The 57,671-nt window shown below is 60.3% G+C and carries 33 protein-coding genes and 8 pseudogenes (1 of these 41 running past the window's edge); 17 read left to right on the plus strand and 24 right to left on the minus strand.

Annotation, left to right across the window (positions count from 1 at the left end):
- The 10 genes and pseudogenes from JVX98_RS04035 to JVX98_RS04080 form a co-directional block, all read right to left on the minus strand.
- Positions 1–82 (minus strand): annotated as a pseudogene (locus JVX98_RS04035) (IS1595 family transposase); its annotated part reaches 56 nt to the left of the window's first position; the annotation flags it as partial.
- 545 nt (positions 83–627) lie between these two features.
- Positions 628–2,475 (minus strand): amidohydrolase, encoded by a 1,848-nt coding sequence (locus JVX98_RS04040; RefSeq protein ID WP_192451288.1) that lies wholly within the window; start codon positions 2,473–2,475, stop codon positions 628–630.
- 176 nt (positions 2,476–2,651) lie between these two features.
- Complete coding sequence (locus JVX98_RS04045) at positions 2,652–4,124, minus strand: DUF1254 domain-containing protein (RefSeq protein ID WP_205235887.1); 1,473 nt, start codon at positions 4,122–4,124, stop codon at positions 2,652–2,654.
- Between the two features lie 4 nt (positions 4,125–4,128).
- Complete coding sequence (locus tag JVX98_RS04050) at positions 4,129–5,028, minus strand: alpha/beta fold hydrolase (RefSeq protein WP_205235888.1); 900 nt, start codon at positions 5,026–5,028, stop codon at positions 4,129–4,131.
- A 62-nt stretch (positions 5,029–5,090) separates the two neighbouring features.
- Entirely contained in the window at positions 5,091–6,770 is a 1,680-nt protein-coding gene (locus JVX98_RS04055) for an amidohydrolase (protein ID WP_205235889.1), read from the minus strand.
- Between the two features lie 476 nt (positions 6,771–7,246).
- Positions 7,247–8,575: an NRAMP family divalent metal transporter gene (locus JVX98_RS04060; RefSeq protein ID WP_205235890.1), complete on the minus strand. Its 1,329-nt coding sequence runs from the start codon at positions 8,573–8,575 to the stop codon at positions 7,247–7,249.
- Positions 8,576–9,527: 952 nt separating this feature from the next.
- Complete coding sequence (locus JVX98_RS04065; RefSeq protein ID WP_192451283.1) at positions 9,528–10,301, minus strand: hypothetical protein; 774 nt, start codon at positions 10,299–10,301, stop codon at positions 9,528–9,530.
- A 448-nt stretch (positions 10,302–10,749) separates the two neighbouring features.
- Positions 10,750–10,971 (minus strand): hypothetical protein, encoded by a 222-nt coding sequence (locus JVX98_RS04070; protein WP_192451282.1) that lies wholly within the window; start codon positions 10,969–10,971, stop codon positions 10,750–10,752.
- A gap of 37 nt (positions 10,972–11,008) precedes the next feature.
- A complete protein-coding gene (gene rpsU, locus JVX98_RS04075) occupies positions 11,009–11,245 on the minus strand; it encodes a 30S ribosomal protein S21 (RefSeq protein ID WP_192451281.1) in 237 nt (78 codons plus the stop codon).
- 428 nt (positions 11,246–11,673) lie between these two features.
- Positions 11,674–11,880 (minus strand): annotated as a pseudogene (locus tag JVX98_RS04080) (cold-shock protein).
- Positions 11,881–14,028: 2,148 nt separating this feature from the next.
- On the opposite strand from JVX98_RS04080, the gene JVX98_RS04085 reads away from it, so the two are divergent.
- On the plus strand, positions 14,029–14,988 hold the full coding sequence (locus tag JVX98_RS04085; protein ID WP_205235891.1) for a helix-turn-helix domain-containing protein: 960 nt from the start codon (positions 14,029–14,031) through the stop codon (positions 14,986–14,988).
- Positions 14,989–15,675: 687 nt separating this feature from the next.
- Positions 15,676–21,210, plus strand: coding sequence for a putative Ig domain-containing protein (locus tag JVX98_RS04090; RefSeq protein ID WP_205235892.1), 5,535 nt, complete (start codon positions 15,676–15,678; stop codon positions 21,208–21,210).
- A gap of 227 nt (positions 21,211–21,437) precedes the next feature.
- Here the strand turns inward: JVX98_RS04090 and JVX98_RS32645 are convergent.
- The 10 genes and pseudogenes from JVX98_RS32645 to JVX98_RS04140 form a co-directional block, all read right to left on the minus strand.
- Positions 21,438–21,651 (minus strand): annotated as a pseudogene (locus JVX98_RS32645) (transposase); the annotation flags it as partial.
- 125 nt (positions 21,652–21,776) lie between these two features.
- The gene (locus tag JVX98_RS04100; protein WP_205235893.1) at positions 21,777–23,441 is read right to left on the minus strand and encodes an arylsulfatase; all 1,665 of its coding nucleotides are present in this window, start codon (positions 23,439–23,441) and stop codon (positions 21,777–21,779) included.
- A 66-nt stretch (positions 23,442–23,507) separates the two neighbouring features.
- On the minus strand, positions 23,508–24,296 hold the full coding sequence (locus JVX98_RS04105; RefSeq protein WP_205235894.1) for a hypothetical protein: 789 nt from the start codon (positions 24,294–24,296) through the stop codon (positions 23,508–23,510).
- Positions 24,297–24,664: 368 nt separating this feature from the next.
- Positions 24,665–25,105, minus strand: a complete 441-nt coding sequence (locus tag JVX98_RS04110; protein ID WP_246764792.1) for a hypothetical protein — start codon at positions 25,103–25,105, stop codon at positions 24,665–24,667.
- Between the two features lie 36 nt (positions 25,106–25,141).
- Entirely contained in the window at positions 25,142–26,653 is a 1,512-nt protein-coding gene (locus tag JVX98_RS04115; RefSeq protein ID WP_246764793.1) for a phosphatase PAP2 family protein, read from the minus strand.
- A gap of 218 nt (positions 26,654–26,871) precedes the next feature.
- Positions 26,872–27,255, minus strand: coding sequence for a hypothetical protein (locus JVX98_RS04120; RefSeq protein ID WP_192451275.1), 384 nt, complete (start codon positions 27,253–27,255; stop codon positions 26,872–26,874).
- Between the two features lie 571 nt (positions 27,256–27,826).
- A complete protein-coding gene (locus tag JVX98_RS04125; RefSeq protein ID WP_205235895.1) occupies positions 27,827–29,434 on the minus strand; it encodes an arylsulfatase in 1,608 nt (535 codons plus the stop codon).
- Positions 29,435–29,779: 345 nt separating this feature from the next.
- Entirely contained in the window at positions 29,780–30,094 is a 315-nt protein-coding gene (locus tag JVX98_RS04130) for a c-type cytochrome (protein WP_192451273.1), read from the minus strand.
- Between the two features lie 713 nt (positions 30,095–30,807).
- A pseudogene (locus tag JVX98_RS04135) lies at positions 30,808–31,129 on the minus strand (integrase core domain-containing protein); the annotation flags it as partial.
- A 944-nt stretch (positions 31,130–32,073) separates the two neighbouring features.
- Positions 32,074–32,451: pseudogene (locus JVX98_RS04140) on the minus strand (winged helix-turn-helix domain-containing protein); the annotation flags it as partial.
- A gap of 101 nt (positions 32,452–32,552) precedes the next feature.
- Here JVX98_RS04140 and JVX98_RS04145 point away from each other — a divergent pair.
- The 4 genes and pseudogenes from JVX98_RS04145 to JVX98_RS04160 form a co-directional block, all read left to right on the plus strand.
- Positions 32,553–33,296, plus strand: a complete 744-nt coding sequence (locus JVX98_RS04145) for a Crp/Fnr family transcriptional regulator (protein WP_192451270.1) — start codon at positions 32,553–32,555, stop codon at positions 33,294–33,296.
- A 14-nt stretch (positions 33,297–33,310) separates the two neighbouring features.
- Positions 33,311–35,200, plus strand: coding sequence for a PAS domain-containing sensor histidine kinase (locus JVX98_RS04150; RefSeq protein WP_192451269.1), 1,890 nt, complete (start codon positions 33,311–33,313; stop codon positions 35,198–35,200).
- Between the two features lie 1,034 nt (positions 35,201–36,234).
- On the plus strand, positions 36,235–36,492 hold the full coding sequence (locus JVX98_RS04155; RefSeq protein WP_192451268.1) for a hypothetical protein: 258 nt from the start codon (positions 36,235–36,237) through the stop codon (positions 36,490–36,492).
- A 131-nt stretch (positions 36,493–36,623) separates the two neighbouring features.
- Positions 36,624–37,094 (plus strand): annotated as a pseudogene (locus tag JVX98_RS04160) (tyrosine-type recombinase/integrase); the annotation flags it as partial.
- Positions 37,095–37,273: 179 nt separating this feature from the next.
- Here JVX98_RS04160 and JVX98_RS04165 read toward each other — a convergent pair.
- The gene (locus JVX98_RS04165) at positions 37,274–37,435 is read right to left on the minus strand and encodes a hypothetical protein (RefSeq protein WP_205235896.1); all 162 of its coding nucleotides are present in this window, start codon (positions 37,433–37,435) and stop codon (positions 37,274–37,276) included.
- Positions 37,436–37,689: 254 nt separating this feature from the next.
- On the opposite strand from JVX98_RS04165, the gene JVX98_RS04170 reads away from it, so the two are divergent.
- The 5 genes and pseudogenes from JVX98_RS04170 to JVX98_RS04195 all read left to right on the plus strand — a co-directional run.
- Positions 37,690–37,923 carry a hypothetical protein gene (locus tag JVX98_RS04170; protein ID WP_192451267.1) on the plus strand — a complete coding sequence of 78 codons (234 nt, stop codon included), beginning with the start codon at positions 37,690–37,692 and terminating at the stop codon, positions 37,921–37,923.
- A gap of 853 nt (positions 37,924–38,776) precedes the next feature.
- A complete protein-coding gene (locus tag JVX98_RS04175) occupies positions 38,777–40,132 on the plus strand; it encodes a DUF2252 domain-containing protein (RefSeq protein ID WP_246764794.1) in 1,356 nt (451 codons plus the stop codon).
- A gap of 64 nt (positions 40,133–40,196) precedes the next feature.
- A pseudogene (locus JVX98_RS32650) lies at positions 40,197–41,983 on the plus strand (SulP family inorganic anion transporter).
- Positions 41,984–42,011: 28 nt separating this feature from the next.
- The gene (locus tag JVX98_RS04190) at positions 42,012–42,404 is read left to right on the plus strand and encodes a DUF3302 domain-containing protein (RefSeq protein ID WP_205235900.1); all 393 of its coding nucleotides are present in this window, start codon (positions 42,012–42,014) and stop codon (positions 42,402–42,404) included.
- A gap of 7 nt (positions 42,405–42,411) precedes the next feature.
- Positions 42,412–42,669, plus strand: a pseudogene (locus JVX98_RS04195) (DDE-type integrase/transposase/recombinase); the annotation flags it as partial.
- 109 nt (positions 42,670–42,778) lie between these two features.
- Here JVX98_RS04195 and JVX98_RS04200 read toward each other — a convergent pair.
- Positions 42,779–43,579, minus strand: coding sequence for a hypothetical protein (locus tag JVX98_RS04200; RefSeq protein WP_192451263.1), 801 nt, complete (start codon positions 43,577–43,579; stop codon positions 42,779–42,781).
- A gap of 212 nt (positions 43,580–43,791) precedes the next feature.
- On the opposite strand from JVX98_RS04200, the gene JVX98_RS04205 reads away from it, so the two are divergent.
- From JVX98_RS04205 to JVX98_RS04215, 3 genes are all read left to right on the plus strand, one after another.
- Positions 43,792–52,173 (plus strand): autotransporter-associated beta strand repeat-containing protein, encoded by an 8,382-nt coding sequence (locus JVX98_RS04205; protein WP_205235901.1) that lies wholly within the window; start codon positions 43,792–43,794, stop codon positions 52,171–52,173.
- 1 nt (position 52,174) lies between these two features.
- On the plus strand, positions 52,175–52,729 hold the full coding sequence (locus tag JVX98_RS04210; protein ID WP_205235902.1) for an invasion associated locus B family protein: 555 nt from the start codon (positions 52,175–52,177) through the stop codon (positions 52,727–52,729).
- Between the two features lie 242 nt (positions 52,730–52,971).
- Positions 52,972–53,166: a hypothetical protein gene (locus JVX98_RS04215; protein WP_205235903.1), complete on the plus strand. Its 195-nt coding sequence runs from the start codon at positions 52,972–52,974 to the stop codon at positions 53,164–53,166.
- Between the two features lie 299 nt (positions 53,167–53,465).
- On the opposite strand, the gene JVX98_RS04220 is transcribed toward JVX98_RS04215, so the two are convergent.
- Both JVX98_RS04220 and JVX98_RS04225 read right to left on the minus strand, forming a co-directional pair.
- The gene (locus tag JVX98_RS04220; protein WP_205235904.1) at positions 53,466–54,818 is read right to left on the minus strand and encodes a GAF domain-containing protein; all 1,353 of its coding nucleotides are present in this window, start codon (positions 54,816–54,818) and stop codon (positions 53,466–53,468) included.
- Positions 54,815–55,255, minus strand: a complete 441-nt coding sequence (locus JVX98_RS04225) for a pyridoxamine 5'-phosphate oxidase family protein (protein WP_246764795.1) — start codon at positions 55,253–55,255, stop codon at positions 54,815–54,817. The genes JVX98_RS04220 and JVX98_RS04225 overlap by 4 nt, the downstream gene beginning before the upstream one ends.
- A 330-nt stretch (positions 55,256–55,585) precedes the next feature.
- Here JVX98_RS04225 and JVX98_RS04230 point away from each other — a divergent pair, with 330 nt between their 5' ends.
- From JVX98_RS04230 to JVX98_RS04240, 3 genes are read left to right on the plus strand one after another with little or no spacing between them, the layout of a single operon-like run.
- Positions 55,586–56,047, plus strand: a complete 462-nt coding sequence (locus JVX98_RS04230; RefSeq protein WP_205235905.1) for a cupin domain-containing protein — start codon at positions 55,586–55,588, stop codon at positions 56,045–56,047.
- 58 nt (positions 56,048–56,105) lie between these two features.
- Entirely contained in the window at positions 56,106–56,951 is an 846-nt protein-coding gene (locus tag JVX98_RS04235; RefSeq protein WP_205235906.1) for an arylamine N-acetyltransferase, read from the plus strand.
- 38 nt (positions 56,952–56,989) lie between these two features.
- Positions 56,990–57,607, plus strand: coding sequence for a YceI family protein (locus JVX98_RS04240; RefSeq protein ID WP_205235907.1), 618 nt, complete (start codon positions 56,990–56,992; stop codon positions 57,605–57,607).
- The last annotated feature ends 64 nt before the right edge of the window (positions 57,608–57,671 follow it).

The raw sequence follows: 57,671 nt of genomic DNA on the forward strand, positions 1-57,671 counted from the left end.
GCAATTGACGTCCGGTCGCGGCGCGAAAGATTTGCAGCAATTGCAGCGCCAGCGGCATTCGCGACCACATGGTTTGCATCCTTGCTGTCTTTGGTTGATAAAAGCAGGATACATTATGCGGTCCCAGACGCACATAACGGAAACAATCACGGCACATTCGTCGGGTCACCCTGTAGCGTTTCTGGTGGAGCCTGTAGCTCAATGGACAGAGCCGTCGGCTCAATCGATTGGTTGCGGGTTCGTGTCCTGTCGGGCCACCTATTTCGCCATTTCACCTTGAAATGCTCGCTGACATTTTGAAAGGAAATTGGCACTGGCGGTTCGATAACCCGATCCCTGCGAATAACGCAGGGGCTCTGCAAATACCTTTCTGCAGACTATTTTTTCTGAACTTTCACGTTGCCGTTCAAGAGACACGTCCGGTGCGCCAACTTCAGCTACCCCCCGTGTTGCGCGGTTCCTGGACATGAATTGGTTCACCGCGTGACACTGAGGTGCGCACCTGACCGGCAGTGGCCGAATACAACATCATCACGCTCGCGCTTGTGCCCCCCAAGCGGTCGTTGACGACGCGCTCTTTTGGCTGAACGCGTGCGCGACCCGCTCGCAGACGGGATTGCTCCTCGTTCAAGTTCGCGCGACTGGCAAGACCCTACCCTCGAACACCGTCCCCCAGACAGCGATGTCCTTGATCTTTGCGGCATCGACAGTCAGCGGGTTGTCGTCGAGGATGCTGAAATTGGCGAGCTTGCCCGGGACGATGCTGCCGATGTCGTTTTCCATGCGCAGGGAGTGGGCGGCACCGAGCGTGACGCCCTTGAGCGCGCCGAGCCGGGTCGCGCGCTGGTCCGGTGCCGCGACCCGCCCGGACGCGGTGGTGCGGTTCACCGCGCAATGCATCAGGAACAGCGGCTGGCCGGGTGCCATCGGCATGTCCGAGTGAAGCGAGAAGGGCACCTCTGCCCGTTCCATGTCTCCCAGACGCACCATGTTGTCGGCCCGCTCCGGACCGAGACCATCCTTCGTATAGGCGTCCGCCAGCGCCCGCACGTAATAGGGGTTGGCGCTGACGACCACGCCGAGCCGCTTCATGCGCTCGACCTGATCCTTCTGCGAGACTGCCAGGTGAATGGCGACCGTGCGGTGATCGTAGCGCGGATGGCGGCGCATATTGGTCTCGACGGTGTCGAGGACCATGTCGAGTCCGGCGTCTCCGTTGACGTGGACGTGGATCTGGTAGCCGGCGTCCCAGTAGATCTTGAAGGCCCGTGCGAAGAAGTCCGGATCCATGATCCATTCGCCATGCCCCCCGCCGAGATAGGGGTCACGCACCCGCATGGCGAGGGAGTAGATCGCTCCGTCGGCGAACAGCTTGATGGCGCCGGGCATCATGGCCGTCATGCCCTCGCCCCAGCCGAGCACCTTTTCCGTCTCGCTGATCGTGGTGTCGGGAAAGGCGGCGTTGATCGATTTGCCGTCCGGGATGAAATAGAAACGAAACGGGTTGCCGGCACGGGACAACACTGCGTTCTGCGCGACCTGAAGCTGTTTCGAGAACAGCCCGCCGGGCTCGCAGCCGAGAGTCACGCCATTCGCGTGATAGTAGCGGACGACGAATTCGAGCCCGCGCCGAAGCCGATCGGGCGTGGCAATTGCAGGAAGCAGCTTCGGGATGACGCCGAACATGCCGCCTTCCCAGAAATGGCCATCAGCGAGACTGGACTGTTTTCGCGCCCCATCCGGTAGGCCGGAGACAAAGTCCGCGTCGATCCCGTAGGCCTCGAGCGCCTTGCTGTTGACGATGAATTCGTGGGCCGACCGGTGCCAGACGATGATGGGCCTCGTGCTGCTGATGCGGTCCAGATCCGATCGGGTCAGGGGGCCGTGGAAGACGGGGTGATAACCCCAGGTCACGAACAACTCGGTTGCAGTCTTGAGCTTTGCGTTGGCCTCGGTGAGCCTCGCACGGTATTGGCTAGGATTGTTGGCTGCGGGCACGACCCCGGACGGCAGGACCCAATCCTCGATGGCGATGATCTCCGACACCATGGTGAGGCCCGTCAGGAGCGGGTGATCGTGCTGGGCGATCAGGCCCGGCGTGATCACCTTGCCGGCGAAGGTCTCGTCGATCACGTAGGACTGGCCGTCGGCCAGGGATTTCAGCTCGTCCAAAGAGCCGACTGCCAGGATGCGGTCGCCGAGGACAGCGACAGCCGTTACGGACGGCTTGTCGGGATCGAGGGTAATGATTTCCTTGGCGGGATAGATCGTGACGCGGGGCAAGTCCTTGCGGTCGAATTGAGTGGCAAGATCCTGGAGGGAAGCTTCCTGAGCCTGCGCTGGAACGAAGGTGGCCGCTTCGCAGACGAATGCGGAGGCTGTTGTCACGGCCGCGAGTTTCAGGATCTGTCGGCGCGAGGGAAAGTTGTAGTTCCTGAACGCTTCGGCAAATGCCGGGTTGCACATCACGCACATCGCGGGTCCTCCCAAGTGAAGCTGTCTGCTCGGCCCACCATCGCAGGCTTGAACTGGATGAACGCGTCTGGTCCTGACGACGAACGTTAAGCCTAATTTGGACTGTTAGTGTCTGCTGCAATCGTTTTTGGCTGAAGGGCAGATTATCGGAGGCCATATGTACTCACATCAAGGCGCTACTCGCCGACGGCAGTTATTTTCGGTGGGCGCCATGTCTGGTTCACGATGTCGTCTGCCGGCAGGTACGCACGAAGAAAGAGAAGGAACGGTCCTTCCGGCGCAGGCAGCCAGTTGCTTTCCTTGTCTGCGCCGGGCGAGTTTTGTTGTAGGTAGATGGTCAATCCGCCATCTGCGTCGCGCTTCATCCCGCTGCGGTCACCAACGGAGTAGCGGTTGATGGGATTATCAACGAGATTGTACGCCTTATTGTACATGGTCAGGGACCAGAAGGCCTTGACCTTCGGCTCGCCGCTCTTGTCGAAGTGGATCACGTAGCGGGTCTCGCCGGTAAGGGGCCGCCCCTCGCCATCGACGGAGGCGTTGAGGTAGGTTGCCTCGACCGGGTCGTTCGCGTTGAAGCCGACGGCCGGCTGGATCGCGCGCAGCAGCCAGTCGCGGGCTTGCGTCATCCGGCCCGTCGACGGCGGCGGGTAGTTCCATCCGTTGATATTTGTCTGTCCGTAGCCGGCCGCGAACGCGTCATAGATGATCCTGCGGCCGTCCACGGCTGCGCGCGCCAGCCCGCGCTTTGTTGCGGGGTCCAGGGCGTCGATGTCGGGCCCGGCTCCGACCCCGATGCGTGCATAGGATTGCAGGATGTCCGCGTCGCGCGGGTCGGGGGGGACCTCGCGCATTGAACGATTGATCGTCCGCCATTCGTTAAGAGGATCGGCGTCCCGGTCCAGCGGTTGCCAGATCTCGGCCGTCCGGGGGGCGGGGGCATCGGGCTTTCCCCATTGCGAGAGGGGCGTCAGTTTGTACTGGTCTTGGATCGCGTGGGCCGCATCGAGGTCCGACGCATCCTTCACGCCGGTGCGCACCTGGAGGAAGCCCCAGGGCGTGGACGAGGGGGGCAGCGCCGTCACCCCCGCGGGCAGTGGGCCTGTCCAGTTCCTGTCGAAGATCGCGTAGCTCCCACCCCCGTCGCCCGTCGCTCGCGTGCCGACATAAGCGAAATTGTCGTCCATGAAATCAGTGAGCTCGACCGAGTGATAGCGGTCGGAGATGGCCGGCACGGTGAGGATCACCGGCTCGTCTTTCAGATAGAGCCAGGAGCGGGAGTAGATCGTGTCATTGTTGGGTGAACCGCCGTCGACGTGGCTCGCGTCCTTGAGTTCCCGAAAATGGAACAACTGGTTCGCCTGGTGCCCGACATCGGCGCTTCGAAACCATCGTTGTTCCGTCATATACGACCAAGGAAACGTGTAAATGTACGCCTGGACGCCTAGAGTGTAGGCGTTGAGTTCGCGCCAGTCGGGCTGGCGATCCTGTGCGCTGGCTCCTAGCATTGGGCCAGCAACGATTGCGGCGATCATCGCCGTCGTAAGTGTTAGACTTCGGATACTCATACCGACCCCTTTCCATCGGAACGGTTTTTCCGCGTGCAGGACGCGCTTTGGGACGAGTTGCAAGTATTCGCGCTGGACCAAGCCGCTATTTCTTAGCGCTGGATCGAGCCTGAATAAAACCGACGATCAGGCGGCGCAGTTCTTCGGGCTGTTCGTTTATCATGTTATGGCCACAGCCGGGCAGCCCCGCGAGCCAGGTGTTCGGGCGCATCTCCGCGATTTTGTAGGCGTTCGGCGGCACGGCGACACGGTCGAGAAGGCAGGTGATCGCCAGCATCGGAGCCGTTCCACCCATGCTCCAGGCTTCCTTGGGCGTCGCCTCGCTGGCCTTGACCTCAGCCGTTGCAATTGCCGGGAACGCGCCTTCATCGGCGTCCTTCTCGGCAAGGTGCTCGTTTCCTGGCGCGTACATCAATTGCGCCTGCAACGACAACCACTCGGACTTGGGTGTCGCAGGGTCCGTATACCGCTTATAGAGCGCGATCGTTTCCGGCGAAGGTTGAACCTCGCCGCCGGCCCCGACCAGAATGATCGTCACGACGCGGCCCGGCTTTGTCTGGGACGCGGCGCGCATGACCCTGTTACCATAGGTCTTGCCGGCCAGATGCACCTTCTGCACGCCGAGCGCGTCAGCGATCGCCCAGACATCGTTGCCGTAGTCGACAAGCGTCAGGCCGTCGAGCGGACCGTCGCTCGCGCCAATCCCGCGGTAGTTGTAGACGACCGTGCGAATGCCTGCGGAAGCGACGGCCTTCGCGAGATCCGTCAATTGCGAGGCAGGCCGTCCGTTGCCGGCCGCCATGATCAGCGTTTCCGGTCCCTGACCGAAGACGAAGGCTTCAATGGTGTGACCATGCGCGGAGATCAACCGACGCGCTTCGTCGGCCGCGCTGGCCTGGGGTATTGACGCCACACTGCAGGTGACGATGGCGGCCGTCGCCGCGAACCAGCGTATCGGCGCAGTCGTCGAAAAACCGGTGCTCATCCGCCTCCCCTCCAATGGACTGGTGCGTCCCGCAACCAGCGGCCGCGCTTTGTTCTGACCGCTCACGTCGCTCTGTAGACGCTCTTTCCTTCCTTGATCGTCTCGACGATTTTGAGCGTGATCAACTCCTCGGGCTTCACCGCCAGCGGGTTAGCGCTCAGGATCACGAAGTCAGCAAGCTTGCCGGGCTCGATCGCGCCTTTGCTCGCCTCCTCGAAGTATTGAATAGCGGGCCAAATCGTCATGGCTTTGAGCGCCGTCAGCGTGTCGACGCGCTCCTCGGGGCCGAGCACATAGCCTGACCGGGTCACCCGTGTGACGGTCGCCGACAGCACACGGATCGCGTCTGGGTTCGCCACCGGCGCGTCGTGGTGGCTTGTGAAGATCATGCCAAGCTTGCGCGCGGAATTGCAGGGAGAGATCCGTTCCGCGCGCTCCGGCCCAAGGACAGAACTACGGTGCCAGTCGCCCCAATAATAGGTGTGCATCGGGAAGAAGGACGGCAGGATGGCGAGGTCCTTCAGCATCGGCAACTGGTCGAGCCTCGCGGTCTGGCCGTGCACCAGGACCGCGCGCCGGTCGCCGGGGCCGTGCTTCTCGGTTGCGGCGCCGACCGCCTCGATCAACCAGTCGACCGCCGCGTCGCCATTGGCGTGGGTGAGGATCTGCCACCCGTTTGCGAAGGCGAGATCGACGGCATCGACGATTTGCTCCTTGGTGATCGCCGCGTAGCCGCGATAGTCAGGGCCCTGTCCCTCCGGCGGCTTGTAATAAGGCTGCGAGAGAAACGCAGTCTTGCCCTGGGGCGAGCCATCGATGGTCGCTTTGGCGCCGCCGACGCGCACCCGGTTCCTGTACTCGCGCGAAGGCGCAATTTCATTGAGAGACTGAAAGATGTCAGGATAGACAACGACGTCGACATCGAGCAGCCCTGCGTCGCCCGCCTTCGCAAGCATGGTTGCGCTGCCGGGCATGGCGCGCCCTTCCTGGACGGTCGTGTATCCGAATGAGGCGTAGAACGCTGCCCCTGCCTTGATCATTTCGAGATAGGCTTGCGCGTCCAGACGGCCCAGGAGCTTGCCGGCCGCGGCAAAGAAGGCCGCCTCCTCGCAGACACCGTTTGGGGTCTCTCCGTCGGCCTCGCGACGGAACGCGCCGCCGGGCGGATTGGGCGTCCCCTTGACCAAGCCCGCCTCCTCGAGCGCCTTGCTGTTGAGAACGCCGAGATGACCGGATTGGTGGACGATCAAAATCGGAGTGTCGAACGAAACCGCATCGAGATCGGCGCGGGTGGGGTGGCGTTGCTCCTCAAGTTGCGAGTCGTCGTAGCCGAAGCCGACGATGACGCCATAGCGCTTGATGACCTCGCTGTTGTTGGCGGTCCAGTCGCGCAGGACACGTTGCAGCGCGGAGATGCTGTTGCCTTCTCCATCGGGTGCCGGCAGCAGGTTCGCTGCTAGGGCCTGTAGCCCGACCATGACGACATGGCCGTGCGGATCGACGAAACCCGGAAGCATCGTCTTGCCCATGAGATCGACGGTCGTAACCAGGCCGTCAGCCTGCCGTTCGACCTCGCCGCGTGCGCCGACGGCGACGATTCTGCCACCGCGAACAAGCACCGCCTCGGCGGTCGGCTGCGAATCGTTGATCGTGACGATCGGGCCGCCGACATAGAGCGTGTCATTGCTTTCATTTGCCGCCTCCGCTGAACTGCAGACGAAGGTTCCCGTAGCACCCGCCATGCCGGCCCACGCGGCGCAGGCGACTGTGTGTTTTAGGAGCGAGCGGCGCGATAGGGCCGCGCCGAGGGCGCCGGCGAACGGACTGCAAGCGAAACACATGGATTTTCATTCCCCCAAGTATTGACCGTCTCGCGGTTATCAGTCTCCCGGTCGAAACAGGACGACATACCAAGATTAAAAATGACACACGGATCCCGTTATGCATTGACGTACATCAATATCGGTGACGCCGGTCCTACTGGACCCCCTGCTTCACGCAAAAGCAACGTCTTACGACGACACACGATATCATCAAGCAATCGGGCAACTCTGGAGAAAAGGCGGACGCGCTAGCGGAGGAAAAGAAGTGACCATACGAGGGCTTCGCAAGCTCGCACGCTGCCTAAATACGACGTCTGCCGCATGTCGCCGGCTCGGCGATCGTGCTTAGGCCGAGTCAAACACGCGCGTCAGCGCAATCGCATCAGGTCGGCTCGCTAGCGGAGAATGAACATCGTGATGGCCGCCGCCGCCATGCAGGCGGTGGCGAACCATCCCATCACGCGCAGCCCAAAAGAAGCGACGAACTGACCCATCTCGTCCTTGCGGGATACCACGATCATCATGGCGGCCATAAGGGGCACGGAAATCACGCCGTTGAGGACAGCGCTCCAGAACAGCGCCTGTATGGGATCAAGGTCCGAATAGTCCACGCCGAGGCCAATGAGAGTGGCGAGGCCGATCACACTATAGAACCCGACCGCCTCCCTCGGCTTGTGCTCAAGCCCGATTGCCCAGCCGCGGGATTCGCAAACGGCATAGGCCGCCGAGCCCGCCAAGACTGGCACAGCCAGCAGGCCCGTGCCGATGATGCCGAGACTGAACAGGGCGAACGCCAGGTCGCCGGCAATCGGGCGTAGCGCCTCGGCTGCGTCGGCGGAGGTCTCGATATCGGTCATGCCTGCGGCATGCAAGGTGACGGCAGTCGTCAGGATGATGAAAAAGGCTACGAGGTTGGCAAAGGCCATGCCGATGTATGTGTCCCAACGGATGCGGCTGAGTTGGACGAGAGCCTGCTCGGGATGGTCGATAAGCGGATCGGTCGTCGGGTCGGCCTCCTCGTCCTCCACCTCCTCTGACGCCTGCCAGAAGAGCAGATATGGGCTGATGGTGGTACCGAAGACCGCCACCACCATGGTCGCTGTTTCTGCCGTCAGGGCGAGCTTCGGCGTCACGGTCCGCAGGGCGACTTCGCCCCAGTTGATCTCCACAGTTAGGACGACGCCAACATAGGCAAAGAGCACCAAAGTCAGCCACTTCAGGTACCGGACGTAGCGGTGATAGGGCACCAGCACCTGAAGTGTCAGGGAAAGCAGCGCGAACAGAAGCGTGAAAAGGTGGCGCCCCCAGCCAAGCACCAGTTCCGCCGCAGCCCCCATGGCGGCGAGGTCGGCGCCGATGTTGATGGTGTTGGCGGTGAAAAGCAGCGCCACGAGGCCGGTCACGGCCCAGGGCGGAAAAATCCGGCGCATGTTGGCCGCGAGCCCGTGCCCGGTGACGCGTCCAATCCGGGCACTGATCATCTGCATCGTGGTCATCAGCGGGTAAAGGAACAACATAATCCAGAGCATGTTGGCCCCGAACTGCGCGCCCGCCTGCGAATAGGTAGCGATGCCGCTCGGATCATCGTCTGCCGCCCCGGTGATCAGCCCCGGCCCCAATTTCTCGAACAACGCAGCACGGCGCAATCGATGAACAACCGGCTTCGCGACCACTGCTGACTGCGCGCCATCACCATGGTCTGTGTGCCGAGATTTGCTGCGCATTCAGGGAGCCTCCGGGCTGATCTCTACTTGTCGGATTGTCCGCCGTCCTACCGGTAAGTACACTGCAATCTTAGCCATCCGCCCGCACCGCGCGCACTCGACGGCACGCGGAAATGTCCGCCGCCCATCGTCGGGAGGCCAGAACCTTGGTGATGGCGAACCATTTGACCGTTCAAGTTGGCGTCTGGCTATTCTTATAGCGTTCGCTGCCATCGACGCGAAGGGACCTCGGCCAATCTGTCAGTCAGGCGGCGAGCTGGAGGGGAGATACTTCGAGAAGATCGGCCGAGCATGCCTCATGATGCGGCTGCCACGACACCGCAAGCAACTTTCAAAAGGACTCTTATCGAATCCTACGGTATCTCCGTGTCACTCGTGACCAGTAGAGTGAGCATGCAAAACCGGATGCCCCCCCTGACAGCCGGGTACGCTGAGAGATGTCGGGCGATCGAAGACAAGGGCGTCCTGTTGCTTGCAAATATCAGCCACCGTTTCGTCCACTAAATTCCAACCGCGTGCAGTGCCTGCACAGGAACGGTAACGGATGCGCGCGGATACTAAGGGACCCGTCGCTCGCTGACCCAAACAGTCACCTCGATGCGATATGTCGTGTCGTCCGCGACGATGACACGGGTCGGTCGCCTCGTTTCTGCAGGTACTTCATGGTCGCCTGACAAGTAGACAGCTTGTTCCGAGCGCTGGAAGGTTTTCTGCCGTTCGCGAATGCCGCCATCGCCTGATGCAGGCGCCGATGAGGAGGGTCGGTGCAGTTTTCGCGTGGCCCTTGTCGGCATCGCGGTCTGCCATCAAATCAACGATTGGCGCCGATCCCCGGCTTGTTGCGGCGTGCAATTCGGCTGGGGTTCGTGTTTAAGAGCGAGGAAAGTTCGCCCGATACAGAAATTCGAGGCCTCTAGGCACTCGAGCCAACCCGCGGCGCTGCCAGATGTCATCAATCAATGCGGCACACCCCATTGCTTGGCCGATACGGTCGGTTGCACTCCCAGCCGTTACCGGAATAATCAAGATGCGCGTTCTCAGGAAGCTCGATTACGGAACATACTGCCCCCTTGGCTTCAAAGCCGCGGTCACATTTCCATTTCAGGCCGTAGGGTGTATCCGCGAAGCTCGCGTTGTGGGGAACCTTGACGGCGACGCAGGCCTGGTCCTTCGCTTCATATCCACGATCGCATAGCCATTCGTTGCCGCTCGTTGTCAAATAGGCATGCTCAGGGACGTGCAGCGCGACACATTTGCGGCCAACAACTTGATAACCGCGGTCACATTCCCAGCCCTCGCTGTAGCTCGAGTCGGTAAGAAACGCATTCTCCGGCACCTCGATCCGGTCGCATCCCTGGCCATTTCGGAGAAATCCGCGCATACATCGCCAATGGCCGCTAGAATATGAATCAAGATAGGCATTAGCCGGCACTTGAACGGCAAGGCACTCGTCGCCCCGTTCGGCAAAGCCGTAGTGACATTCCCAGCCTTTGCCGTAGGTTTCGTTGGTCAGGAACGCGTCATGGGGCGCCGTAACGGGAACACAGGATTGGGCCACTTCTCTGAAGCCGCGATTGCACTCCCACCCCGACCCGTAGCGATTGGCTTCGGCATTCGCGGGCACCGAAAGCGTTTCTTGACCATACGCATAGGGGATGGACAACAGTGCTGCTGATAGAACCAGGATCATCTGGAGAGCCAACGCTGGATCGGATCGTCGGGGCATTTTTGAGTTCTCCGTTCGGCAGGCTGATTTCAAGGTTGGGATATTAAGGCGGTGAACTGTCGGTTTAGAAGCTGCCCCGAGACGGCCAGACTTGGCGTCGAGTGGCAGTGTAGCGAGTCATTCCGCTGGATCCTCGTGGCGCCCCTCCGTCATCATCCCATTGTTCTAGACTTTCGGTTTCAATCTGCCGTGGAGTTCGCAGTCCCTTCCGGCTCTGCAGTTCGGCAAGCAAGGTGTCTGCCGTGACCACAACCGCCTTGAAGCGTTCGACGAGAAAGCCGGCGCGCCGCAATACGCCATCGAGCATTGCCAGGTCGGAGGGGGCCAAGGACTGTCGGTGTGCGGATGACATGAGGCTACTTTCTGTTGACTGAAAAGTCGCAAGGGATGCGCGTTATCGCAACTCTGGATCCTTCCAGCTGCGTGTAGGCACTACGTGCCGTCGCAGTCACCGACGGCGTGATTTACGAACCGGCTTGGTTGCAGGCGCCTCTGCAACGGCTTGCGAAGCGGTATTCTCCAGGCGCTGCGCCTTGAGCTTCTCGGTCTTCTTTTCACGAGCGATCTTTTCGGCGGCGACGATGGCTCTTGCCGTATGATCGGTGGCTGCCGCCTTTTCGCTGGCGGAGATCTTCACCGGTTTAAATGCGGCGTTGGTGTGTGGCGTCATGGCCTATCTCCTGATGTGATGCTTGCTGCCCGAAGGCTCAGCGCGTTCTCGCCGCTTTGTACGGTCCAGGCAGCAGGCCCTCACGCTGGAGCTTCTTGCGCTGCAGCTTCCGTTGGCGCCGCACCGCTTCTGCCTTTTCGCGCACACGCTTTTCCGAGGGCTTCTCATAGGAGCTGCGCGCCTTGAATTCGCGGAACAGACCTTCTTTCTGCATCTTCTTCTTCAGAACGCGCAAAGCCTGATCGATATTGTTGTCTCTGACGAGCACTTGCAAAAGATATTCTCCTGTTTTGGTCGCCCGTGACTATCTGCCAGGCATTGTGCTCAATGGCTTGAGCCATGGCCGGCTGGCGGCCGCCCCAGGGGCGTCCTCAGCCGAAGTTTCGGCGTGTTCGATGTCTGTGGCCAGTAGGCAGCGCTCGAACGTCTCGCCCTCCACCCGTACGCGATAGCGGGCCTCGCCACTATCGGTCGGCAACAGGCCGACAACCCGGCCAAAGCGGCTGACCAAGGCCTGTTGTGTGGCGCTCGCCCTCAGCACAACCTTGTTGCCAATTCCCAACCCGGCGCGGCTCATGGCGATCCCCCGAAAAAATGAAAGTCCCAAGACACAAAAAGGTCGGGTTACTTCCCCGACCTGTTCCCATCATTCAAATGCTTCCCTGTCAGTACATCCGTGGTCAGAGGAAGGCGAATGACAAACTATTCCGGCCTGAGATTGTCGTCCGAGCTCTTGCCCGATTTGCGGTCGCTAACCACGTCGAATGTTGCCTTCTGACCGTCGGCCGGCGAGCCCAGCGCATTCAACCGCCGAGATAGGCACGAACACATCGATACCCCGTCACCTTGTTGAATGAAGCCGAGGCCCTTGGTGCTGTTGAACCACTTTACCGCGCCTGAATCGAGGATAATTTCCTTTCAATCGTCGATTCTTCCAGAAATATTTCTTTTTGAATTTGAGAGCATATCTGGTTGCGCAGAAGCGCAGATTCAAAATTCGCGATCAATTTTCTATGAAAAAACATATAAACGATACTTTTTAAAACTCAATTGAAATATTGAAATATTCACCTTATGCCGATGAAAACATCACGAGAGCCTGACGTTCCGGTTTATTCGTCGATTTATTTTTCTTTTTATTGTACGCACGGAATGAGTCTAACAGGGTCGACCGGTTTTCCTATGCTCGAGCATCGGCGTCGATGGGGTACGCGCTGATCTCGCTCCCGAGCGCGCTTGCAACCATGAAGCGGACACACCACGGTCGCCAAGCGCCTCGGCGACCGGTCCCGACGTCCTCTTCATCAACTGGACATCCAATAGAGCAGCATCGGGGTCGGTCGCTCTCAAGGCATAGCACGGCAGTCGCGGCATTGGCGCTTGACGCAAACACTCCCAGGCTACGCGACTTGGCCCGCTTGGAAGGAGAGCTGGACTGAAGTCGCCATTCGCCCTGAAAGTTAGTCAGCGACATCTACTTCGCAACGCCAATTGAATTTCGTCGATGACAATTGGACCTGACGTTCCCGATATTCAACGCATCGACAAGCGAAACGCACCGCGTGGTCCCGCGGCCAGGACGCAAGGATTGCCCGATGGCGAAGACCAAGGGCGGCAAATTGAACAATGTCCATCGGCCGGTGGAAATTAGAGGTTGGCGGGCATCAGAATGGCAGGGCCGTGAGCTAAAGCCCTTGCCTGTTCCTTGTTCGCCTCGACTTAGAAGAGACCCCTAAACGTCATGTAGGCAACAAATCCGATTGCCAGAGCAGGCGAAGCCTGTATTGCGAAGTGGATTAGGGCTACGCGTTGTCGAGCTAAGTGAGCCATCGCCGCCTCCTACTTCTTGACGAACGAGGGGTACGTAACCCCTGCACGAAAGTTGCGGATGACGCGTGCTGATCTCTTGTGGTCAGGGGACGTCTGGGAACCCTCTAAGGTGAGGAGTCCAGAGCTGGCCAGGAACTCCTTGATCTTCCGGAGATCGGCGGACAACGAGTATGGGGGTAAGACGGAAGACATAGGTCCTCCTTTCATTGGGGCCAGGCATCGCCTGAGCGGCGGCGCCCTTTAAATGGCCACCGAAGGATCGACACTGCGCTCTTTTACCTCGCTCCGCAATGCGGAAACTCGAATCTGAAAAATGGACTTGTTTTAAACGCAGTTCTCCCTTAGATCACATGCATCGGTTTCGCTGATGAGCGCTGGAAAACTTCTGCCGCTCGCGAACGCCGCCATCACCTGATGCCTTTGACCACGGATGTACTGGCACTGGTGAAAAGGTGATGATGAGGAAGGTCGGTGCGGTTTCGCCCCGGCCTTTTTTGTTTCTACAGCAGTGGCTGCCTCCGACTTGTTGTGGACCCAATGTGCTTGTCGCCACGCGCTGCCGATCTTGCCTGTTGAGCTTTGTTTTCTCGCCTTCGCGTCAAAGCCGACCTTTCCTCTCAAAATCGATCTCTCTGCCTTCGTCGTCATCTTGTCGGCGGGGGAACTCAATCATGATTTTGAAAAGGAATTGTCATGAACACTGGAACCGTAAAATTCTTCAACAACATCAAGGGCTTCGGATTTTCGAGCTCGAGAATGGTGGAGCGGACGTATTTGTCCACGCGTCGAAGTAGGCTTGCATTATGGGGACGGACGCTACCCTCAAGAAGCGGCTTAGCGAATGATGAACGAAGCGGTTTCGCCAGTATAGCGACTTCGATTCCGTTTCGATCCATCCAGCGGACTACCCGGCATGGATCCGCTCCGGGAAAGACTACGCGCCGCGAGTTGGCGGAGGTAGTGCGTCGGCTGCGTCTGGGATTCTCGGCGCTCGATTCGCGACTCCCGCTGATGGTTGCTTTGTCCGCAGTTTTCAATAACTTGCGCTTCCATTAGAAATCAATCGAAGCTTGCAGGTTCTCTGCACGCGAGCCCGCCCAATGAATGAAGTCTATGAACGCGTCATTTGAAGCAGCTGCACCTTCGGAAGTCGCAGATACCGAGCACTTCGGATTGCCACGCTCTCGGTTCGACACGACAAGCATGCGGCAGCAGGATGCGCATCTGATGTGGCGAGAGTCGATTGGCGTGCTGTTCGACACACGTCTCCGCGGCCCGTCCGACGAACCGTTCTTTGCCAGCGTCGATGCGGCCCTGATTGGAGGTGTCGGGGTCGCGCGCACGCGATCAAGCGGTCAGGACTTCGATCGGTCCCGCTACAAGATCGCCCGCGACGGCATGGACGGGTATCTCGTGCAGTTTTATCTCAATGGTCAAAGCGGCAGCCGCGGCGGCTCCGACAGCATTGCCCGCCCCGGTGACCTCTACGTGATCGATATGGCGCAGCCGCTCGCCACATCGACAATCGATCATGAGCATCTCAGCCTCGTCATTCCGCGCCAGATGCTGGCCCCGCGTCTCAAGCGCCCGGACGACAATCATGAACTGGTCCTACCGGCGAACATGCCGCTCGTTTCGCTGTTGAGGGACACGCTCGGCAGCCTGCACAAACAGCTGGATCATATCTCCGTCGGTGACGCGGAGGCGGTCCTGTCGCCGCTGCTCGATCTTGCCGGCGCTGCGATCAACAGCCAGACGAGCGAGGGCAACGCAGCAAGCGTCGGCCATGCCCTGTCGATCGCGGTCAGGCGCTACATAACCGACCACCTGCTCGAACCCGATCTGACCGTGGAGCGTGTCATGGCCGCATTCGGCCTTTCGCGCCGAACGGTCTACCGGCTTCTGGAACTGGTTGGGGGATTCTCGGTTTTCCTGGCGCAACAGCGCCTGCGGCGCGCCTTCACAAATCTGCGAGCGCCGGAATACAGGCACGTTGCAATCGCAGATCTCGCATCGGCGCATGGCTTTACCAACGCGGCAAATTTCAGCCGTGCGTTTCGTCGCGAATTCGGCATGTCGCCGCGGGAAGTGCGGCATCTTTCGGCAAATCATCCCGCCCTGCTGAAATCCGCGGCCGGCCTGTCGGCGACCGACTGGTCGCAATGGATCAGTCTGATCGGGCGATGAGGACCTCAGTGGCAAAAGGTCGGTGCGGCATCGGACCGCCAATCTGGCAGCAAACGCAGGGTCACTGGCACGGGGTGCGCATTTCCACGCCTGACCGCCTGCATCAATTGAAGACCGTGCTTTCTCCGAGCTAACACGAAACGCGCCTGCCATGGCGCGTTTTTTTGCTGAGAGAAATCCGTCATGACAAGCGATCGATCGGCCACGGCCGCACCCTCCTGCACCCGAGCCGGATGTGCGATGAGCGTCGAAAAAGATTGCATCGCGGCGCAGGGTGAGGCCGGGCCGGACGGCAGAGCAATGCGCCGATCGTGGCGTACGTGGCGCCGGCTGCTCGTAGCGCTCATCGTTCTTCTTTCCGGCCTCGCGGCCGAGGCGGGAGAAGCATTCGCGGAATCGAACGGTTGCAAGAATATCGTCGCGGATCTCAACGGGAAAGAGGTCGGATTCTTCTCGGGGACCTATCCAAAAACTGATTTTGAAGCCACTGACCAGCTTCATATCGAGCTGATCCGCAATCCGAGCTACGTGGATTACGGTTTCTTTGCCGCGATGGCCCAAATAGGCCCCCAATACATGGCGGTCCAGAATCAGTCAGGCGTGGTAACCGGCAGCGAATCCGCATCGATATCCGGGAGAGAACTTGTTCAAGGTGGTCTCTATATCGAATCCGAAAACCACAGCGCGATGGCATCTCCCTGGCGTATGGAAGTGGTCTGTGTCACGAAGAGCGATCCTGCGGACGCCTTGCTTTCCGCTCTTGTCCTGTCGAGCGGCACGCTCGAGCCGGCCTTCGATACGAATAACTTCAGCTACACGGCCAAGGTAGCCAGTGGCGTTTCCACCCTTGCGGTGACGCCGTCCGCGGTCGGAGCCACAGCGACGGTGACGATCAACGGCGAAACCGCAACGTCCGGCTCACCAACCAACGTTGCGCTCAATGTTGGCAGTAATACGCTGAAGATCGCCGTGGCGACCGAGGACCGCTCGGTCAAGCGGACCTATTGGCTCGTCGTCACACGCGCCGCACCTCCCACGATCACCGGTCTCACCCCTTCCACCGGAAGTACGGCCGGTGGACAGTCCGTGACCATCACCGGCACCAACTTCATCGGTGTGAGTGCTGTTACCTTCGGCGGCACGGCTGCGACCACCTTCACCGTCGACAGCGCCACCCAGATTACCGCCATTGCGCCGGCACGAACTGCCGGACCGGCCGATGTGACCGTGACGACCGTCGACAACACCTCCGTGACGCGCGCGAACGGTTATACCTACGGCTCCACGCCGGTCGTCACCGCCGTCAAGCCGGTCAACACGCCCGCACGAACCTACGCCATCGGCGCCTCGCTGATGTTCGACGTGGATTTCGATCAGACGATCGCCATCAGCAACGGATTTCCGCACCTCAAGGCCGTCCTTGGCGCTGTCGAGCGACGGATGAACTTGATCGGATATGGCTCGAGCACCATGAGGTTCGCCTACACGGTTGTCGAAAACGATCTCGACGAAGACGGAATCGCGATCGGGTCGATGTCGCTCGAAGGCGCCACAATCAAGGATTACTACCACGTAGCGGACGCAGACGTAACACTGCGCAACATTGCCGACATGTCAGGCATCAGGATCGATGGCGTCCGGCCCACCGTCGCGTCAATCAAACCCGCTGGGACCGGCACGATCTTCGACGTTGAATTTTCCGAACCGGTCATGGCGGTGGACATCGGCAAGTTCACCCTGGTGAAAACAGGAACGGCGCAAGGCACGATCGACAGTGTGTCGGGATCGGGATCGGCCTATCAGGTGCATGTGGCGAATGTTTCTGGAGACGGCACCTTGGCTCTCAGCTTGTCCACGGGCACGGGCATAAAGGATATCGCCGGCAACGAGATGGCCAGTGCGTTCACCGGCGGCACGCCCATGATCGTCACGCCGCCCTCAATCGACGCCAGTCTCTCGGGCATCGGCATGTCCAACGGCACGCTCACGCCGGCCTTCGACGCCGCCACCACCAGCTACAGTCTCTCGGTAGCCAATAGCGTTACCAGCATCGCCGTCACACCGGCCAGCACACATCCCGGCGCCACCGTCTCGGTCAACGGAGCCGTCGTCTCGGCGCCGGGCAGCGTTCCCGTCAGCCTCCAGGTCGGCGACAACGCCATAAGGATCGTGGTTACGGCGCAGGACGCCGTCACGAAGAAGACCTATGACATCGTCGTCAATCGCGCGGGCGCAGTTCCGGATGCACCGACTGATGTCAGCGCTGTGTCGGGTGACGGCGAGGCGACGGTCAGCTTCACCGCCCCTGTGAATGCGGGCACCACGCCGATCAGCAGCTACACTGTGACGTCTGATCCAGGTGGTGCCGTGGCAACCGGCGGATCGAGTCCCATCACCGTGAAGGGCCTTGCCAACGGAACGGCCTACACCTTCACAGTGACGGCCACCAACAGCATCGGCCCCGGTCCGGCCTCCGATCCGTCCGGTTCGGTCACACCAAAGCCTGCTCCGGTCGCCAACGCTGTGAGTGCGACGGTTGCGGCAAACTCCACGGCCAATCTGATGACGCTCAGCCTCAGTGGCGGCGCGGCGGACACGCTGGCCATCGGCACCCAGCCGACGCACGGTGCGGCTTCGGTTTCGGGACTGGCGATCACCTACACCCCGACAGCTGGCTACTCCGGTTCCGACAGCTTCACCTATACCGCCACCAACACCAGCGGTACGTCGAATGCCGCGACCGTGACGATCACCGTTTCTGCGCCGACCCTCACCTTCTCGCCGCCGGCTGGCGCGCTACCGGGTGGAACGGCCGCGACCGCTTATGGCGGCGTCACCGTTACGGCCGCAGCCGGCACCGCGCCCTATACCTACGCCGTCAACGGCACGCTGCCGGACGGGCTGACGCTCGATCCAGCGTCCGGTCTTATCTCGGGAACGCCGACGACCGCCGGTGACTACACCTTCACGGTCTCGGCCACCGACGCCAACAACGCAACGGGGATGGCGGCCTACTCGATCACGATCGCGGTCGAGGCGCCGACCGTCGGCGATGTGAGCGCAACCGTCGCGGCAAACTCCACGGCGAACGCCGTCACACCAGATCTCGGAGGCGGAGTTGCCGATACGCTGGCCATCGGCACGCAGGCAACGCACGGCACGGCTTCGGTGTCGGGACTTGCGATCAGCTATACACCGACACCAGGCTATTCCGGCTCCGACAGCTTCACCTACACCGCCACCAACCCGACCGGTACGTCCGCTGCCGCGACCGTGACGATCACCGTTTCTGCGCCGACCTTCAGCTTCTCGCCGCCGGCCGGCGCGCTACCGGGTGGAACGGCCGCGACCGCTTATGGCGGCGTCACCGTTACGGCCGCAGCCGGCACCGCGCCCTATACCTACGCCGTCAACGGCACGCTGCCGGACGGGCTGACGCTCGATCCAGCGTCCGGTCTTATCTCGGGAACGCCGACGACGGCCGGTGACTACACCTTCACGGTCACGGCCACCGACGCCAACAACGCTACGGGGACGGCAGCATACTCGATCGCAATTGCGGTCGAGGCGCCGACCGCCGGCGATGTGAGCGCAACCGTCGCGGCAAACTCCACGGCGAACGCCGTCACACCAGATCTCGGCGGCGGAGTTGCCGATACGCTGGCCATCGGCACGCAGGCAACGCACGGCACAGCTTCGGTTTCGGGACTTGCGATAAGCTATACACCGACACCAGGCTATTCCGGCTCCGACAGCTTCACCTACACCGCCACCAACGCCAGCGGTACGTCGAATGCGGCGACCGTGACCATCACCGTCACGGCACCCACACTCACCTTCGCGCCCTCAGCCGGCACGTTGACCGGGGGTATCGTCGGGACGGCCTATGACGTCATAGTCGTCGCGTCGGCCGGCACCGCGCCCTATCGCTATGCCGTGACTTCAGGCGAACTGCCTGCAGGCCTCGCGCTCGATGGCATCACCGGTCGCATCTCGGGGATGCCGACGACCGCCGGAAGCTACAATTTCACCGTGACGGCAACCGACGCCAACAACGCAACGGGAACCGCAAGCTACTCGATCGCCATCGTCATGCAGGCTCCGACAGCCAACAATGTGCGTGCGACTGTCGCAGCAAACTCCGCTGTCAACCCGATCACGCTTGATCTCACCGGCGGCGCAGCGAATTCCGTGGCCATCGGCGCCCAGCCGGCGCACGGCACGGCCGCGGTGTCGGGACTCGCGATCACCTATACCCCGACACCGGGCTATTCCGGTTCCGACAGCTTCACCTATGTGGCCACCAACGCCACCGGCACCTCGCCTGCCGCAACGGTGGCGATCACAGTGACAGCGCCGACACTCGCCTTCTCGCCGACGACTGGCGCGCTGGCGAGCGGAACCGCCGGAAGCGCCTATGGCGGCGCCACCGTCATCGCCTCGGGCGGAACCGCGCCCTATCGATATGCGGTCACATCGGGCCAGCTTCCTGCGGGCCTCGCGCTCGACGGCGCCACCGGCGCGATCGGCGGCACCCCGACCCGGGCCGGAAACCACGATTTTACCGTGACGGCAACCGATGCCAACAATGCTTCCGGAACCGCACGCTATTCGATCGCGATTGTAGCGGCCCCAGTCGATTTCGCCTTCCAGCCACCCGCTGGAGCGCTCACGGACGCCATGGCCGGCGAGAACTATAGCCAGCCAATTGCCGCCAAAGGCGGAACCGGGCCGATGCTCTATCGCCTGGCATCCGGCGCCTTGCCCAAGGGCATGGTCCTCAACATCTCGACGGGTGAACTGACCGGCCCACTGGCCGCGGATGCCGGCGGGAATTACACGTTCACAATCGAGGCTCGCGACGGCAACGGCGCAACGGGAACGGCGAGCTATACCGTCAAGGTCCAAGCCCGCACGATCACGGTCAGCGACAAGGTGGTCGATGTCCCGGCCGGGTCCGCACCGCCCGATGTCTATCTCAATCGCGGCGCCACCGGCGGTCCGTTCATTGGGGCCGAGACCACCTTTGTCGAACCGGCCCAAGCCGGAACGGCGTCGATCATCCAGGGCGAGTTGGCACAGGTCGGTCCGGTCGCCGCCCCGGTTGGCTGGTATCTGAAGTTCACGCCCAGCAGGGCGTATTCCGGCCAGGTGCGCGTCGGCTTCCGCATGATCAGTGCGCTCGGTACTTCCAACACCGGGACCGTGACCTACAATCTCGCCTTCGATGCGTCCGGGCACGCTGCGGAGATCGACGCGCTCGTGCGCGACTTCGTGCGGACGCGGCAGAACCTGATCGCCTCGACCATCAAGGTGCCGGGCCTCATCGACCGGCGGCGGATGGCCGCGGGAACGGACACGGTGACCACGCGTATGACACCTTCCACCGTTGGCGTTACACTTGGCTTTTCCACCAGTCTTGCCCAGATCGAGGCTGCGCGCGACAGCGCCGATGGCATTGACCAGGCAGAAGCCTCGCCGTTCAACATCTGGCTCGACAGCACGTTCCTGATGCACCGCCGTAAGGACGACGATGACAAGTGGGGCAACTTCGGCATGGTCTCGCTTGGCGCAGACTATCTGCTGTCGGAGAAGGCGCTGCTCGGCCTGTCCTTCCACTATGACCGAATGACCGACCCGACCGACGAGGATGCGGAGCTGTCCGGCAATGGCTGGCTCGCTGGCCCCTATGCCTCATTCGAACTCGGCAAGAGTATCTTCTGGGATACGAGCCTGCTTTATGGCGGCTCGTCCAACACCATCGATATGAACATGAACGCCTTTGACGGCACGTTCGACACGCGCCGCTTGCTCATGGACACCTCCGTCAAGGGGCAATGGCAGCTGGACGATGCAACCGTGTTTACGCCGGCGCTGCGGGCCGTCTATTTCTCCGAGACGGTTGACGACTATGGAGTGAAGAACGGCGCCGGCGACCTCATCGACCTCAAGGGCTTCACCGAGGAGCAATTGCGGGTCAGTCTGAGGGCGGAGATTGCCCGGCAGTTCAGCCTTGAGAACGAGATGACGCTGACGCCCAAGCTCGCCGGCACGCTCGGCTACTCCGGGCTTGATGGCGCGGGCATGTTCGGCTCGCTTTCGGCCGGACTGTCACTAAAAACCGCGGAGAGCTGGTCGATCGACACCGGTCTGCTATTCAACATCGAAGGCGACGGTGAGACATCTGCGGGCGCAAAGGTTGGGGTCAGTGGACGTTTTTGAATAAGCATGCCAGGCGGTACCGACTTTACAGGAGTGTCGCAACACAAGCTCATCCAGCTTGCGCGCCGGCTCAACGACCAGCCGAGAAAGTGCCTCAACTACAAGGCGTCGGCCGAAGAGCTTGCGGGCCAGCGCGCCACGCGCCTTTCTGGAACCGGCCCGTCTTGCGACCGCCAGCGCCCGACACTTCAGCTCTGCCCCTTTGACCGGTCGCGTCCCGATGACATTGGCCGACTCGTGGAGCGCGGTGCGCACACTGCCATCACCGATCTTTGAGATGCGACCACCATGATCGGTCACGCCCGATTGATATTTCTTCGGCGTCAATCCGAAGTGCGGCCCCACCGCTCGTGATGAGCGGAATCGCTCCGGCGCATCGACGGCCGCCACAAATGTCAGCGCCACCAGGACGCCAACGCCGGGCGTCGTCATGAGTCGCTGTGCGTAGTCATCCCGGTGGGCGATGGCATGCAGATTGCGTTCAAAACCTGCAATTTCATGCACAAGCGCGTCGCGCATCTTCCGTAGTGCCGTAGCGATCGCCTCCAGGGTCGAATGGCCTTCCATCAGTTCGCGGATGCGGCACATACGGGCGAACTCTCGGGCAAAATAACATTGTTTGTTTCGACGTATTCAGCCCAGTGCTGAATTAGCCGCTCTCTAGTCATTGGTTGGCTCGAAGAAAGATCGACTGTCTCGGCTGGATCGGCGGCCAAATTGTATAGCTGCCAGGAACCGGTGCCATAGGGTTCGCATAACCAGAGCAACTTCCAGTCGCCCTGCCGAATGGCTCGACTGCCGAAAAGTTCCCAGCCGAGCCAATCGGATGAATCGCGAACCGAGGCGCGCGAAGCATTCAAGATCGGGACAAGAGCCTTGCCTTGCAATTGAGCAACTGCTTTGCCGTCGTACTCGTCCGGGTGTGGTACGTTCGCTGCGGCCAATATCGTCGCCGGAATGTCCATTATGTGCGCGAGCGCGTTGGATATCCTTCCGCTTCCCCGGACGGCGGGTCCAGCTATGATCAAAGGCGCTCGTATACCGCCTTCGGACAGAAAACCCTTGAAGAGACGAAACGGACCGGCACTGACCTGGGCCCAAGCTGCGCCGTACTGAATGAAGGTTCCCTTCTTGCCCCAGTCCTCGAAGCGACTGTTGTCCCACGGCTTCCCCATGTTCATCATCGTGCCTTCGGGGCCATTGTCCGAGAGGAAAATGATCAAAGTATCGTCATAAAGGTTGTTTGACTTGAGATACCTGATCAGTTTGCCGATGTTGGCATCCATATGCTCGACCATGGCTGCGTAGAGTTCCATTCTCCGCGAGGACTGGCGTCGATCGTTATCGGATAGCTCGGCCCATGCGGGGACGCTCGGGAGCCGCGGAAACGTGGTCGCAGTTGCATCGACGATACCAAGCTTCTTCATACGCTCTATACGGGTTGCGCGCGTAGCGTCGTAACCTTGATCGTAACGACCTTTGTATTTGTCGAGCCATTCAGCGGGCAATTGAAAGGGGTCATGTGGGGCCTGTAATGCCAGATAGGCAAAAAACGGCTTTCCGTCGCCGCGGTCCTTCTCGATGTCGTCAATGATTGACGACGAATAATCCTCGCTCGAATGAAAGCCCGGACGTAAGGATTGGATCGCTTGCCCATTATGCGTATAGAGTTGCTTTTGCCCCTTTGCCCCCCACATATCATCGAGATGGCTTCCGCCACCGGGGATCAAGGTCAAGTCGCGTATGAAGCCTCGAGCCGCAGGCCAATGGGCAGGGTCCTCGCCCATGTGCCACTTGCCCGCCATGTAGGTATTGTAACCCGCGTCTTTCAGCAACGATGCCACTGTCACGACTCGGTCATTGAGATACCCTTCGTAACCACGATTTCCCTTCTGATTTGGAGCCATAAATTCGGCCATGTTGCCCAGACCGGCGATGTGGTTGTCGACGCCCGTCAACATCATCGCGCGCGACGGCGAGCATGTCGCGCTCACCCCGAAATTCGTAAATCTGAGCCCGACCGATGCCAGCGCATCGAGATTTGGCGTACTGATCTCGCCACCGAAGCTGCCGATATCCGCGTACCCCAGATCGTCGGCAACGATGAGGGCGATATTTGGTCGCCGTTCCTGTGCGAGGCTTAGGCTGGATGAAGCCGATAGAAGGAACAGTGCTGCCGCGGTGCTCGGTGCTGCATGGGCCATGACGCGGCGGACGAGAGACAACGCCATACTAAATCTCCAAATATCGACTGAGCTGTAGGGCGGGCGTCACGTGCGGCCTCTATCGTGCAGCTGCTAAAATCGAACTTCCAGAGTCAGTATTGGCCCCTGCTGTACGGCGTCAAAAACGAACCCGTCTTTGCTGTAGTCGACCCCTAGTGCCCGGTAGCCAGCCAAAGCTGAAATAGTCTCGTTGAAACGGTATCCGATCGCGGCGGCAACATCCCAGTCGACATCAGCTCCTCCAGCGCCGACAAGGCCCCAGCCCGTGAGATAGATTTCAGGTGTGATCGAATAGGTGCCTCGAAGACCGGCGACCGCATCGACCCATGTCGCATCGTCGGTTGCGGAACGTCCATCGAGAATGCCCCCGCTGAAAGAGACTTCGTTCTTAGCGGACCAAATGCGCGCGCCGCCGGCGACATCAAGCCGGGCCGCGGAATCTTCGAAAATCGTGTAACCTACACCCAGCAATCCCGCGAAGGTCTCGGCAGATACCGAGACATCAGACGCAACAACGCCCCGCGGCGTCGCACCTTGACCTGAAATCTTCGTGTAGATCACGTCACCGAAAACACTATAGGGACCATAGCGCGCTTCACCCATCGCCATCGCCGCGAACTCTAGGTGATCGAATATATCGCCGAAGCTCGCGTCGATATGCGCCTCGGGCAAACCAAAGGATGCGACGTCCCCTTTCAGGCCTGCGGCCCAAAAGTAAGGTGCAAACGAGAAGGTCCAACCGCCAGCAGTCTCAGTCTCTTGGACTTCGGGCGTCATTGGTGATTTGAGGTCGGCAGCCAAGGCACCGCCAACCACCAGAAAACATGTCATGGTTGCGATGGAAAAGAGATGTGCTTGCATTGTTCCCCCAAGTGGTTCCCACCACGAACTGGTTTCTGACAGCATACTTCAGAATAAACTCAAACATGTCCAAGCAAATTACGGCACTACGTTCGACGATGGCACCATTTTTGCGCCGGTGTGACGAACTTTGGTCCCGCGCATGGGCCGCAGTCCGGCCAAAGGCGTCCAGCCCCTCCCCTGTCACGCCGCCATGACTCGACACGGCGGAGGCTTCGAAAAATGCCGAGGCGCCGATGTCTCGCCTCGCGGACTGTTGCGCGCTGGCCTTTCTTGTGGTGACGCTTCTTCTGGCGGCGATCGCATGGGTACTTGCAGGACAAGCCGCAAGGGCACTGGCGGCGCTGGTGATTGCCACCGTTGAATGGTCAGCGCGTCCGCGTGGACAAGTCATCCCTGCAGGCCTCGCTGAACTCTGTGAGCAGGTTCAAGTCGCCCTTCCTGACAGTCTCCGTGACATCATGAAGGCTGCGATTCGGGCCGAGGTAGGCTTCGAGAATGCGCCCCTCGATCCGTTCGGCAGCGCTGATCACCGGGCGGGCCGACATCACACGCATGTGTCCGATCAAGGCGTAAAGCCTTATCATGTTGGTGACGTCTTCCGTCTGATGAGTCAGCGCGTCTCCATAGAGTCGCGCGGCCTCATCAATGAAATCGCTGTAGAGCGCCTCCAGCTTCTCCCTTTCTTTTTGGCGTACTGCATTGTGAAACTGTGCTCGTTGCGTGAGCCAAGTGGTGCTTAGCGCGGTCATACTGCCGATGATAGCACCCGCGAGGGCGGAAAATGCCGGAATATAGGCTGGATTCAAGGCTGCCTCCGCGACACAGGTGAAATCGGGATGGAACTAGCGATTCACATCGACCGCGTTGAGTTTCCTTGCCGCCGTCCCGAACTGCCCCAGTTGATAAACGGCGGCGCCGGCAGGCGAAAACGTGAACCGTTCGAACGGCTCGGCGATCATGTCTTCGAGGTATTTTCGGGCGGCGACACCCGTCGTGATATGCGGGTTGAAATGCTCACCGGAAGCCTCCGGAACAAACGTCGAAACATATCCAATCAATAGGGGATCGATGAGCGGATCGTCAGGCGTGGTAACGAAGGCCGCGGAGCTTCCGGTCGCCGCTGTGAACGGTCGAACGGCGTCAATCAGGTCTGCCTGCAGCTTGACCAATTCCGGCGTTCTTTCGATCACAATGCCCGCAACGCCGAGGTCATTGGTCGGGATGTAGTAGTATTTGATCGCCGCAAGCTTCATATCCGCCACCTTGGCGCTGGTAAAAACTTGGTCGATCGTGGCGTACACCTTGTCGAGGTCGGCGGTCCGCACGAAGCGTTGGATGAGCGTGATGTGGGGATTATGGGCCGCATCGAGTGGGAAGCCCGAGGGATAGGCCTTCAGCAGACGAGCGTTGTTGGCTTTAGCATGCTGGAGCATGGTTGTGTCTGGCTCCAGAAGAATATCAATCGCTGTCACATCGCTGGCCTGGAACCCCAAGGCAAGCGCCGCCGCTTCCGCCTTGCAATCCCCTGCCGGAGCGAGGCCCTTAGCAAGCACTACGGCAACTTCAGCCCTGGCAGCCTCCAAATCCGCACGAAAGGTCGGGCTTGCGTGTAGGCGCGCGACAGTGGCCGCCCCCATGAAACGGCCCCAGACCACGTCGCTATACCAGTGATGATTAACCACCATGCGGCTTTCTCCGAAGGCGCGGCCGCGCGCAAGAATCTCGTCCGCACGGTCAGGCACGATCTCTGTCAGAAGGAGTGCGAGACCCCAACCGATCGCAGTGTGTCCCGATGGGTAGGAGGGGTCCTTCGCCAGCTCCGCCCGATACTTCGGAACTCCGATGGGTTCGTTGTTCTGCTGGAACGGCCGGGTTCGGTGGTAGTAGTTCTTTGCGGTGTAGGTCGAAAGACCCAGATCACTGACTGATCGACGCAGCAACGTCGATAGATACGGAGCATTTTCCTCCGTGATTTGGGTGTTCAATGCGCATGAGAAGTCGCTGATCAGGCTCGAAAACTTCAGGTCGAAGTCATTTTCTGCCAAGGCGAACCGCGGCGTGGTGCGTAGAGCAAGGGTGTTTCGTGCGACCTCATCGTCCAGCAATTGCGCCGTGGACCCAGCTTCAGGAGGTCTGGGAATGAGCAGGAGGCTGTTCGGCAGCGCTTTCTGATCAAGGTATCCTTCCAGCCACCCCATCCCGAGTTCGGGATGAAATTCCGGAACCGTGCCAAGCTCGGTCCCCCCAAAGGAGGAGATATCCTTGGCTTCCGCAACGCTGGCGAACAGGCTGACCGTCAGCATTGCGGAAGCGGCCATTCTGAGCAACGTCAAACGGAGTACTGTGAAGTCCATGCCCGGTCCTCCTCGAGGGTCTCAATCGTCGGCGTCGTTCACCGCACTTGTGCCGCTAAAAAGCGCGGAACCCTGACGCGATCTTGAGCTGTCGCGACTTTGATATGTCATGCAACACCTCGTGCTGCGAAGTTTCGCATTGCTCGGCCTGGTTGGGAGTCCCTGCGACTATGTGACAGGTGGGCCGATTGCTCCTGCGCAATTGCCGTTGCCCGCTGTCAATGCGGAACAGGTTGCATGTCATAGACCTGGCCAGCCGATCTCAGCTGATCAAGTGTTTTTCCAGAACAGGTTCCTGCTACTTCGTCCAATATTCGCTTGGCTGTTCCATCGATGGATATGGTCCCTGCCTGACGATCTGGCGTCATATAGACGGCTACGCCATCCGGACCAATCTTGGACAGATAGAAAAACCGATGGATGCGATCCCCCTCACAATGAACCACAAAGGGGAAGGCGCCAAAGGAACCATCACCAGCATTTGCAGGAGACGTGTAAAAAGCCATGGGATCCAACAACAAGACAAGCGCGGCGAAAGTCACTTTCATAACTGTTTCGCGGCGCTCTGATCGAAACCACTTACCCGACACGATATCTCTCATTGAATAAACCCTCATAATTCGCCCACCTGTCGGGTGTGCACTGGAATATTCAACGCAATTTGACTCGTTGCCTCCGTGTTGGCATTGATCTAGCGCAACATTGATACCGACCAGTATCGCCACCTGGAATTTGATCGGAGCCGATCACTCATCCGCTTCCAAGTTTAGGCGCTTTCGGTGTTGAGGGTGGACGTCACGCGTCTTTTGTTGTGTGCGCGACGAAAGGCTCCAGGAGGGTTGAACTGAAATCGCTGCGGTCGTCGTCTCCGGCAAACGACCAGATTGGCCAGCATTCCGATCGTCCAGGGGACGCTCAGCGTGACAGCGACGGCAGTCGAACCCGGTCCCCAGTTCTGTCCGCCAAGCAAGTCGTCCCACGCCGTCGGTATAGGGAATACCGGGCCTACGCCCCAGGTAGTCTCACCTTCAGTAGGCCTGGCCGGTTGAGAAGAACAGGCTGTGGGTGTGTTACCGATCCCGAATTGTGTGACGACATCACGTTCCCGAGTATTTATTCTAGACTTGGGGCCGCATGGGCAAAGACTGCTGCGGCCCCCCGTTCGTAGCGGCCTCAGTTGCTGCCTTTGGACGTTGCGGTCACTGCCTCCATCACGCGGTCCAGGCTGAAGCTGCCGGGCTTCTGGCGCGGCGGGAATTCACGGAAGCTGGATATCCATTGACCGACGTAGGCCGCGGCGGGGGCCAACGCGAACATTCGTTCCGCCGCCCATTGCGGATGACCGGTGGATTCATCGGAAGCGCGCTCGAACGGGTCCATTCGCAGATTGGTCAGCATCGGCCAACGCAGTTCCTCGAAGGGGGTCTCCCAGACCTTGATGCCGACGGAGTTCTGCCGAAGGAAGGATAGTTTCCAGTTGTCGTAGCGCAATGCAGCGACGCTGCCCCCGTCGGTCCAGTAGAGGAATTCGCGACGTGGCGACTCCTTTACATCGCCTTTCAAGAAGGGCAACAGGTTGTACCCGTCGAGGTGAACCTTGTAGGTCGTATCGCCGATTTTGCGACCCTTCAGCAAGTCCTCCTTGACGGTGCTGTCGCCCGCCGCCGCGAGCAAGGTCGGTATCATATCCTCGTGCGCGCCCATCTCGTTGATCGTGGTTCCGGGTTTGATGACTCCGGGCCAGCGGATGAAGGTGGGAACACGGAAGCCGCCCTCCCATTGGGTGTTCTTCTCGCCCCGGAACATCGTCGTTCCACCATCGGGCCAGTTGAAGAACTCCGCGCCGTTGTCGCTGGAATACATGACAATGGTATTATCCTCGATGCCGAGTTCCTTGAGCTTGGCCAGCAGCTGACCGACGTGGCCATCGTGTTCAACCATGCCGTCGGCATAGACACCAAGGCCGGTTTTGCCTTCACTTTCCTTCTTCAGGTGCGTGAACACGTGCATTCGGGAAGAGTTCCACCAGACGAAGAACGGCTTGTTGTTCTTTGCCGCCTTGTCCATGAAATCGATTGCCCCCTCTGTGACTTCCTCGTCCACGGTCTCCATGCGCTTCCTGGTCAGCGGGCCGGTGTCCTCGCACTTCTGCTTTCCAACCGTTCCGAAGCGCGGATCGACCGTCGGATCGTCCTTGTCCGTCGCGAAGCAATGCAGCACGCCGCGCGGACCGAACTGCGCCCTGAAGGCCGGGTTTTTAGGATAGTCGACGTTCTCCGGTTCTTCCTCCGCGTTAAGGTGGTAGAGATTGCCAAACCACTCATCAAAGCCGTGCACGGTGGGCAGCATCTCATTGCGGTCGCCCAGATGATTCTTGCCAAACTGGCCGGTGGTATAACCGAGTGGTTTGAGCAAATCGGCAAGCGTGGGATCTTCTTTCTTCAAACCTTCCGGTGCGCCGGGCAAACCGACCTTGGTAAGGCCTGTGCGAATAGGCGATTGGCCTGTGATAAAAGCCGCGCGCCCGGCGGTACAGCTTTGCTGACCATACCAGTCTGTAAACATCCCACCCTGCTTGGCGATGCTGTCAATGTTCGGCGTCCGGTAACCCATCATCCCATGGTTGAAAGCGCTGATGTTGAACTGCCCAATATCATCGCCCCAAATGATGAGGATGTTGGGTTTCGCATTCTGCGCCCACGTCGGAGCGGTCGTCAGAGCGCATCCGACAAGAAGCGCTGAACTGAGGGTACTCAGACGGGTTAGAATATTCGTCCTCATAGGAATTTCCTCCCTTGCCAACAGCGGCAGAGAAAATATATTGCAATAAAAACAATATATCTTTGATATTCCTCAAAATTGATCGCCGTATAATTTAATATATATCAGGTTTTGATTTTGCGACACGGCGAGTGACTATTACGAACGGATTAGAAACTTGAGGGTCAACCGTAGGAGACGGTTCGCTATGCGCAGCAAGATGTTCAGTCGATCCAATTAAGGCCTCCGGCGGACCCCGCATCCGTTATCGGATCACAGACATGCGGCAACGGTATTTTTCGCTTATCGGTCAGCGGCTGCTGGCTCTCCGCTTCGCAGTTTCGCTTCGATCAATTGGACAGGTGTCTATTTCCTCAAACTGAGAATATAGGCCGAGAGGTCCTCGACATCTGTCTGCGAGAGCACGATGTTCGGCATGGTCGGATGGTGCTGAGCCGTCAGCCAAACGTTGAGTGCTGCCGCGGTCATTCCCGGTGTCGCAGCAACCGTTTCGAAGCTGGGCGCTTCTGCAATGGGCGACCGAGCCTGACCAGCGAGGACGGCGTGGCAGGCAGCGCAGGCCTCGGTCGCGAGCTGGCGCCCCTGCGGGATGTCCTGTGCCTGTACTGCCTGAATCGCTGCAAGTGTGGCGGCGATCATTGATACGAACGTTGCGCGCATTCGCTAACTCCTCACCCGCTGGACAGACCGTCTATTACCACGTCGACTGCCCTCGGCCCCGACGGCTGGTAAAACATCACTGTACTCACCGGCAGGACGAACGACAATCTGTCGAGAGGGCAGATGGGGTAGGCCTGCGGAAAACCGGCGTGCCCAAAAGCCAAGGCTAGATAGTTCCTCAGACTACCGGGTGCCGGGTTGCACAGTCGAGACGTCGAGCGCAAGATAGCGAGTTGACAGTGAATGAATGCGGACGCTGTCGCAGCGGACTTTCAAGTCTGCGGCCCCCTGAAGGACAAGCTACCGTCCGAGAATCCGAAGCCATACGTCAAATCAACCGGCTAAAAGCTTCCATGAATTGCCAACCGGATCGCTGCAGATGCCGTTTCCGCCTCCAAAATGAAAAGTGAGGCACTCCAATGTTCGAGATCTTCATAGCGAAAGCGAACATCGAGAACTTCAGAGGCTTGATCTCCAGGGAGAATGACCCTGCGAAGAAAGAAATACTGAAGGAACTGCTAACAATAGAAGAAGACAAATTGGCTGCCGCTCATGTTGCAAGTTCGATTCAGTCATTCCCAAAACGCGACCACTAATTCATGTACCTCGCGCTGCAGCAGACGGCGCCTCGCCTTCGACGATCATAGTCGCACTGGTCTGCCCCACAAACAGCGGAGACGGGCCGACGTGAAGCCTGATCGGGTGGGTCATGACTACAACCTTAGCCGCCGGATGAACCGCGCCGGGGTTGCCGGAAGCCGCTTGGTTAAGTTATGAAGCCATGGTTCGTCCAGCATGGCGTAATACTGCTCCTCGGCTTCGGCAGGCCGGATCTTGCCGATTGGCTCCAGAAGTCGTCGATGGTTGAACCAGTCCAACCATTCGAGGGTGGGGAATTCGACCGCTTCGAAGCTGCGCCATGGTCCGCGCCGACGGAAGACCTCGGCCTTGTAGAGGCCGTTGATCGTTTCGGCGAGGGCGTTGTCATGAGTCGCCGACGCTTCCGACGGAAGGCTCGATGCCTGCCTCGGCCACGTCCACTTCCGCCTTCTTCACACATTCCTTGAACGGCTGCGCCGTGCAGCCGATCTTGGCGGCGATCGAGGAAACCGCTACCCATCGCGAGGAATATTCGCCTTGGTGATCCAAAACCATCCGCACTGCTCGGGCCCGGACGTCCGGTGAAATTTGTTTGTTGTCTTGCTCCATCGCCTCCCCTTTCTGAGAAGATGGAGCCTCCGGCAAATCCGGCGCGGTTCACAGCAAGAAGCTAAGTTCAATCGAACTCAACTCATCAAGGGTGAGCACGCTGCAGCCGCGTAGATCAATCGGCATGGCGCATACTCCTGCTCGCACCACTGTTAAGTCAAATAAAATCCAGATCACCGACGCTGGCATTGACGCTCGTCAATGACGGGATTGAGGCAGTGGGAAAACTCTTGAGGAAAGGATGGCCCGTTTCACCAACTGGCAGGGTAGATCATTATGGCTTCTGCTTACGTCGTCGGCCCAATTGACGCTTCCCAGATCGAGCGGGCATATTGCCTGGTCTCTGCCGTCGGCTACGACATCGATGTCGATGGGTGGCGACAGGTGTGCGCAACAAATCTCCTGCGGAATTATCCCTCTCCTTATGTCGAAGACATTGTGGTTGTCGAGGATCCGCGCGGTTATGTCAGGGGGATTGCGATACTTCGCGCCAGGCATAGTGAGCGGCTTGGCCGATACCTCTCCGTTCCAGTTTTCGCAAGCATCACTGCCGCTGATGCGCGCGGGGTGTGCGAGACACTGCTTCGATACATAAGAACCGCAGCCCGCAAGAAACAATGTAACGCCATTCACATCGCCAGTCTGCGAACCAACCGGTGGCCGGTTGGGGCGGGAGAAACTGAAATGGAGTTCGACGGTATCCTTATCCCGCTTCGTTAGGTATATCCCAGCATTCCAAAGGATATTTGTGCGGCGACTTGTCAAACTTTTTATCTGACCGCCCGCGCACTGAACGTGTAGCCGACCCGCCTTACAGATTTGATGAGGTCGGGCTGACGAGGGTCCTTCTCGATCTTTCGGCGAAGCCTGGCAATCTGAGCGTCAATCACGCGATCGAAAGCTTCACGTGATCGGCCCCGCGTCAGGTCGATCAAAATCTCTCGGTTGAGAACGCGGCCGGCATGTCTCACCAAGGTGCAGAGCATTTCGAACTCGCCCGTCGTCAGCGCGATCTCCCGGCCGTCTTTCGACGTCAAACGACGGCAAGCTACGTCGAGACGGAATTCTTCAAAGAAGAAGGGCTCTTCGGCTTGGGCTTCATGAACGGTTCCGGTAGCAGGTCGGCGGCGGCGAAGAAATGCCGTTACAATCTGTTACACTGTAGCACGATTTGTAGCAGGCACGTCGATATCGCTTCACGCAAAGATGTTGAAATCCTCCCCACTCAGCGTCAGGTGGAGGATGCGCGATGTCCCTTCAATCAGTTGCCACGCAAGGCGGCCCTAGAGCATTGGAGTACTCCTTTGTACCTCCTGACTTGTCTTCCGTCTTCAACCTGCAGCCTGTCATTGAGGCTGTGCCAGGTCAGGCGCTTTTTTGGGAAGGGGACGATGCCCAATACGTCTTCCAAGTCGAAGATGGCCTTCTGCGCGCGTTGCGCCTGCTTGCAGATGGCCGCAGGGTTATCGTGGGTTTCTTGCGACCCGGTGATCTCCTGGGCGTCTCCCACAAAGACCGCTACCTCTACACGGTTGAAGCAATAACGGAGGCGAGACTGCGTCGATACCCCCGCAGCCGCTTCGAAGACGATGTCGCGCGCCAACCGCACTTGCGCGGGCAGCTTTTTTCCAAGCTCTGCGACGAAATGACGGCAGCCCAGGACCAGGCAGTGCTGTTGTCTCGTCGGAGCGCCGACGGAAAAGTTGCGAACTTCCTGCTTCTTATGGCCAGAGACGGCGAGGGTGAGCGGACCGCCTTTATCAATCTTCCAATGACGCGGCTCGATATCGCCGACTACTTGAACATGACGATAGAGACGGTATCTCGAACGATAACCAAATTTGCGAGCAAGGGCATTATCATTGCCCCCGACAGGCGCTCGATCATGGTCTTGAAGTGGCATGGGCTCCAATCGATTGCGGACGGTGACGACACTGATCTCGGTTTGGCTCAGGTGAATTCCAAGGTAGCACGAGCCGGGCTCGCTCGATAACGTGGCGGTTGATTATGACGCAAACGAAGGTCAGGAAAGTCGTCAGTCTCCTGGAAGGGGCAAACCTGATCGTGAGAGAGGCTGACGGGACGATTAGACATTGGAGCCGCGGTTGCGAGCAACTGTACGGCTGGTCACGGGAAGAGGCCGAGGGTGAAGTGGTCCACGATCTACTTGCGACCGCATTTCCCGAGCCGGCCGACGATATCCACGCGCATGTCACCGGAAAGGGGTCATGGTCCGGGGAACTGACCCAGAAGTGCAAGGATGGCAGCACAGTGTTTGTTGCAAGCCATTGGGCCAGCCTTCCAAACGGTCAAAGCAGTTCCATTGCTCAGTTTGACAGTGACATCACCAACTTGAAGCACGCACAGGCCGATCTCGTGTCGAGAGAACTTCATCTCAAGTCTATCCTGGACACTGTCCCCGAAGCGATGGTGGTGATCGACGAGAAGGGGCTGATAGCATCCTTCAGCGCGGCGGCTGAACGGCTTTTTGGATACTCGGAAACCGAGGTGCGTGGGTCGAACGTCAAGATGCTCATGCCGACACCCGATCGCGAGGCGCATGACCGTTACCTGGAGAACTACCTGCGCACCGGCGAGCGACGAATTATCGGCATCGGCAGGGTGGTCACCGGCAAGCGCAAAGACGGCACCACCTTCCCTATGGAATTGTCGGTTGGCGAGGCCCGTTCCCCCGGCGGCCGTATTTTCACCGGCTTCATACGGGATCTGACCAGCCGTCAACGCATCGACGAAGAGTTGCGACAGGCACAGAAAATGGAAGCCGTCGGACAACTTACCGGCGGCCTTGCACACGACTTCAACAATCTGCTTACGGTCATCATCGGTAACCTGGAGATGATTGAAGCTCGCCTTACCGATCAAAACCTGGCCCCTCTATTACGGGAAGCTCAGGCGGCAGCCGACGACGGCGCAAAGCTCACGGCGCAACTTCTGGCCTTTGGCCGACGCCAGCCGCTTGCTCCGAAGCTGGTTGACGTTGGTGAGCTTATCAGCGGCTTTGCCAACCTCTTGGGGCGAACGCTCGGTGAGACGGTCGAGTTGTCCACAATGATCCAAGGCTCTGACAACGTCGTGCTTGTCGACGTCTCGCAACTTCAAAATGCGTTGTTAAACTTGGCATTGAACGCGCGCGATGCAATGCGGTCGGGCGGCCGTCTCTTAATCGAGATCTGCAAGGCGAGCCTGGATCAAGACTACGTCCTCATGTATCCGGACGTCCGCATGGGACAATATGTCCTGATCACCGTCAGCGATACGGGCGTGGGCATGTCGGAGGATGTCCGACGGCGTGCGTTTGAGCCATTCTTTACGACCAAGGTCACTGGAGCCGGTACGGGACTCGGCCTTAGCATGGTGTATGGTTTCGTCAAACAGTCTGGGGGGCACGTTCAACTCTACAGCGAGCCGGGCAGAGGCACGAGCGTGCGGCTCTTCTTGCCTGCTGAGACGGGAAAGTCTCAGGATGAGAGGCCCGCAACGGTGCCGGATCAACCAGCCGCCGAGCTGCCTCGCGGGCACGAAACCATTCTCGTCGTCGAGGACGATGTCCGAGTTAGACGCATCGTCGTGGCGCGGCTCTTGGACGCTGGCTATAGCGTTTTGGAAGCCGAAACCGGCACGCAGGCGCTCCAGCTTCTCGCGGATAACATGGAGGTTTCGCTGGTGTTCACGGATATGGTTATGCCGGGCGGCATGACCGGCGCTGAACTCGCCCACCATGTTCGCAAATTCCGCCCGGGGATAAAGATCCTTCTCACTTCGGGATATGCCGCGGCGAATGTCACCGAAACGGACCTTCCCGACGGCTCGGCATGGTTGCTGAAACCTTATACCGCCGCTGAACTTGCCCGGCAGCTTCGGCAATTACTCGACTGATCGGCTTCGCGTCGCGATGCTGTCATCTACCACCTTGCGTCGGAAATCTCAGCGGTTTGACAAGGTCCAATCCTGAGGCGATCGGCGCCTGCGCGCCGCTTGGGATTTTGTTCTTTGACGACCGTCAATGCCATGGGCGGCCCGTTGCGTGGCGCGGTCGCATGTCGTTGGCTAAGCAGCGCTCGCCCTACGCTTCCGAGCCCGCCCGCCGTATGCCCGCATTTCCGGACTTCCAATACTACGATGCTATGATGGTATCGTTTCGAATTGGAGACAGCCATATCCGAGCCGAACAAGCTCTAGCAAAGCGACATCATTACCTGCAGAAGCTGCCGCTCATCGACACTGCGACGATGGCCCGATCGAAGTGGCCTTGAAACCGAACGGCTGCCGTGACCTTGCAAAAGGTGCTCATCCGGTTCCTTGCCCAAACCTCATGTTTCCCGACCGCAATGGTCTCATGTGAAGGAGCGGCGCAATGACCTCCCGCTTGATCTTCTGCCTGCTTTTGGTCGCCCTATCGGCCGTTCTTGTCTGGGCGTTCAGGCCCCCTCAAGGCGACGCCGGGACCCGCCCGCCGTGTCGCATCTGATCACCCGCACGGTCAAATGCTCCCGATAAGGGCTTGGCTCCATCCGGCCCAACAAGACCGACGCCGAGGCGTCTGCGCGCATATCCGCCGGCAATGGCGCTGAAATAAGCTATTTCATCCAGGCCGAAAGGTGCTTTCGAATTTGAGCGAGATGCCAGCCCCAAATTTCCCGGGCTGCCGCCATCCGTCCTCCGTCCCAAGGGGCTGCTGAAAATCACTGCAGAAATCAGGGACTGGCGGCGGAAGATTACAGTCAGACCCTGGTGCACGGCGGCGATCAAAGGTGAACGTCTGATCCTGATCGCCGCCGAGCATCTTTCTTTCGCTATTGGCGCAGCGCTGAAATGGTCGAGCCGGTCCGGGCGTACACGATGAATTCGTTATTGCTGACAGTCAACATATAGAGGACAATGACAGTCTTCGAACAGAGAGGCGGCAGCCATTGGACTTCGAGAGAATCGGCCGAGCGCGTCTGATGATGCGGCTGCCACGGCACCGCAAGCAACTCTTAGAACTGCGGTTTCTGGCGCTGAGCACACTGATCGAAGCCTATGGCGTGGCCGTGGTCACTCGCGACGAGTTGAGCGAGCATGCCATGTCGAATGAACCGCTAACGGCCGAATATGCCGATAAATGCCAGGCGATCGAAGACAAGGTCGTGATGTTGCTTACCAATATCAGTCCTCGTTTCATCAACTAAAGCATGTCGCGGGTTTTGAGATTCAGGATTGAACTAAGCCGCTATCGCGGCGAATGGGGCCGACTTTGACCGGAGCCTCCTGACTGATTGAATGGTGGTGTTGCAACCCACCCTTCAGGCAGGAGGTCCAGATGGCTGAGCTTAGCCCTCTACGCCGCCGGATGATCGAGGACATGACGGTCCGCAATCTGTCTCCGGCAACCCAGCGATCCTGCATCAACGCCGTTCAGAAGTTCAGCCGCTATTTCGGTCGGTCACCGGATCGGCTTGATCTTGAGGATATTCACGCCTTCCAGGTTCATCTGGTCGCGACGGGGATATCCTGGGCGTCACTGAACCAGATCGTTTGCGCTCTCAGGTTTCTCTATGGCATCACGCTGGGCCAGAATGATGTGCCCGAGCGGATCCCGTATGGGCGTAAGCCGCGCACGCTCCCGGTTGTTCTGTCGGCTGATGAGGTCGTTCAATTCCTCTAGGCCGTTTCCAGCCTGAAGGCGCGGGTGGCGCTGACGTGCGCCTATGCGGCGGGTTTGCGGGTCGGGGAAGTCTGCGGGTTGAAGGTGGAGGATATCGACAGTTACCGGATGGTGATCCATGTCCGTCAGGCGCTCGCGCACCCATGCGCCATGCGCATTCAGATTGCCGCCACCATCCTGTTCACTCTCGGGGGCCAGCCTGCCGCCTGGATTCACGATTACACCCCGAAGACGGTAGTGACCAATTTCGAGTTTAAATCGGAGCAGCCGCTTTAGTGTTTCAACATAGCTCATGGCAGTCCGCCTCAGTGGCTGCAGGTCATTCCCCGGTCGATCGGTCCAAGATTGCCTCCGCCGTCGTGCGGCGGCTTGTTGCCGGGCGCGATCTCGTTTGTGATGATGATGAAGACGATGCCGATATGCGGCAACGCTAAGAAACGGCGATCTAAGCAGGAAACGGCGGGCATCCGCAAGAAGCCAAGCAGGCTTAAATCAATTCAAATAGCATGCCAGAGAATTAGGGTTATTCAAGGTCACTCAAGGTAGAGGTCTAGAGATTGAGGCCGACCGTTGACGGCCAACCGGTCGCGACCGATTGAATCTCGCTGGCTCGTGAGCGAAGCTCAATTAGCGGCGGGGAGGCAATACCAACTCTTGCCTATCGTCCTCATTTTCTGACGCCATTAACAATCTTCCTGCCGCAACAGCTCGGAGGCTTCCCATGACGGACATACAACCTTCAACCCTTGACCAAGTCCTGGCCGAACTGATCAGTGGCCAGATTGAGCAGCGCCACATAAACGAGCTTCGGGCCATCCTCTCAACGGGTAATGAAATCACGATGCACGGAACGTTCACCGTTGGGCGCGACTTCATCATTTACAAAACCGCTAAGGATAACAGTGGAAAGTGGGCAATGACGCCCTTTTCCCACATAGTGCAACTGGTAATTTGACTGGACTCTGGCGCTTGCCTAATCGCGACTACGTAGCGAGAAACCGTGGTACACTTGGCGGGTTGCCATGCGGCGACCGGACATACCGGACCCTCCCTCACCGCACGGACCGCGAGGCCTTAAAGGGCGCTTGCGCGTCTAATTGCCAGAAGTTCCGGCTCAGCTCCGCGGACGAAGCTTGCGATCGCTGTATGCTGCTCGGCGTGCGTGGTCGCGGCGCTGCCGTGACGTATTTGGCCCATAGTGCTTCCTCTCATTCATCGGAAAAGATCGCACCATCAAAACCTGGGATCAAACACCCAGACCCCGGCTGAGCGACGGCGCCTCGCATATCGGCCGCGCACATGTTGTCTTCGACGGATGAGAAAGTCTCAGCCCCTGCGATCTGATCATTATCGTGGGTCACTCCCATGCCCCACATGATTGCTGTGTACGCTTCGCCGTGGCCGTCACCGTCCACGCCGCAACACTCAATATCGGGCGGGAACTCCCCTTCCTGGAGCCGGACTTTCAATAGCTGGACGCACCAGCTTGTCCTAGCGCACCTCATCCTTATCGCCGCGCTATAGGTTCTCCACATTCGACCTCATTGACGCGGATCAATGCACAACTGCAGCGAATGCGGCAAATAGGTAAACCTGCGAATTTCGCATGTTCGCCCTGTAAGCCAGGTCTCCGCAGAAATGGGCTAGATTTCTTGGCGATGGCTGGATCGTGTGGAAGATGGGAAGTCGCTATGCATTCACGCGGGAAGAATTTAGAACATCGGGCCGATGCAGGTAGCCCCGCCCCACTAATCTCGTTGCGGAGTACTGGGGGTGTCGACAACGACTTAGTGAATGGCTCGAATGTTTTGAGCAAGCTTAACGCTCGGGAAGTGCGAGAGCAGGCCGGCAGAGCGCTTAGAGAGAAGGTCGGTCGAGCAGCACACAGCTTCTGGAAGCATCCAGAAGGTCGCCAGGACCCTATAGCAACCCTTCAGGCTGCTGATATTGATCGTATTCCCGAGCTTGTTCCGATCCGATACGGACGAATGCTGCAATCACCCTTCGCGTTTTATCGCGGTACGGCCGCAATCATGGCCGCAGATCTTGTCGCAACGCCATCAACTGGGATCTCCGTACAAGCCTGTGGTGACTGCCATTTGGCGAACTTCGGAGGCTTTGCCACTCCCGAACGAAACATCATTTTCGACATCAATGATTTCGACGAAACCTTGGTCGGCCCCTGGGAGTGGGATGTGAAGCGGTTGGCGACGTCATTTGTACTTGCGGCGCGCGTGAACGGCCACACGGAATCGGATGCCAGGGAAACCGCCATTGCTTGCGCACACGCCTATCGAAAGCATCTCGCCAGATATTCCAAGATGCACCCGATCGATGTTTGGTATTCGCACATCACGGCGGAAAACCTTTTCGACTTGGCCCATGAACGGGGCCGTATGAAGAAGCGCGTCAAAGAAGCAAACCGTCAACACGGCTCCGAAGTCGAGATGTTGAAAATCACAAATGTCGTCGGTGGAAAATTGCGGATCCACGACATGCCTCCGCTGATCTTCCATCCAAAAGCAGCGAGTGCGTCCGAGTTTGACGAGACTGTAAGAGAGACGTTCCGCGCGTACAGTGCCTCACTTTCGGACGAGCGCAAGACGTTGCTTGAATGGTACGAACTGGTCGACGCTGCGATGAAGGTCGTTGGCGTAGGCAGTGTGGGCCGACACTGCTGGATCGTGTTACTGATGTCCGCATCGAACGATCCTTTATTCCTACAATTCAAAGAAGCCGCCCCATCATGTCTCGAAGCATATATCGGCAAAAGCGGCTTTTCTCATCATGGTCAGCGCGTCGTAATGGGTCAGCGCCTCATACAGCCGGCATCCGACATGTTCCTAGGCTGGGTCACCGCTTCGGTGTCCGGTAGGCAATACTATGTTCGACAGTTGCGGGACGTGAAAATAAAGCCGCTTGTCGAACAATTCGACACTGAACTACTGCTCAGTTACGCAGAGGCTTGCGGATGGGCGCTGGCGCTGGCCCACGCCAGATCCGGAGACCCGGCAGCAATCAGCGGATACCTCGGCTCGAGCGACGAGTTTGATGAAGCAATTGGCAAATTCTCCGCTTTCTATGCCGATCAGACCGAGAAGGACTTCGCAGCTTTGAAGACCGCGGTCCATCGGGGTCGCATCCCAGCCGATCTGGAGAACTGAGATCAACAACTGGCGCGCATTCTGAAACATCAGGCAAGCCCGACCGTGGGAAGAGGGCACGACAATGACAGGCGACTCCAGGAATTTCAAAGGCGTCCCCGAGACCCTTCGCTTTGACATCGTCGCGGGGCTGACCGCAGCGGCGGTTGTTCTACCCAAAGCCATGGCTTACGCGGGGGTCGCTGGCCTTCCGGTCGAAGTCGGGCTCTATACGGCCCTCGTTCCCATGACCGTCTACGGCCTGCTTGGTTCGTCCTGCGTTCTTAGCGTCAGTTCCACTGCAACGCTCGCCATTCTGACGGGCACTGCAATCAGCGGGGTTGTTCCCGATGGAAACCCGGCGCAGCTGCTGACCGCGACTGCCACCCTGGCAACGCTCGTGGGTGGCCTGTTGCTGCTAGCCCGGCTCCTTCGTCTCGGTTTTGTCGCCAACTTCATCTCAAGCCCGGTGCTGACGGGGTTCAAGGCCGGCATAGGTCTTGTCATACTTCTTGACCAAGCCCCCAAACTGCTTGGGCTTCATATCGCGAAGCAATCCTTCTTCTCCGATTTGCTGACACTCATCCACCATCTGCCTGAAATTTCTCTCCCGACGCTCGCTTACTCGTACCCCCTTTCTAATCAACAACTTCATTCACAAATCCTCCCCAACCCTTCTTCAACAATCTTTCTTTATTCAACTCCTCTTCTTTCATCATTTACAAACCTCTAAATTCTATACCCAATATTTAACACCCTTTTCTACTTAGAACTCACTTTACCCCCTCCCCCCCCCCCCCCCCCATTATTTTTTTTAACTCATTCCCATTAATTTTAATAAATTAATTTCATCATATCTCACTCACGCCCCCACCCCAGGAGAGAGAGACTGTGTGCTGTGTGTGTCCCTATTTATCATCGCTCCAACTCGCCCCATCTCAGATATCACTACGCACGCATTCATATTATCTCGTCTCTCCATCAAAATGATATTGTGTGTGAACAGAGCACTTTTATTCCCACGATATATAACGCTGTGGAATGTGTATAAGGGATGGTAGGGCGCACGCGCTCGTGTGTGTGTGTGTGTCGAAATTATGATGGCTCGCCTTGCCGCCCACCCGCTAAGATATATAGACATTGGTCATGGTCGCCCTTGCGCCACTGCTTGGCTTGCTTCCGAACGCGACATTGGCGGCAATTGTGATTGTCTATTCCGCGCCACTCATCAAACCAGGCGAGTTCGTCGCGATCCGACAGATACGTCGAATGGAGTTTCGTTGGGCAATCGTGGCCACGATAGGTGTACTCGCTTTTGGGACGCTGCAGGGCATTGTCATCGCGATCATAATGTCGCTGATCGGACTAGCCAGCCAGACCGCCTATCCACCAGTCTACGTGATCGGACGAAAGCGTGGCACGAATGTGCTGCGGCCACTCTCGAGCGAGCACCCTGACGACGAAACTTTCCCTGGACTGTTGATCCTGCGCCCTGAAGGGAGGCTGTTCTTCGTGAATGCGCAGAACGTTGCTGACCATATCACGAGCCTCGTGGCGCAATACAGGCCGCGCGTGCTCGTACTGGACTTCAGCAGGGTGCCGGACGTCGAGTACTCGGCGCTCCAGATGATCCTCGAGGGGGAAAGGCGGGCAAAAGAGCAGAATGCCACGGTCTGGCTTGCTGGTCTGAACCCCAGCGTACTGGACGCCGTGCGACGAGCAAAACTGGACGTTCTGCTCGGAAAGGAGCGTATGCTCTTCAACGCCGAGACGGCAATCGAGAAGTATCTGACAATATTCGCAACGACGTCTGATATTATGACCGATGCATCGAACTTTATTTCGCCGGCAGAACAAAGTAACAAACCTTGAATGATGAAGGCCAAGCAGGGAGACGACGATGATAGACAGGATCGGCGACCCGTTTCTGAATAACGTTGCCTTGGTTCTGCTCCTTTTTATTGGGGTTATGATTTTTTATGGGATAATTGCAGTCCACGATATTCCCTACAAGATCGCGGAAAAGAGGGAGCATCCCCATCAAGATGCGATTCACGCCGCCGGCTGGGTCAGCTTATTCACTCTCCATGCTCTCTGGCCCTTTCTTTGGATTTGGGCGATGGCTTACAAGCCGGAGCGCGGATGGGGATCGGCTGGGGTCAACCTTCGACGCCTGGGGTGGGTCAAAGCGAGGCGTCGCCCCCTGTGCAGAACGATTCCGGGATATGACGACAGCGAGATCTTGGGTCAACCGCATCAAATTGTCTTCACCCGAAGATCACGAGACCGGTGAGCCATGAATGCCAGGCGTAGAGCATCGCTCGCAGAAAGGGCTGAACAATCGAGCGGAGAATTCTCACGTGCAGCTTCGAAAGCGAGAGCGGATCATGCAGGGCTTCCGATCCGTAGGAGGCTTGCAATGTTTCATCTCGTTCTTTTCAGAAGTCAGAAATCTTTTCGTACCGCGCAACAAGGGCGCTCAACCCTACCCATCCATATTCATCGCATCCGCGCAAACAGCACCACATTGGAAACGCGTGACGGGAGCGATTGCCTAAGTTCACCGACAAGCGACTTTACGGCCGTTGATCAAACAACGCGACATCGCTGCTTGCGCTATTGGGATTATGCAGGGCGCGTCGTCAAGGGTGAGGAACCAGTGCCGGTTCAGGCATTCAGAGCACCACAAGCCCCGTGGTCGCTAGTAAGACGTGCCGCGAGAAGGGCATAATGGTTCATCTCGGCAACGCTCCAGCGCTCGAATTCCTCTACTAGCGCCGGCCTTACGCCGCGTCCGGCATCGATGAGGCCGACGCTGCTGAGGTACGAAAACACGTTGCCCACATGGGATTTCGACACCTGGAACCGTTCGGCGAGCGGCTCGAGCGTCAGCAGTGGCACCGGGCGTCGCGCCTCGCTTGCGTAATGCGCCGCCATCAGGGCGACCAGCACGGGATAGCCACAGTCATAATTCGCCATGGCGGCGATCGTCGGAAAGGGCGAGATAACCGTCCCGCCCGCAAGGATCTGCCGGGCAGACAGATGGATGATCGCACCGATCCGTTCCACCGAACCAGACAGGAAGGCGGCATGCGCAGTGCCGGCAATCCGGTCATGGGCCGCAAGAAAGGCGAGGATGGAGCGACCGATTTCCTCGACTAGCACCGGTTCGGGTCGAAGGAGCGTCTGACGCCGGTCGACTGCCACGGGCTCGGAGGTGACGAAGCCTGCCGTTTTCAGCACGCCGACGAAATGGGTGGTGTGGCGGGGGCTGAGGCTCGACAGCCTCTTTAGCCGAGAGAGGGTCGGAAGCGCCGGGTCGTCGCCAAGCCAGCCGTAGTAGTTGTGGATCAACATGTAGGCCGCGTAGTAGCGGCCGAACTGGTTCAGCAGCTTGCGCACGGGCCAGCGGGAGGGCGAAATGGCGATAATCGCCTCACAATATTCGGCAAGCGCGATGGAGAGCATGGGCGAAGTTTCATCCGTAACTGCGTCTATTAATACGCGAATAAAAATAGGTGCAAACTTTGGATTGGTAGGACCATGGCCACTGCGCGATAAGGCACGAGAGACGGAGCAGGCGTCGCGTTTTGCGTATGCCGAGCGGGGTGCAAGCATTGATGGGAAACAAGCGGCCTGGAAATATAAACTCCATAGTTGATTATATGGGTGAGTGCACCTTGTTTAATCGTACCGCCTGGCTGTCCAATGTCTCGCTTCTGGCGCTGGTGACCACGGGGATGCCCGCCACCGCAGCCGACGTGACGCTCGACGGCGGAATGACGACGGTTAACGGTGCCGGCGGCGGTACCTATCCCTCGCCATGGGTCATCAAGGGCGACCTGACCATCGGAGCGACCGTCTCCACCCAGTTCAAGGTCGAGAACGGCGGAAGCGTCACTTCGGGATATGCGACCCTCGGGCTCGGTCCGGATCAGACACAGTCCGGCAATTTCGGGGTGGGCATGACCGTTACGGGCGCCGGTTCAACATTCACCAGTGCGCTGCTCACCGTCGCAAAATCCGGCCGTGCCACCGTCAATATCGAGGACGGCGCGGTCGTCGATAGCAGCTGGCAGGCAGTGATTGCCGACGACTACCGATCCTATGGGTTCGTCAATGTCGACGGCCAGGGAAGCGAGTGGCGCGTGGGCAACGTGCTGACGCTCGGCAATTACGGGACCGGCCAGCTGAGGATCGGACAGGGCGGGCTGGTGCGCGCCCAGGCCGTCCAGCTCGGCTGGGGCTTCGACGGCATGCGTTATGGGGGTGGCAGTGTTGCGCTTCAGGGCACTGCCGGCAACCGCGGCGTGCTGGAGACCATGTTCGTGTTTCCCGGCCCGGGCAATGCGAGCCTGCTCTTCGACGGCGGCATCCTGCGCGCAACGTATTCGGGTATCAACTTCATGCAGGGCAGCATGGAGCCGTCGATTGGCGCGGGCGGGGCCTTCATCGACAGCAACGGCTATGACGTGACCATCGGAAATGCCTTCCGGGGCTCGGGCGACCTGCACAAGATCGGTGCCGGCACGCTGACGCTCACCGGCGCCAACTATTTCCGCGGCAAGGCGATGGTCGAGGCGGGAACTCTGCAGCTCGATGGCAGCTATGGCGATTTCGATCCCGTAACCACGCCGGCGCAGGTCTTCGTCCACGCCGCGGCCACCTTCGGCGGCGCGGGCACGCTCGATGGCACCGCCACCATCGCCGATGGCGCCAGCTTGACGGGGCAGAGCGGCCGCCGGCTGACCGTCAACGGCGATCTCCTCCTCTCGCCGGGCTCAACCATTAATGTCGCGCTCGCTGGCGCCTCCGCCGGACCACTCTTTTCCGTCGGCGGCGATCTCAGGCTCGACGGCACGCTCAACATTTCCGCCTCGCCCTTCGGACCCGGCCAGTATGGCCCCGGCATCTACAGGCTCTTTACCTATGGCGGATCGCTGATCGACGGCGGCGTGACGATAGGCGCGCTTCCGGCAGGCTCGACGCCCGACCAGTTCAGCGTCCAGACTGGGATCGCCGGTCAGGTGAACATGATCCGCACGACCATGGGCCTCGGCTACCAATTCTGGGACGGACCGAACCTCGCGCTCTACCAGAACGGCCAGGTCAACGGCGGCAGCGGCACCTGGACCGCGAACGGGGCCGGCTGGTCCGATCAGAACGACCTCCTTACGGGCGCTTATGACAATCCGAGCTTTGCGGTTTTCCAGGGAACCGCCGGCACCGTGACCGTCGACAATTCCGCCGGCGCCACCGGCGTCACGGGCCTGCAATTTGCCGTCAACGGCTATGGGCTGACGGGCGATCCAGTCAATCTGAGGGGCAGCGGCGAAACCGTGGTCCGCGTCGGCAACGGTACCTTCATGGGCCAGCTAATGACGGCCACAGTCGGCTCGGCGCTGACGGGCAGTTCGGGCCTCACCAAGACAGATATGGGCACGCTCCTCCTAACCGGCACGAACAGCTATGCGGGCGGCACCCGCATCGAGGGCGGCACGGTTAGGGTGGATGGCGCGGGAACCCTGGGCGCCGCCACGGGCGCGCTTGCAATCGCGGCGGGCGCCAGGCTCGATCTCTACGGCACGACGCAGCGCGTCGGCGGTCTTTCCGGCGCAGGCACGGTCTCCGATACCAAGAGCGGCTCCACCCTGCTCGGCATTCTGTTGTCCGATCAGGCGGCCGATACCACCTTTAGCGGACGCCTCCAGAACGGTGGCAAGGGGCTCTATCTCCGGAAGGAAGGGACCGGCCGGCTGACGATGACCGGCGCCAATACGCTCTACACCCTCAGTGCGGACGGCGGGGAGGTGGTGCTGTCGGGTGCGGGTGCAAGCCTCGCAGCCTCCTATTCCATTGATGCGGGTTCGCGCGGCCCCGGCACGATCCGGATCGACCAGGGGGCCACCGCCTCTTCCGACTTCCTCCAGATCGCCAACAACACGGGCGGCACGGCGACGGTGACAGTTGCCGGCTCCGGCTCCTCGCTCACCTCCCGCATCGCCGTGGTCGGCCTGCTTGCCGAAGGCAATGTACGGGTCGAGGACGGCGGCCAGCTGACCACGACCGGCAATGCCTTCTTCGGTGCCAACAGCGGGTTCATCGGCCGCACTACTGTCACGGGCGCCGGCGCGCTCTGGAAAAGCACTGGCAACATCATCCTCGGCCTGTCCGGCGAGGGCCAGTTGGTGATCGAGAATGGCGGCGAGGTGGATGCAAGCCTTCTCACCCTCGGCTACGGATCCGATGGCTTCGGACAAGCGACTGTTCGCGGCACCGCCGCATCCCGCGGCATCCTGACGGCGGGGGTGATCACTACCGATTCCGGCACATCGAAGCTGCTCTTCGATGGCGGCATCCTGCGCCCGCAGGGAGATCAGACGGATTTGATCCGCGGCCTTGCGCCCGGCGAGGTGGAGATTGGCGCGGGCGGACTCTACTACGAGGACCGCGGCTATGACGTGACCATCTCGCAAAGGCTCAGCGGAATGGGAACGCTGGTGAAGCGCGGCTCCGGCACGCTGAATCTCACCGCCAACAACACCCAGACGGGCGGCACGATCATCGAAGAGGGAACGCTGCAGCTTTCCGGCCTCTCCGGTGGCCTCAACACCATGGGCGGTGCGCTCACCATCGCGAGCGGCGCGACGCTGGCGCTCGGCGGTTCGAACCCGGTTTCGGTCGGGTCGCTCAGCGGCGGTGGCACCATCATCAATCTGGCAGCCGGCACGCGCCGCTACGTGGCCGTCACGCAATCGGGCAACACCACATTTTCCGGCAGGATTGTGAATGGTCCGGGTGAGGCGGACCTGATGGTCTTCGGCACGGGAACATTGACCATGACCGGCAACAGCAACTACCGATTGACTGTTGCGGATCAGGGCAACATCGCGATGGCCGGCGGTGCCGATATCGTCAATGACACGGTCTATGCCCGTTTCGGCTCGATGATCACGGTCGGCGGACTGAATACCCAGCTTGAAACCAGCCGGCTGGAGCTCGGTGATGCCGGAAGCGGCACGCTCCGCGTCGAAAACTATGGCCGGGTAATTTCGGACACCCCCGTTCGCCTGAGCGGCAGCCTCAGTCCCTCGGGTCTCGGCATCGTCGAGCTCAACGGCACGGGCGGCGCGCGCGGATCGCTCGTCGCACCCGGCCTCGTGCGCGGCATCGGACAGGCATCGCTTCGCTTTGACGGGGGCACGCTGGTGGCAAGTGCCCACGAGGCGGATTTCCTGAAAGGTTTCGCCGCAGGCGACATCTCGATCGGCGCGGGCGGCGCCTTCATCGCCACCAATGGCTATTCGATCGGGATCTTGACGCCCTTCACCGGCGGCGGGGAGATCATCAAGCAGGGCAACGGCACGCTGACACTCTCGGGCCTCAACGATGCCAGCGCAGCCTATACCGGCGCGACGACCGTTTCCGCCGGCACGCTTGCCATAGCGGGCACGTTCGGCGATCCCGTCGGCCGGGCGGCAAGGGTGACCGCAGGCTTTTCCGGCACGCTGAAAGGCACCGGGCGGATCGCAGGCTCCGTGCTTGTCGATCATGGCGGCATGCTCCGGCAGGAGGAGGGCCAGACGCTGGCCGTAGACGGCGATCTCGCCTTCGCCTCGAGCGGCATCTTCTCCGTCGGTCTCGGTGAGCCGGGCAATGCGGCCCTCGTTGCTGTCGGGGGCGACGTGACGCTCGACGGGCGGCTCGACATTGTCGATAAGGGCGGCTTCGGCACGGGCATCTACCGGCTGATGACCTATGGCGGTGTGCTCATCGACCGTGGCATGAATATCGGCACGCTTCCGGCTGGCGCCCAGCCAGGCGCGCTTTCCGTGCAGACGGGCGCTGCGGGCACCGTCAACCTCGTCAATGCCGCCGGCCTCACCCTCGGCTTCTGGGACGGGGCTCAGCCCTCAGGGCGCTCCAACGGACGGATCGAGGGCGGTTCCGGCACCTGGAGCATGGATATGGCAAGCGCCGGGCCCAACTGGACAGACCAGAACGGCGCGATCAATGGCGGCTATAATCCGAACCCCACCTATGCCGTCTTCTCCGGCACGGGCGGGATGGTGAACGTTGACAACCCGGGCAGCGAGATCGACATCACCGGCATGCAGTTCGCCGCCGATGGCTACGGACTAGCCGGGGATGGCCTCGTGCTTCAGGGCGCAAGCGGCGAGACCGTCATCCGCGTCGGCGACGGCACCGCGGCGGGAGCGGCCATGACCGCAACGCTCGGGGTTGCGCTCTCTGGCACGTCCAAGCTCATCAAGGACGATCTCGGCACGCTCGCGTTGTCTGGCGTCAACACCTATTCCGGCGGCACGGACATCCGGGGCGGCACGCTCCGCATCGCGGCAGACACGGCGCTCGGCGCGTCGAGCGGCAACCTGATCTTCTCCGGCGGCGCGCTCCAGATTGCCGGCAATCTGAATAGCCTCCGATCCGTGTCGATGCTGGGGCCGACGGGCGGTATCTTCGATGTGGCGGGGTCGGCGACCGCTTCCTTCCGCGGCGTGATTTCGGGCGGCGGGCTGACAAAACGCGGCGCGGGCACGCTCGCGCTCGGCGGGATCAACACCTATGCGGGTGGCACGCGGGTCGAGGCGGGGACTCTCCGCCTTCTGGACGCCGGCGCGCTCGGTTCGGGCGCAATCCGGATGGCTGGCGGCACGACGCTCGGCTTTGCCTCTTCGCCCTATTCCAATCTGGGCACGATTGCGCTCGACGGCAATGTCACTTTCGCAGTCGATGCGGGCCAGGATGCCGGACTTTACCGCACGATCTCCGGCAATGCGGGCTTCGACAAGACCGGCGCCGGCACTCTCAGCCTTTACGGCGACAACAGCTTTACCGGCAATGTCAGGGTGCGCCAGGGCAGGCTCTGGCTCGACAACTGGAGCCGGACGGCCAACCGGTCGATTGCCGATACCGCCCGGCTGACGCTGGATGCAGGCGCGCGGATCGATTTCCAGCAGAGCGAAACCTTCGGCGAGTTGACGGGCGCAGGCCTTGCCAACATCACTTATGCTGGGCCGAACGGAATCACAGTCGGCACGACTGGCAGCGACTTCACCTTTGCCGGCAATCTCTCCGGCATGGCGCCGCTTGCCTCGGGCTACGGCCTGCAGAAGGTCGGCGCGGGCACATTCACCCTCACGGGCGCCAGCGATACCGACCACACGATCCGCGTCGGCGGCGGACGCCTGAGGGTCGACGGGTCCATCGACAGCCGGCGGATCGAGATCGCAGGCGGCGCTCTTGCCGGCACGGGCCGGATTGCAGGCATCGTCACGGTCGAGAATGGCGGCAGGCTTGAGGGCCGCGCCGGCCAGACGCTGACGCTCGGCGGGCTCTCCCTGTCAAGTGGCTCCGTGCTCGATGTCGCCCTTGGAACGCCCTCTGCCACCGCGCTCTTCGACGTCAGCGGCAACGTAACGCTCGACGGGCGGTTGGATATTTCGGATGCGGGCGGCTTCAGTGCCGGCGTCTATCGCATCCTGTCCTATGGCGGCAGCCTGACCGACAACGGCCTCGAGATCGGCGCGATCCCCTCCTCGGGCGAACGCGACAGTCTGGCGGTGCAGACCGCGGTGTCCGGCCAGCTCAATCTGGTGTCCACCAAGGGCGCGGCCCTTGCCTTCTGGGACGGCGGGAATGCCGCTCTCCACGGCAACCAACGGATCGATGGCGGCGACGGCACCTGGAGTCTCGGCTCCCGCAACTGGACCGATGCGGCCGGCATCCGCAATGGCGGCTATGGCCCCTCCCCGCCCTTGGCGATCTTCGGCGGCACGGGCGGCACGGTTCGGGTGGACAATGCAGGCGGCGCGGTTGGCGTGAGCGGGATGCAGTTTCTCGCAGACGGCTACCGCCTCACCGGCGGCCCCCTCACCCTTGCCGGCACGGGAGGCGAGACCGTAATCCGCGTCGGCGACGGCACGACGGCGGGGGCTACCATGACCGCGAACATCTCGGCTTCCCTTCAGGGCGATACGGATCTCGTAAAGGAGGACCGCGGCACGCTTGTCCTTTCTGGCGCAAACAGCTTTGGCGGCGACACGCTCGTGCGGGCAGGAACGCTCATTGGCACTGCGGCCTCGGTCCGCGGCGACATCGGCAATGCCGGGACGGTTGTCTTCGACCAGACGGCCGACGGCCGCTTTGCCGGCGGGATCGGCAGCCTCGGCGGGGTGTCCGGCACCATGGTCAAGCGCGGCGCAGGCAGCCTCACGCTTACCGGCACGTCCAGCCTCGATTGGACGGTGGAGGCAGGCACTCTTCGCACCGCAACCGCCCACTTCACCGGCGATGTTGCGATTGGCGCCGGTGGCCGCTTCACCCTCGATCAGGCGGAAGTGGGCAGCTTTGCCGGTAATCTGACGGGCACCGGACGCTTTTCCGCCACCGGCGGCGGCAGGGTGACGCTTACCGGCGACACGACCGGTTTTGCCGGCCTGACCGACGTCACCGGCGCTACGCTCGTCGTCGACAGGGAGCTCGGCGGATCGGCGTTGATCGGAAAGGGCGGCCGTCTCTCAGGCAGCGGCACGCTCGGTTCCGGGGCAGGATCGGTGCTCACCATCGACGATGGCGGCACGATCGCCCCTGGCTATTCCCCGGGCATGCTGACGGTCGATGGCGATCTGGTGATGGAAAGGGGCGGACGCTACGAGGTGGAGGCCGCACCAGGCATCGGCGCGGCAGACATCATCCGCGTCACCGGCTCGGCCATGCTTCTCGGCGGCACCGCCGCCCATATCGGCGCTACCGGCGGCTACGATCCCGCCGCCGCCTATCGCATACTTACAGCCGATGGAGGAATTACCGGGCGTTTCGACCGGGTGACCTCCGACTTCGCCTTTCTGGACGTCGCGCTACTTTATGAGCCGAAGGACATTCGCCTGACGCTCAAGCGGAACGGCACCGCCTTCGAGGACGTAGGGATAAGCCGCAACCAGCGGGCCACCGCCCGGGCGCTTGACAGCCTTTCTCCCGGCAACCGGCTGCACGACCGGATCGCCCAGCTCGACGGCAGGACGGCGAGGATCGCCTTCGACCAGCTTTCGGGCGAAATCCACGCATCCACCGCGACCAGTCTCCTCGAGGACAGCCGCCATGTACGCGACGCCATCAACGACCGGCTACGCGCCGCTTTCGGCGAAACCACCGTGCGGAGCGATCCCGTCATTACCTATGGCCCGGACGGCTCGTTCACCAGCACCGCTGCCGACGATCAAGGGCCGGTGTTCTGGAGCATCGGCTTCGGTTCCTGGAGCGACACGGATAGCGACGGCAATGCCGCCGCGCTAGAGCGCTCGACCCGAGGCATCCTCTTCGGCGCGGATGCGCTCTTCCTGGACGAATGGCGGGTCGGCCTCCTCGGCGGGTACAGCCATTCCGGCTTCGAGGCGAAAGATCGCTTCTCGCAGGCGAGCACTGAGAGCTATCACGCGGGTGTCTATGCTGGCACGGTGCTGAGCGGGGTTTCGCTGCGCACTGGCCTTGCCTTTACCTGGCACGATATGGAGACCCGGCGCGGCATAGATCTCATCGGCCTTGCCGAAGCGCTTGCCGCGGACTACGGCGCCACAAACCTCCAGGCCTTCGGCGAAGTGGCCTATGCCATGGATATCGCGAACATCCGCCTCGAACCCTTCGCCAATCTCGCCCATGTGAGGCTGGATACCGGGAGCTGGCGAGAGACCAGCGGCATCGGCCCGCTTTCCGGCGAAAGGGGCGTCCAAGGGGTGACCTTCTCGACGCTCGGGCTTCGGGCAGAGCGTGAGATCGGGCTTGGCCAAGCCACCGGCACGCTCCATGGCACGATCGGCTGGCGCCATGCGATGGGCGATACGATGCCTCACTCCACCCTTGGCTTTGCCGGTTCCGACCTCTTCACCGTAGGCGGTACGCCGGTGGCGAAGGACAGCCTTCTCCTCGAAGCCGGCCTCGGCTTCGACTTCACGCCGGCGGCCACGCTGGAACTTTCCTATACCGGCCAGCTTTCAGACAGCGCACGCGACCATGGCGTGAAGGCCGAACTCAATCTGAGGTTCTGAAATGAAGAGAAAAACGTCCCTCACGATGATTTCCGCAACCGCTGCCCTTGTGCTCTTCGGCCTCTCGCTCATGCCTGCAAGCGCCGAGGATAAGTCGCCCGTGGCTGGGCTTCCAGGCGGAGCCTCTTCGTTGCAGGAAAGCTACGGCGACTGGAGCGTCGCCTGCCGGATCATCGATAACACCCGGCAATGCGCTGCGTCCCAGCAGCAGATGCAGCAGAGCGGCCAGCGAGTGTTGGCGATCGAAGTCCGCGACGGAAAGGCGGGCGCGCTCGAGGCAACGCTCGTCCTGCCCTTCGGCCTGCTCCTCGATGCTGGGATCACGCTCGCCGTGGACGAGGAGAAGCCGGGCGAAGCGCTCCGCTTCAGCACCTGCATTCCGGCCGGCTGCCTCGTGCCCGCGACCTTCGACGCTGCCATGCTGGAGCGGCTGCGCACCGGCAAGGTGCTGAAGCTGGGCGGCACCAGCGCCGACGGGCAGATGACGCCCCTTTCCGTCTCCCTGAACGGCTTTGCCGCAGCTAGCGACCGATTGAAGGCGCTGATCGCCTCCTGAGGTGCCTGTTGCAAAAATTTCGTGCTTGAAGAGCTTTTGATTGGCTCGCAGACGCGCTCATCGCCGCGCGGATGCTTGGTGCCGATAGGGAGACGATCGATCCGTTCCAGTTTCGTGGTTGCAAACAAGCCGGAGTTCGATCTCTTCGCTCGTGTTCGCCTTCTTGAGAGGCGTGCCCTCGGTGGCCTCGCTTGGCTGTCCGTCATCGGGCATGCAAGCTCTCCAGGAAAGTGACAGGGAGAATGGTCGTTCTCGATCATCGCAACACCCAGGAATCCCTGCCATCAGGTGCTTTGAGACAGTCTCAAGGACAGCCGTTCGATCCGCTGCATCTCTGGCAAGTGCCCGAGGAAAACTTGTCCGACACAGGAAAAATGATGAACCTCGTCACCGAGGCCGATCGTTCGAATCCTGGACGCAGCTGCTACTTGCAGTAGACTGCCGCCTTCATAGCGTCATCAGCCGCAGCCTTCGTCCTGTGCGCATCTCCGACCTGCATTTCCATTTTCCCACCGGGCCTCTCTTCGGTCACAGTGCATTTGCAACGCCGGACTGGTGCTGGACATAGTATTCAGTGGCCGCGTATGCGTGCCCGCCAATAAATGTCGGTTATGTCGAACCTGTCGTTTTCGTCGATGTGAGCCGAGGACCAAGCCGTCCAGGAGCGATCAGGCGACGTTTGCGGCGGCCCTCCGTTAGATGCCGATAGACGAAATGGGCGCTCTGTGACGCCAACTCACGGATAATCGCCTGCGGTCGCGTCGAGGATGAGCGGTCCTTCCGCCTCCAGCCGGACACGGCCCCTGCCAACGCGGACGAGGCGTATTGGCGCCTGCTTCTCTTCGAGCCGGCGACGCAACAGCAGCAGGCGTGTTTCGAGATTATCCTTGATCTCTGGCATGCGGGCACCGACCGCAAGCCGCATTTCCCGGTTCGTGAATTCGCTCCTCCCATCGCTCCGATGCCATTCGAGCATCAGGCGCAGCAGGGTGCCGGCTACGCCCTTCACTATGTAAGTACCGTCGACGAACACGCTGTCGTCGAAGCGGTGATGGACGACGCGGACATCTCGCCCGACAGCAATAGGCTCGGGCAGGCGGGCCGCTGGTCTCAACTCGGCGGCTGCCGCTTCCCGTTCGCTGGCTCTGAGGGCGCTGGCAGCCTGTCCCGCCAGAATTTCGAGAGCAGCCTCGTCCTCTTCACGGAAGGCGAGCCGTTCCGGGCTCTCGATGAAGAGCACGCCCAGCACCGTGCCTCCGGCGGTCATAGGAACGGCAATCTGGCTCATAGCCGTTGGCAATTGCGGGAAAGCGATGGTGCGCGTAGCATTCTCAGCCCCTTCCGACTCCAGCGCAATCGCTTCGCCGAACCGGCGCACGCGGCTCATGTCACTGACCTTGATCGTCTGGCCACTCGTTGCCGCAGCGCCGATCAATCCATCGCTGCCGGCGATTTCCGATCCGAGTCCCGAGCGCTCGTAGCCCATGCTGCCGGTTGTGATCAGGCAGCCGCGATGATTGTCGTGCATGAGCACGAGCACATTGACATATCCGAGAACGCGCTGAATGGCGCCGAGCAGGCTATCGATGATCTCGTCAGCTTCGGCTTGTTGCTCGATGGCCTTCATCGCCTCCGAAAGGGCGGGAAGGCTAACCGGTGCGCGGCTGGCCATGGCCGAGGCGGTTTCTGCCGGTGAGGGAACTTTTTCGATTCCGTGCACGCGGAAAATGTCTGCGCTCCTGAGCCGCATGACATCCGACATGCCCACCTGCGCACTGCTTGCCTTGAGTTGACGGGCAATCTTGTCGAACAGCGTGCCGGCGTCGATCGAACGCACGAAACTGATATCAAGCAAGAACTGGTCGCCGGTAAATCCATCGACGAGGATGAGCGTGACCTTGGGATTAGCGCGCACATTCGCCGCTGTCTTGGCGAAAAACTGGTTCGAAAGCGCCACATGCTCCTCGTCGACCCGCACCACATGCGAGAGATAAGAGATGTTCGGCATGCCGTCGGCCGAGGCGGTGGCGATGATGGAGGGGATGACACCCTCGAAGCAAGCAGAAAGGTCGGAAAGCCGCAGGTTCATTGAGACCTCGCGCCAAAGCGCTCACCCACCAGCATGCCGGCAAGCGGGCCGGGCGTCTGGACGTAGATTTCACTAATAGCGAGGCGTGCGACCCGTGCCTCGCGTGCCGTCAACCATGGTGCGATGAGGCGCCGGGGAACGCCAAGGGATTCGAGCTCGTCAGTCGCTGCAGTCATGAAACAGTCGGCGCGATCAAAGTCGGGTGTCTCCGTCTCCCGCATCGCGGCGAAACCCTTCAACTGATAGCTGACATAGTCCGAAGGGCTGACGAACGTCGCGGCGATCCGCCCGGTCTGCCGGATGCAGGGCTCGAGCCGCGGCCATTGCCAACCGGAAAAGATGACGTCGATCGTCTCGCTGTCTTTCAGGAGGTGGAAGCCAACGCCCCGCCCCGCCGACGGACGGCCGGTGTTGTCGACCACAGCGATGATGCACATCAGCGGCCGATTAAAAAAATCGTGGAGCCTATCATCTAGTCTCATTGCCATCCCCCATTGCGCATCCTTGGCCTTTTTAGCAAGGTTTTAGGATATTCGGCACGGCTTGCACATTCATTTAGGAACGCCGGTTTTCGCAGCGCGCTACAGATAACGCTGTGCCGGCTGGACGGCCTCGACAACATCATCCGCCACGTATTCGACGGTCCCGATGCCGCCTGAGCGGAAGACATCCTAACCCGCCTCGCATTCCGGGGCGAGGGGACGTCGGCGTCCGGCCGCATTAGCGGAAGCATCGATGACCGATGCGATCCGAACCTGGAGAGAGAGATGAACAAGTTCACCTACGCGGCGGTTTCGCCGCCGGGGCATGGGACGCCAGCGATGGCGTTCGGTAGGCATGTAATCCGCATGATGGCGGCCAATACTGGCGGTTCACTAGGCATGTTCGAGGCCTTTGTGCCAGCGGGCGAAGGCCCACCTCTGCATATGCACGAGCGCGAGGACGAGTTCCTCCGAGTCCTGGCCGGCCGCTTCGGTTTCTGGTGCGCAGGCGACTATGTCGAACTCACGGAAGGCGGCTGTATCGCGCTGCCGCGCGGCTTACCGCACCGCTTCCGCAATGTCGGGAAGACGGAGGGCCGCCTCTTGGTCGTCGTTACACCCGGCGGGTTCGAAAGCTTCTTTCCGATCGTCGAGCTCTGCAAGCCCGAAACGCCCGAGCAGATCGCCTCGGTCGCCAAAGACTTCGGCCTGACCTTCCCACCCGAGGCGGACCGCGAGGTCGCCTGAACTGCCCCAAATACATCACCGGAACCTTAACAACGGTCCATCGAAAGGATACCGAAGGATGACACATTTGCCTTCGAACGAAAACGGAATGACCCTGACAGCCACACAGCTCGAGGCCTATCTGGTCCGAGTCGGATTTGAGCGGCCGCCTCGCCTGGACATCCGCGGCCTGTCGCAGTTGCATCGCGCTCATCTCATGACCTTCACCTGGGAGGCGCTGGACGCCTTCATGGGATGGCCCTCCGAGATTACCCCGGCTGCTGCCTTCGCGAAGATGGTCAGGGGCCGGCGCGGCGGCTGGTGCTACGAGATGAATGGTCTCTTCGGCGCCGCGCTTGCCGGACTCGGCTTTCGCGTGACCCGCCTTTGCGGCGGCGTCGACCGAGAGAAGCTCGGCGACGGCGCCATCGGCAATCATCTGACGCTGCGTGTCGACCTCGATCGTCCTTATCTTGCCGAAGTCGGCGTGGCGGACGCCATCGTCGAGCCGGTGCCGCTCGCCACCGGCCCGATCAGCCAGCGCGGCTTCGACTTCTCGATCATGCAGGCGGACGGCGGTTGGCTGCGCTTCAACAACCATGCACGCGGCATCGCGAAAAGCTTCGATTTCCGGCCCGACCACAGCGACGAAGCGGCGATGGCTGCAACTCGCGGCTGGCTCACGCGAGATCCCGGCTCCCCGTTTACCAACGCGCTCGCTGTCCTGCGACACACAACAGACGGCTATGTTGCTCTTCAGAACGACTGTCTGCGCCGTGTGACGGCGAACAGCCTCAGCGAGCAGCGCATCACGAGCGCCGACCATCTAGCCGACACGCTCGAGACCGTATTCGACCTCGATATTCCCCGGCCCGGCCACGTCTGGGAGCGGCTCCTTGCCGTCGGCCACAACAAGGCCGCCTGAGCCGACATCCGCCTTATTCCACGTCCGAGGAAACATCCATGCTTCGCATTACTGCATCCGCCCTTGCTCTTGTCTTGAGCACGACCTTCGCCCTTGCCGCGGCCCCTGATCCGGCTCCGGGCGGGGCCTACAAGATCGACCCCTCGCATTCGAGTTTCAACTGGTCGTTCAACCATTCCGGTCTCTCGCGCTACACCGCGCGCTTCACCAAAGTCGATGCACGGCTCGACTGGAAGCCGGAGAAGCCGGAGGCGTCCACGCTCTCGGTCACCATTGATCCGCTTTCGGTTCGCACCGACTATCCTTGGCCGGAAAAGGTCGACTTCGATGCAGAAATCGGCGGCGAAGAAACCTTCCTAGCAGCCAAGCCGATCATCTTCGTTTCCAAGACGATCCACGTGACCGGCGAGAAGACCGGCATCGTCGAAGGTCTCCTCACCTTCCGCGGTGAGACGCACCCGGCAACGCTCGACGTCACTTTCAACGGCTCGATGGCCGAGCACCCTATAATGGGCGTCCCGAAGATCGGCTTCTCGGCGACCGGCAGGATCCGGCGGAGCGAATGGGGATTGGACTTCGCAATCCCAGAACTTGGTGACGTAGTAACCTTCTCCATAGAAACGCAGATGGTGCCCGCTGATTACTCCTTCCAGTGAAAACGAAATAAGATTGCAGGTCCCGCGGGACCTGCGTCTTAAGCCACATTGCCTTGAAGGGATA

Origin of the sequence: Ensifer sp. PDNC004, from assembly GCF_016919405.1 — a bacterium.
Classification (GTDB): domain Bacteria; phylum Pseudomonadota; class Alphaproteobacteria; order Rhizobiales; family Rhizobiaceae; genus Ensifer.

Coding starts and splice junctions, on each gene's coding strand:
- JVX98_RS04040 (WP_192451288.1), bottom strand. CDS start 2,475: ATGTGCGTGATGTGCAACCCGGCATTTGCCGAAGCGTTCAGGAACTAC.
- JVX98_RS04050 (WP_205235888.1), bottom strand. CDS start 5,028: ATGAGCACCGGTTTTTCGACGACTGCGCCGATACGCTGGTTCGCGGCG.
- JVX98_RS04055 (WP_205235889.1), bottom strand. CDS start 6,770: ATGGCGGGTGCTACGGGAACCTTCGTCTGCAGTTCAGCGGAGGCGGCA.
- JVX98_RS04060 (WP_205235890.1), bottom strand. CDS start 8,575: ATGCGCAGCAAATCTCGGCACACAGACCATGGTGATGGCGCGCAGTCA.
- JVX98_RS04065 (WP_192451283.1), bottom strand. CDS start 10,301: ATGCCCCGACGATCCGATCCAGCGTTGGCTCTCCAGATGATCCTGGTT.
- JVX98_RS04070 (WP_192451282.1), bottom strand. CDS start 10,971: ATGACGCCACACACCAACGCCGCATTTAAACCGGTGAAGATCTCCGCC.
- JVX98_RS04085 (WP_205235891.1), top strand. CDS start 14,029: ATGTGGCGAGAGTCGATTGGCGTGCTGTTCGACACACGTCTCCGCGGC.
- JVX98_RS04090 (WP_205235892.1), top strand. CDS start 15,676: ATGGCATCTCCCTGGCGTATGGAAGTGGTCTGTGTCACGAAGAGCGAT.
- JVX98_RS04100 (WP_205235893.1), bottom strand. CDS start 23,441: ATGGCGTTGTCTCTCGTCCGCCGCGTCATGGCCCATGCAGCACCGAGC.
- JVX98_RS04105 (WP_205235894.1), bottom strand. CDS start 24,296: ATGCAAGCACATCTCTTTTCCATCGCAACCATGACATGTTTTCTGGTG.
- JVX98_RS04115 (WP_246764793.1), bottom strand. CDS start 26,653: ATGGACTTCACAGTACTCCGTTTGACGTTGCTCAGAATGGCCGCTTCC.
- JVX98_RS04120 (WP_192451275.1), bottom strand. CDS start 27,255: ATGAGAGATATCGTGTCGGGTAAGTGGTTTCGATCAGAGCGCCGCGAA.
- JVX98_RS04125 (WP_205235895.1), bottom strand. CDS start 29,434: ATGAGGACGAATATTCTAACCCGTCTGAGTACCCTCAGTTCAGCGCTT.
- JVX98_RS04130 (WP_192451273.1), bottom strand. CDS start 30,094: ATGCGCGCAACGTTCGTATCAATGATCGCCGCCACACTTGCAGCGATT.
- JVX98_RS04145 (WP_192451270.1), top strand. CDS start 32,553: ATGTCCCTTCAATCAGTTGCCACGCAAGGCGGCCCTAGAGCATTGGAG.
- JVX98_RS04150 (WP_192451269.1), top strand. CDS start 33,311: ATGACGCAAACGAAGGTCAGGAAAGTCGTCAGTCTCCTGGAAGGGGCA.
- JVX98_RS04165 (WP_205235896.1), bottom strand. CDS start 37,435: ATGCCCGCCGTTTCCTGCTTAGATCGCCGTTTCTTAGCGTTGCCGCAT.
- JVX98_RS04170 (WP_192451267.1), top strand. CDS start 37,690: ATGACGGACATACAACCTTCAACCCTTGACCAAGTCCTGGCCGAACTG.
- JVX98_RS04190 (WP_205235900.1), top strand. CDS start 42,012: ATGATAGACAGGATCGGCGACCCGTTTCTGAATAACGTTGCCTTGGTT.
- JVX98_RS04200 (WP_192451263.1), bottom strand. CDS start 43,579: ATGCTCTCCATCGCGCTTGCCGAATATTGTGAGGCGATTATCGCCATT.
- JVX98_RS04210 (WP_205235902.1), top strand. CDS start 52,175: ATGAAGAGAAAAACGTCCCTCACGATGATTTCCGCAACCGCTGCCCTT.
- JVX98_RS04215 (WP_205235903.1), top strand. CDS start 52,972: ATGGTCGTTCTCGATCATCGCAACACCCAGGAATCCCTGCCATCAGGT.
- JVX98_RS04220 (WP_205235904.1), bottom strand. CDS start 54,818: ATGAACCTGCGGCTTTCCGACCTTTCTGCTTGCTTCGAGGGTGTCATC.
- JVX98_RS04225 (WP_246764795.1), bottom strand. CDS start 55,255: ATGTGCATCATCGCTGTGGTCGACAACACCGGCCGTCCGTCGGCGGGG.
- JVX98_RS04230 (WP_205235905.1), top strand. CDS start 55,586: ATGAACAAGTTCACCTACGCGGCGGTTTCGCCGCCGGGGCATGGGACG.
- JVX98_RS04235 (WP_205235906.1), top strand. CDS start 56,106: ATGACACATTTGCCTTCGAACGAAAACGGAATGACCCTGACAGCCACA.
- JVX98_RS04240 (WP_205235907.1), top strand. CDS start 56,990: ATGCTTCGCATTACTGCATCCGCCCTTGCTCTTGTCTTGAGCACGACC.